The sequence below is a fragment of the Parabacteroides hominis genome (assembly GCF_014287585.1).
GTDB lineage: Bacteria > Bacteroidota > Bacteroidia > Bacteroidales > Tannerellaceae > Parabacteroides > Parabacteroides hominis.
The window spans coordinates 1-57,671 of the sequence record NZ_JACOOJ010000016.1 but is presented as its reverse complement, the minus strand read 5'-3'; the positions used below and the strand labels follow the sequence as shown (position 1 = coordinate 57,671).

Here is a 57,671-nt window from a genome sequence, read left to right as displayed (position 1 = left end):
CCCTTCAAGAGGCTGTCCGCTCTGTCGAACAGCAGATCACCGTCCGCCAGAGGCAGCAAAAAGAGGCTACCGACAAGCTGGCACATGCAACGGAGTTGTTGACGGTCGCCCGCCGCGAATATGAAAAGGGCGTGGAGGAGCAGCAACAGTCCGAGGCTCATTTCAAATCCCTTCAACAGGAGATATTGCAGGCGCGTAAACTGGATATCCAGCTTGACACGGCCATCCGCGATTTGTCTAATTCGGAACAGCAGTTGAAAGATGTGACTTCCCGCAAGAAGGAGGCTGAAAAGAAATACAAAGCAGCCGCCCTTCGTCAGAAGCAAGGACAGGAGGAGATCGCCCGCCTGACTGAGTGGCGGGAACATTATAAGAAAAAGGAAAATATAGCGGAACAGCTTTCTGCCTTATTGCTTCATTTGGATGCTGCATCGGCGGCCCGGTCGGGAGTGGAAACAGCAAGCCGTTCGGTTGAAACGATCCGGCAGGCTGTAATAACGTTGAACAAGCAACTTGCCGGTTTGCAACAAGCTAACGCCAGTAAACAACAGGCGTTGAAACAGACAGAAGAGAAACATCGGGGTCTGGAAGAAGAATTGAAAGCTGTCGATATACCCGCGTTGGATAAACAAATCGATAAACTTCGTCAGGAACGCGAACAACTGCTCATAGAACAGGCACGCTTGGAAGCCTCCGGGAATATAAAGGAGCTGCGCGCCAGGTTGCAGGAGGGACAGCCTTGTCCTGTCTGCGGAAGCACGCATCATCCTTTTGTCTCCAATCCGGAAGCTGACACACCGCCTGCCTCCATTGCCACTTTAACCCTGCAACTTCAAGAGTTGTCAGGTAAAAAAGAAACCTGCACAGCCAATACCCGCCGGCTTGCCCGCTTGCAGCAGCAATTGCTTCAACTTCACAAGGAACTTGCCGACAGTGAAGCCGCCTGTAAGGATATCGTCGGCAAGCAGCAACTCGCCGCCAGCCGGCAGGAGCGGGAGGAGGTTGTCGTAAAAGAGCAGTCGGCCAAATTAGCCCAGTCTCTTTCGGCTGCCGATCGGTTATTCGGTAACAACGAGTGGCAGAAAGCATGGTTGCAGAATCCGGAAACCTTCCGCAGTGCATTGACTGACTTTGCCCGCCAATGGCATGGGAATGCAGAGAAACTCCATCAGTTGGAACGGCAGGAAAGCGCACAGAAAGCCGAATGCGAATCGCTCGCCTCTTTCCTCCCTTCTCTCGAAAAGCAATTCGAAGAAGCCGGGCTGCTCCACGAAAAGAACCGTACCGCTTTTTCAACCTTGCAGGCGGAGCGAAAGAAACTATTGAACGGTCGTCCGGCAGATGTGGTAGAGCAGGAGTACAACCGGCGAATGGAAGAACTGAAAGAACGCTTGAAAAAGCTGTTGGCCACCCAGACCGAGCAGTCCGGCATCGCCGACCAGACACGCGGCATTGCCGACCAGATTGCAAAAGACTTGGACGAAGCCTCTGCCGACCTGTTCCGGCGAAAGGCGGCTTTAGACAAATGGAATGCCGATTATCAGGCTTCTTCGGATGGACAGCCGCTCGAAGCAATCCTGCTTCGGTTCACCCAGGAAAAGACGGAGCTTGGTTTCCGCCTTCGTACCCAGACGGAGAACAAGGCGAAAGTCTCCGGCCTACAGGAAGAATTGAATGTCCGGCGCACGGAAAGTGAACGTTGGGCGAAGCTGAACGAGCTGGCCGGTTCTGCCGATGGCGCGAAATTCCGCCGCATAGCGCAGGGATATACGCTCGATATTCTGTTGAACTATGCCAATGTGCAACTGCGCGAACTGACGAGGCGTTATCGCTTGGAACGGGTTCCCGAAACACTTGCCTTGCAGGTGATCGACCGGGATATGTGCGATGAGGTACGTACCGTCCATAGCCTTTCGGGGGGCGAATCGTTCCTCGTTTCGCTGGCGCTTGCACTCGGCCTGTCTTCCCTTTCGTCCAACCGGATGAGGGTCGAAAGCCTTTTCATTGACGAAGGTTTCGGTTCCTTGGATGCCGAGACGCTTCGTGTGGCGATGGATGCTTTGGAAAGTTTGCGGACGCAGGGGCGCAAGATCGGCGTCATATCACATGTCCAGGAAATGACCGAGCGCATCCCCGTCCGCGTACAGGTATGTCGGGCTGGGAATGGAAAAAGCACTTTGGTAGTTGAAAGGTGAAAGATGAAAGGTGAAAGTTGCTTCGCGTTACTATCTTCCACTTTCAACTTTCACCTTTCATCTTTCACCTGATTATGATCCTGAATCCCACATTCATCGGCCTTTGCCAGGGCAGGTAGGCTTTGCGGACGGCTGATGTGGAGTATTTGGGACGTTCGCGCCAGGAGCCGCCGCGTACGACTTTCTTTTCGGCAACTTCCTTGTTTGCCTTTTCTTTTAAAGGATAAGGAATGTAATCGGATGCCGTCCACTCCGCCACGTTCCCGTTCATGTCGTACAATCCCCAGGGATTGGGTTGGTAAGAGGCGACCGGGCAACTGATCAGTTGATGGTCGTTTACGTTCAGGACTTTCGGCAGGAAATCCCAGAACTTGCGCATGGGATCGTTTGCCCGCATCGGCTTCGGATCTACGCCTGTTACCGCCAGATCGACAGTCGTACTGTCTGCCAAGTTCTCGAAAGAGCCGAAGTCGCTGTCTGCCGATCCGAACCAGAAATCATCCGCACTTCCCGCACGTGCCGCCCATTCCCATTGTGTCTCGGTAGGAAGGGAGGTGTTGCAGCCCAATATCTTGCTGAGTTTTTGGCAGAAGGCGTTCGCTTCGTCCCAGCTGACGCGTACGACTGGCTGTTCGGGCTGGTTGGCCGCATAGCCGGGAGTCGTATGATCCTTCCAGGTCTGTCCGATGTACCGGCTGTCGTGTTCCGGGAAAAGTGCGCGGAACTGTTCATTTGTGATTTCGGTCGTGCTCATCCAGAATCCTTCCTTTACGTTTGCCTTGAATGCTGGCGATGCGGAAGGCGTCCGGTTGTCGCCCATCGCGAAGCTGCCGGCGGGAATCCATACCAAGTCGATATGGATATCCGGGGTGATGGACAGGCGGCGGGAAGTTTCGCCTTTGGCTGCTTGCCGGGCAGTCGCCGTCTGCTTGTCGAACGGGAATCCTTTTACTTTGACCGGGCGGATCGGTTTGGCGGGTCCTTTTGTCTCGATTGTCTCGCCGGTCGTCGCTCCGGTAATGCCGTCTGCTTTTTTGTTTTCTTTCAGCCAGTCGGCATAGTCGGCAATCTCTTTTTGCCAGTCTACCCGTACACCGCTGTACTTCTCGGCCAGCTCCATACGGCGTTCCACCTGGCCCTTCGGCGATTCGGGCTTCAGGTCGATCTGGGTGAAAGCTCCGTAGTAAGGCGCGTTGAGGTCGATCCAGGTATAGAGCGTTCGCATGTCCTCTTCCGGAACCTGTACCCCGTGGTGTCCGGCTTGCAGGATGCGGGCCAGTTCGCTGTTGCTCGCATGGAACTCGGCCGGTTTGAGAACATAGATGTCCGATTCCGGTCCCTGGCGGTACACGTACGGATGCAGGTTCAGATAACTCTGGTCGTATTGCTTGTTGATCTTCGTCAATATTCCTCTTTTATAAGTGACCATCTGGTCTTTGCGGAAATCTGGCTCGGCATTTTTCCCGTTGTGGCAAGACACGCAGTTACGGTCCAGTACCGGTTGCACTTCCAGGCGGAAAGTGAAAGGGCGGACGCCTCCTTCCGGTGTTTCCAACCGGCGTGCCTGCTTGGCCGAGGCAATCGTGCGTTTGGGAATGGGTATACTGTTCTGATCCTCGTGGCAACCGACGCAGGAGACGATCTCGCCCGGCATCCCCGTCAGCCAGCTGCGCATCCACTGGATGGCCGCCCCGTCTTTATCCAACGGCTGGATAGAAACCGGCGTGTTGGCCGGAATGGTGAACAGTGCGGAACCGTCTTCCTCGACCGGGACTGTTCCGAGTACGCGCTTGATGTCCCATCCGCTCTGTATTCCCTGTGCATCGTGGTCGGAAGGCGCCAAGATATAGGCATACTCGTATGCGAAGATACGGAGCGCCTTGATCGTGCCGCGGGGAACACCCTGCGTACCCTCTCCTTCGTAGATATCCTGGATGAAGACCGTTGCCTCTTTGCTGTCCGGCTTGATCTTAGAGGGGATGACGGGAGGTGTTTCGCGTTTTACCAGCGGGATGGGAGCGGTCAGGCCTTCTCCTTCCTGCTCGGCAATGAGTGTCAGGTTATCGAAAACGTCGACTAAGTAAATTCCCCAAAGTGCATCCTTAGCCGGTTTGCAGGCGACCAGGAAATACTTTTCGCTGAGCGGAAACGGCTTCATGAACTGAGGCCAGACACCTTCCACCAATTCGTCTTTGATGATCGGGACGATCGGACGGTCTTTGAACGGCAGTTCCTGTATCATCCCCTTTTCTTCTTTCCGGCTTTTGGCAGGATCGAAGATGACGAGCCGTCCCGAACGGGCCGTCCCGTGGTGGCCGGAGATAATGCCGATGAAGCGGCTGCTGTGCTTGGAAAGCGGTTTCATGTCGAACGTGCTGTTCGGGAAGTAGGAACCGCTCCCGTAGAGCGCTTTGTTTTCCGTCCCGTCGGGGTTCATGTGCATCACGATACGGGAGAAATAGTGTGTCAGGTCCGTATATTCCCAGCGGGTGTACATGATGCGTCCGTTCGGAATCACGATCGGCGACCAGTTTCCGTCCTGGTCGAAGGTGAGGCGGCGCAAGGCACGCGTCTGCGGATCAAAAGAGACAAGGTTGGCTACCACATCGTCGCCATGTACGCAAGGCACGCCGTTGTAACCGATATTGGTCGTCGCCACCACTTTACCGTCCGGCAGGTAATTGGCATCGCAAAATTCCAGGTCCGGCTCATCGACGGTGATCTTCCGGTGGAGTCCGCTTCCGTCGATGTTCATTTCGTAGATCTGCCATTTCCGGTCTTCGTCAAGCGAAGAAAATAGCAGGTGGCCGGCATCCCAGTGGAGCTGAATATCAGAAACAGGGACATCGGATTCCGGTTTATAGATGCGGTTACTTTCGGTTTTACCGCGCAGATTGCTGAGCAGATCGATTTCGGCATCATATCCTTTGCGCGAATTGGAAAAGAGTGAATTGTAATTAGCTGTCGAAGTACCCATCGATGGTCCCATTGCCTTACGGGCCTTGTCGCCCAAACGGTAGCGGGCCACAATGATCTTGTCCATATCCAATAGCGGATTGGCCAGGATAATCTCACGTTTCAACGCCAAAACTTTCCGTGCCTTGTCAATTGCCTCGGCGGAAACATTGCCGGAAAGTGCTTGTTGTACTTCGGGCAGAAGCGTTTCCAAGCGGGAAAGTTTTTCGTAAAGTGCCGGAGATTTCTCTCCTAACAATGTTTTTGTATCGTTCAGATAAGCGCGTATGGCAGTTGGGTTTATCCATTGAATCTGTACTTTCAAATCGTTAATGTTTTCCGGCCCAGCAAGATCGTTCCGGGGCATTTCTGATGCATTTGACAGAGTCGTAAAGAAGAAAGAAAGGAGTATGATACAGTATTTCATAAATCATCATTTAATCATGAAATCTATTTGGCCAATTTATACACTTCGCAGGCTGCCATCAGGAATGCCCCTGTACCGTAAAGTTCGGTCATGTCGCGTGTCACCTTTTTCGGATCGGCCCCTACCGGCTGGACCCAACCTAATTTCCCGTCCGTTTCAACGGCGGCAACCAATGCTTCCCAACCTTTTTTTACAACAGGCAGATATTTGTCTGCCGGCAGATAACCCTGGTTGATTCCGTATGCCAGGCCGTAAACGATAAATCCGGTCGCACTTGTTTCAGGCGAAGGATAGCTGTCCGGGTCCAGCAGGCTGGCATGCCAGTAACCGTCTTTTCCTTGCAATCCGGCGAGGCGCTCTGACATTTCTTTATAAAGTTCGAGATAGAAAGGACGAAACTCGGTATCTTCCGCCGGGAGTGTCTTCAGGATTTCAGCCAATCCTCCGATTACCCAACCGTTGCCGCGTCCCCAGAAAATCTTCTTGCCGTTGGCTTCTTTCTGTCCGATGTAGCGGCTGTCGCGATAGAACAGATCTTCGTCTTTATCATATAGGTGGTTGTAAGTGGCACGAAATTCGCCGTCGGCAAAATACATGTATTTACGGTTACCGGTCAGCGTATAGAGTCGCGTGTAGACGCCGGGTGCCATGAAGAGGGCGTCGCACCAGGTCCAGCGTTCGATCGTGCTGCCTTTGCTGTAATCGAGATCCATGCTTCCGTTGGAAGGATTGTTCAAAACCCAGTCGGCGCGGGCGATGGTCGGTTTCAGCATATTCTCATTCTTTTCCTTATTATAGAAATCGATGTAGGTTTGTGCGATACAAACGTCATCTGCATGATACATCCGGTTGGCAACCTGCCAGCTCTGGCGGTTGAAAATCTTTCTCAGCCAGTCGTAGTAGGTGTTGTCATTGCTTAACTCCGCCCAGTCGAACATCCCCATATAGAGTGCTCCCGGAACCCATCCGCGCGGTTCACTCTTGGCATATTTGTTTTCGGGATAATCCTTGATCTGCCAGTCAGCCACCCGGCGGGCAACGTCCATGACGCTTTGCCGGTTCCAGTTGCTTGCCGTTGCGGTAACAGCGGTATTTGTCGTTTCGGCCTGTACCGGCAGATTATTTACTAAACAGGTACAAGCGCAAAGTGAGAGGCCTGTACAGATGTACTTGATTGTAGTTTTCATGATATTTGTTATGTTTCTTTTAATTCTGCACCAAAAATAGGAAAGATAAGGCTCTGAATATAATAATATCATCTCAAAATGATTAAAAAATGTACCAAATCCAATGATTTTTAGCAAAAAGAAAGGGGATGTCCCTTTTGCAAGAACTTCCCCTTTCACCATATAAGTGTGTCCGTCAGTAGGTATTCATTGTTTAATATCCCGGATTCTGCGGAAACTCGGCTCCTGTGTTAGAGTCAATGATGGTCTGCGGGATCGGCCACAATGTGTGGTGCTCGTCCATCGTATTGCTGTGAGAGTTGTATTTTTTTACGCGCTCAACCAATTTGCCTGTACGAACCAGTGTAAACCGGCGCAATTCTTCACCAACCAATTCACGAATACGTTCGTCCAGCAGGAAGTCAATCGTAGCATCTTTGGCTGTAATTTCCGGTGCATTGGCGCGTTTGCGAATTACATTGATCGCATCTGCGGCTCCTTGTGCATTGTTTTGCATTAGGCGTGCTTCAGCCAATAGCAGATATGTTTCAGCCAGACGGAACTTCATACGGTCTTTATTGTTACCACCGTAGCTCAAGTTTTCAGATTTTCCGTAGAAGAATTTCGTGACAGCTGGATATACGGTGAACTTAGTCCATGTGTCCTCTGTGATTTCGGCTTTCTTTCCGTATTTATCGGAGGAAGCATCGTTGTAATACCAGTTTCTCTTGATGTTGTATTCCGAGTTACGGATATCGCTTGAAGCGAAGAAGTCGTTGCTGTCGATCCACCATTTGAACGGAACGATCTGTGCCAAACCACGTCCTCCTAAAGAGTCTGCCAGCACAAAACCGTCTTCGTTGTAGTATTTGGGAACCCAGGCACGTTTTGTCCAGTCTTCATATTCCCCGCCACCTCCGGTCGTGTTGTATTCGAGCTGCATAACCCAGATACTTTCCATATTACCGGAAGTACGGTTCTGGTTGTACTCTTTGAACATATCGGAGAATGGGTCACCGGCTTCATCTTTGTCTGCACCGAAGCGTGAAGTCATCAGATTGAAGTAACCGCAATCGATTACAGCTTTTGCTGCTGTTTCTGCTTCCGCATATTTGCCTGCCATGAGATATACTTCCGAAAGCATATGTTGAGCAGCCCATTTTGTTAACTGGCCTACTTCTACTTTGTCAGGATCTTCCGGAAGGTTTTCGATTGCAAACTGCAAGTCTTCAATCATTTTGCCTAAAACTTCCGCTTTGGGTGTGCGGGTAAAATCTATACGGAAATCTTTTTCAATTTTATCAACGTAAGGAACATCTCCGTATAGATATACAAGATACCGATATGCGTAAGCACGGAAGAAACGGGCGACAGCTTGGTAATAGGCTTTGTCGGTCGGTTCGTCCCAATTAACATCGCCTTCCGAATATTCGAGAATTTCATTTGCAGAAGCAATCAGGCCATATCCCCAATTCCAATAAGATGTAACGAATGTGGTGGAAGATGTATAAGATAGATTCTCAAAAGGAACCAATGAACCGTCACCATGACCGGTATAGACAATATCGGTCGCAACCTGGAATGATTCGTATGGACAAGCTTGTCCCTGGCTTGTGGTTGCGTCTCCCCATGTGTTAAATTCGGAACGGGCCCAACCGTATAATCCGTTCACGCCAACTTCGAAGCCATAGCTGCTTGTGTATGTATTATCCGGAGCCAGCGAGCTTTTTAGCTCTTCATCCAGAAAACCGGAACAACCGGTTGATGTCACCAATAAAAATGCAGCAGCGGCAGTTGCTAATATATTTTTCATATTCAAATTCAATTATAATGTTAGAAAGTAAGATTTAATCCAAACATGTAAGAACGGGCTGTCGGATAGGTAACGAGGATATTTCTGTTAGCATCGCTATCTTCCAAGTTTAACCAGTTGTCTATGTTGCTGAAAGTATAGAGGTTATTGACACTTGCATTGATACTCAGCGAGCTGATTCCAATTGCATTCAAGGCTGTCTTCGGGAACGTGTATCCGATGGTGATATTCTTGATATTGACATAATTCATCTTTTTGTAGAATGAATGTTTATCGTAAGGAACATAAACCGGAGAAGTCATTTCGTTTGTCGGATTTTCCGGCGTCCAGTAATCCATTCCGCTGATGTAGTTGAATGTAGGCATCCAGCGGTCGAAGTTGTAATCATGCAGTTCTTTTGTCTGTCCGAATACACCATTTAACAAGAAAGAAAAATAGATGTTTTTGTAATCAAAACGGTTACCCATCGACAGCAGGAAGCTCGGCAGTTTAGAACCGATGATTTTCTTATCATCAGCCGTGATGGAACCATTCCCGTCTTTATCTTCAAGTTTTGCAGAACCGGGAACGGCACCTTTCTGATATTCCACACCTTCTTCATTAAGGAATTTTCCACTTGTTGCATCCCAACTGATTGTGTGTCCGTTTTCAACGTATGTTTCATTTTCTTGCCATGTCCCGACAACATTGTAGTCGTAGAATACACGTAGAGGTTCTCCGATGAACCATTTGTTTGTGATATCGTCTTTACCGTCGCCACGCAGTTCGATAATTTTGTCGCGGTTCAGCGAGAAGTTGACATTTGTGGTCCAACTGAAATCGTTGTTCTGGATGTTGACAGAATTCAATGCTATTTCTACACCCTTGTTACGAGTTTTACCGACATTGTCCATGATGGATTTGTAGCCGTTCATATAAGGTACGGTGCGGCTCATAAGCAAGTCGCTTGTGTTGACTACATACATATCGATGTTACCAGAAAGACGTCCGTTAAAGAAACTGAAGTCGATACCGGCATTGATTGTACGTGAAGTTTCCCATCTCAGATTAGGATTACCGACGCCGTTTGTCGGCAGATAAGCTCCGTTTACAATCGTTCCGTTGTCACCCCAAATGTAGTTGGTCAGTGTCAAACGGTCAAGTGTCTGATAAGGGTTAATGGCCTGATTACCGTTAGAACCCCATGAAAGACGGATTTTCAACATGTCCATATAGTTTGATTGACTTTCCATAAACTCTTCGGAAGAGATGTTCCATGCTGCGGCGACAGAAGGGAAGAATGCATATTTATTATTCTTACCGAAAGCAGAGTAACCATCGGAACGTCCTGTCAGTGTCAGCAAATATTTGTTTGCATATGAATAATTCAAACGCAACATGTAAGATAACATGGCTGTTTCTGTCAGTTTGGACGTGATTTCTTTGTTCTTTTCGGCACCAGCCATATTGTGATATTCGGAATCGTCATTTACAAAACTTTCGCCTGATTCTTTCGCTTCCTTTTTAGTTGTTTCCTGCATACTGAATAAGGCTGTGGCATCAATTTTATGTAAACCGAATGTCTTGTTGTATTTCAAAAGATTTTCCCAAGTGTAATCGTAGTAGTGGATATTCTCTATGGAGGCGGAACCGTTCACCTTTTTACCGGAAAGAGTATTTCTTCCGTAATAAGATCCGACAAAATTGTTACGGTAGTTGTAACCGAAATTTGTACGGAAAGACAGACCGTCGATTGGGAACTGAATTTCCGCAAAGGTCGAAATGAATACATTACGGTTTGTTTTGTCGTTTGTCGCGTCTATATTGGCCATCGGATTGTAGAACAAAGTTTGATCCATCGGGTAGTCAACGTAACGATCGTTTTCATCTTTATAAACACCATAAGGACTCATTTTCAGTCCGGCTTCCAGATAAGGTTGTTCTCCTCCGAATTCTTTTTGGATCGCTTGCGTTCCCATTCCGACGGTTAACCATTTATTTAAAACCTGTGTGATGTTCAACGCGATGTTGGTACGTTTTAGTCCGGTATTTTCCATAACCCCATCTTCTTTCAGGTGAGAAATCGATGCCATATAGGTTGTAGCCTCTGTTCCTCCGGAAATACTGATCTGGTGGCTGGTGGTTAAAGCATTACGGAACATGATATCCTGCCAGTCCAGTTCTGAACCGTTCTGGTAGTTCGCACGTTCGCTCGGATTCAAAAGTACAAGTGGGTCGAGTTGGTCTCCGGAATAACCGTATTTCATGCGGTTGTAGTCTTGCGTGTATTTTACATATTCGGCACCTTTCATCATGTCGATGCGGCGCTGTGCCTGTTGCATGCCGACCTGTCCCTTATACGTGACTGTCGGTGCTCCCTTTTTACCTTTTTTAGTCTGGATTAGGATCACACCGTTTGCACCGCGTGAACCGTAGATAGCAGCTGAAGATGCATCTTTCAATACAGACATGTTTTCGATGATATCCGGATCGATGTCACCTAAAGAACCGCTATAAGGAATACCGTCCATTACGATCAGCGGAGAGTTGTCCGCACTCAGCGAGTTTTCACCACGGACGCGCAGCGACTGGTCTTCGCCCGGTTTGGCATTGCCGGTCGTGACATTCATACCCGGAACCTGTCCTGCCAATTTGTCGAGCAAGTTGTTTGTCGTAACCATCTGGAGTTTTTCTTCCCCGACAGCCACAATGCCCCCTGTCAAGTCCGATTTGCGTTGCGAACCGTAACCGATTACGACAACGTCGTCCAAACCGATCGCATTGTCTTTTAAAACAATGCTTAGGGTTTTTGATCCTGTGACTTTGATTTCTTGTGTTTCGCAACCGATGTAAGAGACAACGATTGTAGAGTTTTGGGGAACGTCAAGGGAGAAGTTGCCGTCCGCATCGGTGACTGTACCGATGGTTGTTCCTTTTACGACAATGTTGGCTCCGATGATCGGATACTTGTCGGCATCTGCGATTACCGTACCTGAAATTTTTACATCCTGCGCATATACCTGTACGGATATAAACGCCATAAAGAGTAATAATAAAGAAAGAAATCTATTCTTTCCGTTTGCCTTTTTACTGGGTGGCAAATTCCCTCGTAGTTGTCTGTTCATGCCTTTCATAATTTATTAGCACATTAAACAATTAATAATTAACCTGTCGGTCCTATTTGTTTTTTGTGTCAAAAGAATGAAAGATACAAGCCAAGCGCGTGTAATTTTATTCCAAAAGGGGATAAAAACATACCAACGTGCTAAAAAACATTTATTTTGATGAATTTTGATAGATACACCCTTAGTTTTGAGATGCTGTTTCCTGGTATTCCGTCGGAGACATTCCGTAGGCAGCTTTAAAGCTACGGGCAAAATACGAGCGGCTGCTGAAGCCGATGTGCTGGGCTATTTCGGAAACGTTCATATCCGATTCCTTTAAAAGTTTCGCCCCTGCCTCCAAGCGGATATTTTTGATCAGTTCGATAGGGGAGAGTCCGGTTACGGTCTTTACTTTCCTGTAAAAATTGGTCCGGCTCATTCCCAATGTCTCATAAATGACCGACACGTCGAGTTCGGGATTCGAGATATTGGCTTTTACGATCTCGATATATCGACCCAGGAAATCGTCGTGCTCTTTCGGCTCTTCCACTCCGAGTTGTTTGAGGGAAAGCGTGTCGCCATACATCGTTTTCATTTTCTCGCGCAGGGAAAGGATGTTCCGGATGCGGGCTTTGAGCAAAGATATCTGGAACGGTTTCACGATATAGTCGTCTGCACCGGCATCCAGGCCTTCTTCGATCTGCGATATCATAGACTTGGCGGTGAGCAGGATAACCGGTATATGGCAATAGTTCTGGTTTTCCTTGATGCGTTTGCAAAGTTCGAGCCCGTTCATTTCGGGCATCATGACATCGCTGATAACGATATGAGGGTATGACTCCTCGATCATCGCCAACGCCTCTTTGCCATTAAATGCCTTGACCACGATATAGTCGAGACTGAGCTGTTGTTCCAGATATTGAAGCACTTCCTGGTTGTCGTCGGCCAGCAAGACCGTCTGCTTGTTCTTGTTTTCGGTCTCTTCGACCAGCAAGTCGAACTTTTTGCTGATTTCAGCGGACTTGGACAGAACGGGAGCTTCGGTTTGTCTTCCTTCCTGTTTTTCGGTGTCGGGAAGGAGGAACATGAAACGAGTGCCTTCCGCTTCCGAACTTTCGGTCCAGATGCAACCGTTATGCTGCAAAATGATGGAACGTGTCAGGCTGAGCCCGATACCTGTACCGGAAATCTGCCGGTGTATATCTTCCTGCGAACGGTAGAAAGGTTCGAAAATCTTTTCCGCTTCCTGCTCGCTGAACCCTTTCCCGGTGTCGATTACCTCGATAAACAGGTATTTAGCTTCTACCAGGATGGAACTGTATTGAGCCGGGAAATGGGGAAGCAGTTCGCATTCAGCCTGTGTGATCGTGCTGACACGGATGGTCACCTGTCCTTCCGAAGGTGTGAATTTGAAGGCGTTGGAGAGCAGGTTGAAGAATATTTTTTCGATCTCCGCCTCGTCGAAACAAACCTGATATGTTTCCGGCAGCTCATTATCCAACGTGAAACGGATCTCCCGGTTGCCCGCCACGCTCTCGAAGGAGTGATACATCTCGCGGATAAAGGCGGAGAAATTGAAACTGGTCTTTTGCAGGATCGTTTTACCGGCCTCGTATTTCTGTATATCCATCAGGTTGTTGACCAAGAGCAACATCCGTCCGGTGTTCTTTTTGATCAGCTGGAGCGTCTCCTTGATTTCGGGCGAGAACGAGACGTATTGCATCAGGTCGTTTAGCGGGTTGATGATAAGCGTCAGGGGAGTACGCAGTTCGTGGGAGAAATTGGTGAACATGCGCATCCGTTCCTCATGCAGTTCGTTGACTTTGTCCTGCTCCATCTGTTTGTAGCGAAGTTCCCGTTCCCGTTCATGCTTATCGTGCTGGTGGCGGATGATTCTCACGATGACGAATGTGATTATACTAATGTATAGTAGGTAAGCCCACCAAGTCTTGTAGAAGGGCGGATCGATCGTGATGCGTAGTGTCGCTTCTTCGGGATTCCATACGTTGTCGTTGTTAGAGGCTTTGATCCGGAACGTATAAGTGCCGGGAGCCAGGTTGCTGTAATAGGCCTCCCGCCGGTTGCCGACCGTATGCCACGTCGGGTCGGCTCCTTCCAGTTTGTAGGCATACTGGTTTCTTTCGGAATGGATAAAGTTTAGCGACGTGTACCTGAATGTGATGTTATTCTGGTTGGAACCGAGTGTAATGTCCCTGTTCTCAATGTTTCCGGTCACGTCGTCTTCGTTATTTACGATCAGGGAAGTAATATATACGGGCGGGATGTTTGGATTCACCATAATCTTGTCCGGATTGAAGAAAAGGACTCCTTTGTCTCCGGGAAAATAGATGCTGCCGTCGGCAGAAATGCTGTTGCCTGAAAATCGTGTAAACTCCATTGCCGGAATGTCGGCTATCTTCATTTCGCTGAAAATATCGGTCGTGCGATTCAGTTTATACAGGGATTTTCCCGTCGTCACCCAGATATTTTGGTGTCGGTCGATCGTAAGCGAGTTGATATAACTATCGGACAGCCCGTCTTCTTGTTGATAATGTTTGGACAGTTTCAGATTCCGGTTCAGGCGGTATAAACCGTTTTTATTGGTTGCAATCCATACATAACCTTCATCGTCCTGCGTAATGGCCGTAATATTCCCTAACTTTTCAAACTTGGGATCCGGTTGCAATTCGGTGGAAAGGTTGCGGACGGTTTCTTTCTTTATGTCGTACAGGTAAAGGCTGTCGGACAATGTGCCGAACAAAAACAGGTCCGGTTCGAGTTCATGGATCACAGTGACCCATTTGAAAGAGCGGGAAACGCCGTCGGCTATGAACCGGTTGGTCTGCCTCCCTCTGTCGACCATCACTAAGTCCTGGTCGCTGTTTGTCGGTATCCAGAGCCGTTTGCTTTTGTCGATGTATAGGGAGAAAATGTCGTTGTGCCGGAAGTCGTATAGCAGCTTTTTATACTGTTTGTCCCGGATAGAAAATAAATAGACTGATCCGAAATGGGTGGAGCACAAGATCGAGTCTCCCTGTATCAGGATCGATTTGATAATATTGATCTCGTAATTTCCTTCATGAAGAGGTTTGATGGGATAAAGCTGTTGCCGCCCGTTTTCCGGGTTATAGTAAAACAATCCTGCGCCTTCTGTTGCAAACCACATATTCCCGTCCTCGTCTTGTTCTCCTTTGCCGATGATGCCGGCATATTCGTTTGGCGTGATATAGGAAACCGGCCTGTAAAAAGGGCTATGATAGTTGACTCCAGCCGAATAGGTCCCGATCCAGAGTGTCTGGTCTTTGTCGATCAGCATGCTGTGGATGGAGTAGTGGCTCAGTCCTCCCTTCCCGGCAATATTGATATTGGCAGGAGCGATGGTAAGTTCTTTTTTATCCAATATATTCAAGCCTCGGAATGTTCCGACCAGAATGGAACTGTCGCCATAGGGGACGAATGTGCGTACCGAGTTGTTACTGAGGCCGGTATTGTCCTTATGCAACCGGGTAAAGCTTTTTTTCTCTTTGTTGAAGAGGCAAATCCCCGTCTCGTCCATTCCCAACCATATGTCCCCTTTGTCGTCCGGCAATACGGCTGTGATGGTTCCGTCGACCGGTACGTGTTGTTTTAGTTTCCAGTCCTCGGAATAGATGTACAAGCCGCTGCTCTCCGTCCCGATGTAGATGTCCTTGTCCGGAGCTTGTGCTACGGAATAGGTCGGTGAAGAGATTGCCGTGTCGGGAAAGATCGCTTCGACTGTCTGGTTCATGCAGCATTTGAATATGGACTGGTTGCAGAAAGCATAGACATTCCCGTCCGAATGCTTCAATAGGCGGTTGATGATGTTGGTGGAGCATTCCTTGTCGATGCTTTTGGGGTAGAAACGGGTTATCTTTTTTGTTTTATAATCGATGCAGTTGATCCCGTTCGAAGTCGCGATCCAGATATTCTTCCGGTCGTCTTCGGCAAATCCACGGATATAGTTGTCTGTTAATGTCGCGTTGTTGTTTACTTCGTTTTGATAGACAACAAATTCGTAGCCGTCATAGCGGTTTGCGCCGTTACGCGTCCCGAACCAGATGTAGCCGTCCGAATCCTGGAAAATATCAAGGACGGAAACTTGCGACAGTCCATCTTCTACTCCCAAGTGGGAGAAGAAGAAATTTATGCTATATGCCGGGGTTGCATATAGCATAACCAAGTATATTGTTAGTGCGGTATAGAATCTTTTTATCATCTGTAGTTTCATGGTTTATGCGTAGAGACGCACGGCTGTGCGTCTCTTATTCCGCAAAGATAGCGATTTGGAGACGATCTTGAACAGGATTGAGATGATTTTACACGGTGGAACAAATTGATAATCCTATTTTTGCAATTCAATCAATTAAAACATCATGAATAAACGAGTATTGAGTTTAACCTTATTGTTGGTCTGTTTCTGCTTGGCAATACAGGCGGAAGGCCGGATTGTCGAGTCGTTTAATTCCGGCTGGGTATTTAAGAAAGCGCCGGCAGGCAAGGAACTGGCCGTTAATGCGCCGAAATGGGAGAGTGGATGGACCGAGGTCGAGATTCCTCACACATGGAATGCAAAAGACATGCAGGTGCAGTTTGATAATTTCTACGAAGGGCCTGCCTACTACAAGAAGCAATATTTCTTTCCTGCCGAAATGAAAGGGAAACGCGTGTTTCTCCGCTTTGAAGGTGTGGGAGCCGTAGCGGAAGTGTATGTGAACGGTTCGCTTGTTACGACTCATAAAGGAGCCTATTCCGCTTTTTCATGCGAGATCGGCACGGTGCTGAAACCGGGAGCGGATAACGAGATCATAGTGAAAGCCGACAATGCGTCACGCCCGGATGTGATTCCTATCAACCATGTGCTTTTCGGCGTTTACGGCGGGATGTACCGTCCGGTTTGGTTGATCGTGACAGATCCTTATAATATATGTGTAACCGATTGCGCTTCTTCCGGTGTCTATATCACCCAGAAGAATGTTTCCAAAAAACAAGCGGATGTAAAAGTCAGAGTGAAGTTGGATAATGGGACGTTGCAACCGGCTCCGCTCACTTTGCAGAACACGATTTATAATCAAGAGGGAAAACAAGTGGCTACCCAAAGCCGGTCGTTCGAACTGACACCGCAAGGCGTACAGTCGTTCGAAGCCGATTTCAAGATCAAGAATCCCACCTTGTGGCAGGGCCGTAAGAATCCTTATTTATATAAGGTCGTGAGCCGCCTGATCCGGGACGGGAAAGTGATCGACGAAGTGGTACAGCCGTTAGGCCTGCGCAAGTATGAGATCGTTGCCGGCGAGGGTTTCTATCTGAATAGCGAGAAATATCCGATGTACGGCGTTACCCGCCATCAGGACTGGTGGGGGCTGGGCAGTGCGTTGAAGAACGAAAACCATGACTTCGACCTGGCTACTATTATGGATATCGGTGCGACAACCGTCCGTTTTGCCCACTACCAGCAGTCGGACTACCTGTATTCGCGTTGCGACAGCTTAGGGTTGATCATCTGGGCGGAGATTCCTTTCGTGAACCGTGTCTCCGGACAGGAAGCGGAGAACGCCCGCAACCAGCTCCGCGAACTGATCCGCCAGAGCTTCAACCACCCGTCCATCTATGTTTGGGGGCTGCATAACGAAGTCTATCATCCGCACGAATATACAAAGGAACTGACCCAGTCCTTGCATGACCTGGCAAAGACGGAAGATCCCGACCGCTATACCGTTTCGGTAAACGGTTACGGGCACATGGAACATCCGGTCAACCTGAATGCCGACATCCAGGGGATGAACCGCTATTTCGGCTGGTATGAAAAGAAATTGCAAGACATCGAACCGTGGGTGGAAGGCCTGGAAAAGAACTATCCGAACCAGAAACTGATGTTGACGGAATATGGAGCCGATGCCAACCTGGCCCACCAGACCGAATACCTGGACAATTCGCTTAACTGGACGAAGCCCTTCTATCCGGAAACTTTCCAGACGAAGACGCACGAATACCAGTGGAGCGTGATCGCCAAGCATCCCTATATTGTCGCTTCTTATTTGTGGAACACCTTCGATTTCGCCACACCTCTGGCAAACCGCGGCGACCTGCCCGCCCGTAACATGAAGGGCATGGTGACTTTCGACCGCAAGACGAAGAAAGATTCTTATTTCTGGTACAAGGCAAACTGGAGCGAAGATCCCGTCCTGTACCTGACACAACGCCGGAATGTGGACCGCGAGAAGAAAGTTACTTCCGTCACCGTCTATTCCAATATCGGCGAACCGAAAGTTTTCCTGAACGGCAAAGAACTATCCGGCATCCATAAAGGTTATACTGATGTACATTATATTATAGATAATGTCACCCTGACAGACGGAAAGAACGTCGTGAAGACCGTTGTTAGCAAAGACGGCAAGACGTACGAAGATGTCATCGAATGGATGTACACCGGAGAGAAAAAACGGGAAGCGGATTCCTTCTCCATCAAAGGTGTACATGCCGGGTTTGAATAAAAAGACAACATACTAATTGAATATAACCGGCCTTGACTGTAAGAGGAAAGTATGTCAAAACTGCTCTGTCTCCGCGTTTAACGCGGGGGCAAGCGGATTGGCATGCTTCCTGCTTATGAAACTGTCGTTTCCTGCTTATGCTGGTTCTTATTCAAGATCAATGTCGACGGCATTTTTTGAAGTGCTTCTTTACGGTGTTCGGATACATCGTTCCAGGTGTTGTAGCTAATCAGCATGAAGTTATAGCCATTGAACAATCCCGGTGTCAGGTCTTTATCCGGCAACAGATTCGCTTGCGGGACGGTGGCCGTAAATTCTTCGATCGCTTCGATGATCTTGTCGTATCCGGGAGTCGTCGTACTTGCTTTATTGACGATGCCGACAGAACCGTGAGTCGTTTTCAGCAATGTCCTTGTATAGTCGAGCAGGAATAGGTCTTCTTCGGAGCTGATGATGACCAAGGCATTGGAGGCCTTTACGAAATTGCGGTTGATGAATACGCCGACGTCGCAATTGCTGCGGGCGATAAACATCTTTGTCTTGTCTTTCAGCAATGCACCCGGATAAAACCAGGATTCGGGAGCTTTGAAGCGTTTGAAATAGCGGTTATAAAAAGAAGTGCGGTAGCGGGTAGCCTCAATATCGTCCGGCGAGTCGCTCATGGAAATACCGGAACCGACCAATAGGAAGTCGAATCCTTCGTTGTTGACGATGTCGCAAATATCCTGCCCGGCGTTGTTCGATACCTCGTAGCGTGTGTGGATGTGCATACCTAACTTTTTGGCTCCATACAGGATAGGGCCGAAACTCACCTCCTCGAAGTTATCCGTATGTAATGGATTGACATCGGAGCCGACAGTCAGATGAAGTGCCGTCAGGTCCAGTTTGTTCTTTCCACGGGCAAACATCTGGTGGGCGACATCGAGCATGATCTGGCCGTTTCCGGCACGTCCGAACGAAAGCAATACTTTGAATGCCCCATCAGTCGGTTCTGCATATACCCGGTGCTCCTTGATCTTGTCGCGGGTTTTAAAGCAGAATTTGATGAAAGAAACCAGCGGAGTCGTCATAAAGGTCGTGACTAATGTCATCAAAACCAGCATCACGAAAATGGAAGGCGGCAATATCTTCATCTCATAGCCGATTGTCAGCACGACCAGCTCCATCAAACCGCGCGTATTCATCAAAGCCCCGATATAGAGGCTGTCTTTCCAGCTTTCCCCGACAAAACGGGCGGAGAACATGGCCCCTCCGAACTTCCCGATAATAGCCACCACGATGAAGATTCCGCACATGGCCCAAAGTTCCGGTGTGTTCAGCAAGCCGATCTCCGTACGCAGTCCGGTCGAAACGAAGAAAAGCGGCAGGAAGAGCGCCAATGACACGTCCTCCACCTTTTCTGTCATGATCTTGCGGAATTTGATGTTTCCCGGCATAACCACACCTGCAATAAAGGCGCCGAAAAGAGCATGCAAGCCTAATATCTCGGTAAAATAGGAAGATACGATCAACAGCAGGAACATCAGGGCTACCAGTGCTTTGTCGATCACCTCTTTATTATGGTATATATGCCCGATCATCCGTAAAAAAGGACGAACGGCAAAAAACATGAAGAGAATATACAGGATCGAAAACAGTATATTGTAAACGGCACTCAGCATGCTGCCGGCCTGGGCGATGGCAATCACGACGGCCAACAAGCACCAGGCGGTGATGTCTCCATTGGCGGCACTTGCCAGTGAGATGGTTCCCAAATGCGTTTTGGTCAACCCTTTTTCCTGGATGATACGGGCCAGAACAGGAAAGGCCGTGATGCTCATGGCAATCCCGATAAACAGGGCGAACGAAAGGAACGGTGTCCCTTTATGGGCATAGGATTCATAGACATAATAGGCTGTCAGCATGCCGAAGAAAAACGGAACGATCGTACTGGTATGGCTGATCAGGATGGTCTCTTTCAGCTTTTTCCGTACTTCGCCGATGTCCAGCTCCATACCGATGGCGAACATGAAAAGGATCAGGCCGAATTGGCTTAATATGGTGATATTGCCTAATGATTCGGGAGGAAAGAGAAATACGGATACTTCCGGCAAGAGATGTCCGAGCACGGACGGGCCGAGCACGATACCGGCCACAATCTCGCCGATGACGGTGGGCTGCCCGATCTTTTGGAACATCCAGCCGAACAGGCGGCAGACGATTAATATCGTAATGATTTGCAGAAGGAGGATTCCGATTGAAGATTGGATATGATGAGTGACCGAATCCCAGAACACAAAAAATCCTTCCCCCATATCCCTGGGGGCGTTTTGCATCGACTGGACAGCTGTTTCGACCTGCCGGCTTTCTCCTTCTTTGACTATAAAATACATAAGCGAGCCAAAGATCAGGAGCATCATCAAATAAAAGGCTATACTTTTTGTTCCTTTACTCATCTGCTATCTCTGATACGGTTTCTTGCAAAAATAAGAAAAGGAATTAAATATAGCTCCTTTTGTGGTGAGAAATTTTATTGACGATCTTGTTTTTATTACTATTCCGTGATTCTTGACGGACAGAGTACATGGACGGAAGTTTCCCTTATTGTCATTTATCTAAAAAAGCAGTTGGTTCAAATCGAAACTACTACCGCATCTAATTCGATTTTCTACCCCATTTAAATGAAATTACCCGCAAGGGTAATATTTTTTAACAAACAAGTATTTTTATATTTAGCTAAAAATCAAACCGTTATTCTAAATCCCCTATTTTGGAGGGGATATTGTCATATTTTTTAGGAAATTTGTACGGTTAAGAGCTAAAATAATCTGTTTTTTCCCGGATCGGATAGGGGGAAGGAGCAATTTGTGTGTATTTATATTATGTAAAGCAATTAAAATGGAATACGAAGACAAAAAATATATACTTAAGAAACTAATGCAGGATGCGCTGACCGAAGAAGAGCGCATCGCCTTGCAATCATCCCGCCGGGTGACAAAAGAAATGGAGCGGCAGTGGAACAATGCTCCGGATGCAGTAGGGAGCGACTGCCCGGACGAGCCGTCTATCTGGCGGAATATTTGCAGGGAGGTTTGGTCGCATGGCGAAGGGCAGAAAGTTGTGTTTTATAAGATATATAGTATGGTTGCCTCCATCTTGCTGGTATTGGGTGTGGCCGGAACCGCTTATTTTGCGTTGCAGGACAGGGCGAATGTCCCGATGTATGTCGTAAGTTCCGGTATCCAGAATATGGAATCCGTCTCTTTGCCGGATGGAACGACAGTACAGATGGGTCCGGGCAGCCGCCTGACGTATCCTGCCAGTTTTTCCGGTAAGACGCGTGAGATAACATTGACCGGGCAGGCTTTTTTCGATGTGGCGAAGAATCGTGAGAAACCTTTTATCGTCCATACGGAGGACATGAGCGTGGAGGCATTGGGGACGGCGTTCGAACTGTTCAGCTACGATATGGAAAATAAGATAGAAGCGATTCTTTTGAATGGAAAGATCAAGGTAAGTGTGGCGGATAAGAAAACAAACAAAATGAGAGAATACCTTGTCTCTCCCAACGAAAAGATCTTGATGGACCGGCAATCCGGCAAAATCACTAAACAAATTGTCGATGCCGACAAATATACGGCATGGCGCAAACAAAAGATGCTGAGCTTCGAAAACGAAAAACTATCCATGATCATCCCGCGCCTCGAACAGTGGTATGGCAGAAAGGTGATGTGCCAGAAAGACTTGGCAGACAAATACCGGTTTACTTTTAAGGTGAGGGATGAGTCGCTGGAAAAGATATTGATGTTGATTCAACTGTCTTCTCCATTAAAATATAAAGAGGTGGAAGATGGTAATTACAGCTTGACCCGTTAGTTACAATCTCGAAATAATCTTTTTATAAATTATTTACGATAAGAATAGGGGGAAAAGATTTCTCGTGTGTATTTATATATAGAGAGATTAATTTAGAAATAATAGTACAATATTAAAAGTAGTAATTATTAAAATATGGAGTATGCCTATGAGAAAGGAAATTTGTTAACCTAAAAAAATTGGAAGATGTCGGCAAACACCTTCCAATTAGAGATTTCGACAACATGTTCATCCTTAAATGTTCAAACCACGGAGTGGACATGCTAATATTCATTAAAAACATTACAAAGTTATGAAAAAAAGTAATGAACGGGCACTTTGTGTCCCATTATTAAAAAAAACTAAGCGTATCATGAAACTCACGACTTTATTTTCTATAGGAGTCGCTTGCTGTATATCTGCTTCAACTTACGCACAGGGCTATAAATTATCCATGAATAAGCAGAATAGCAGTATCATTGAGATTTTGAAGGACATTGAGAAGAATAGTGAATTTACATTCTTTTTCAATGACAACAGAGTGAATGTAAATAAGAAGGCAAGTATCAATGTAAAGGATGCGACTTTGGATGAAGTGCTGGCTCAAGTACTGAAAAATACCGGTTACAATTATCAGATTATAGATCGGCAAGTCTTGATAAAGATAGCTCCGTCCTCTGTTTCTTCCGTACCGGGCGTACAACAGAATCAGAAAGCGATCACTGGTGTTATTAAAGATGTAAACGGTGAACCGATTATCGGTGCGAACGTCGTTGAAAAAGGCACGACAAACGGTACCGTTACTGATATCGAAGGGAGGTTCTCCCTTAATGTTGCACCTGGTGCAACATTAGTCGTTTCTTATATAGGATATACTACAAGCGAAATTATTATTGGCAGTAAAACTGATTTGGCGATCAGCCTGAAAGAAGATTCTGAAATGCTGGACGAAGTGGTTGTTGTCGGATATGGAACCATGAAGAAAAAAGACTTGACAGGTGCTGTTGCAGCTGTTAAAGGAGATGATTTGGCAGCCCGCAAAACGACTCAATTGTCCACAGCCTTGCAAGGTGCTGCTTCCGGCGTCACAGTAACACGTAGTGGTGGTGATCCAGGTGCTACTGCCAGTATTAAAGTTCGCGGTGTAACAACTATCGGTGAAACGAGTCCATTGGTTATTGTCGATGGTGTACCGGGCGATATCAACCAAGTAAGTCCGGATGATGTTGAAAGTATGTCTGTATTGAAAGATGCAGCATCAGCTTCTATTTATGGTTCTCGTGCCGCTGCTGGTGTTATTGTGATTACAACAAAACGAGCAAAGCAGGATGATTTATCGCTAAACTATAATTTCGAATATGGTTGGGAAAAACCAACAACTCTTCCCGGATATGTAGGAGTTCAACGCTTTTTGGAAATGACTAATGAACTCCGGTATAATGATAATCCGAGTGGAGGATGGTATCAAACATATACGGAAGATCAAGTGAATAATTGGTTAAAGTATCATGAGGTAGATCCGGATAAATACCCCGTTGAGGACTGGACTGAATTGGTTATGAGTAACTCTGCTCCACGACAAACTCATTCATTAAATATTGCAGGAGGTTCTAAAATTGTACGCACAAAGGCTTCTTTCCGTTATGATAAAACGGATGGATTGTATGTCAATAGAAATTATGAACGTTATATGATCCGTGTTAATAATGACTTTAAGATTAATAATTGGTTAGAAGCTCATTTGGATGTCAACTATTCACGTTCAAGAAATGAAGAACCGCATAAAAATCCTATGGACAAAGAATGGAGATCGATTCCTGGTATCTATGCCGTTCATTGGAGTAATGGAGCATGGGGAGATGTTAAAGATGGCGGAAATATAGTACAGATGCTTCACGATGGAGGAACGAAGACAACTTGGAAAAATCGTTTAGGAGGTAAAGCGGGTGTTGATATTACTCCTATTGAAGGATTGAAAATATCGGGAGTTATTGCTCCTACATACAATTTTGATAAGGTGAAAAGCTTTCGTAAACAATTGCCGTATGTATATGCAGACGATCCTAATAAAGTTCGAGGATATAATAATGGTTTCTTTACGACCTATCTTAGTGAGAATAGGAATGATAGTTATGACGTAACTACGCAATTTTTTGCCAATTATAATAAATCGTTTGAACAGCATGATCTTTCAGCTATGATCGGTTATGAAGATTACTATGCTTTTTGGGAGAATTTGAGTGCATCTCGTGATCAATATGAATTGACAAATTTTCCTTATTTGGATTTAGGTCCTGAAACGTTGAGAGATAATGGTGGCAATGCGGAAGAGTATGCTTATCGTTCTTTCTTTGGACGAGTTACTTATAATTATGCCAATCGTTATTTATTACAGGTGAATTTCCGTCGTGATGGTTCTTCTCGTTTTGCTCCGGATAGCCGTTGGGCGAACTTCCCTTCTTTTTCTGCCGGTTGGGTAATGAGTGAAGAGAAGTTTATGCAAAACTTAAACTGGAATTGGTTGTCATATTTGAAACTAAGAGGTTCTTGGGGTACATTAGGTAATGAACGTATCACACGAATAGATGATAATGATAAACAAAATTATTATCCATATCAATCAGCTTTGAATTTTGGTTCAACATTGTTCTATAATGGAAATGTTGTATCTTCTGTGACAACAGCAGCTCAACAGTATTATGCTGTTCGCAATATTTCTTGGGAAACAACAGAGACTTGGGATATTGGCTTAGATGCTAATTTTTTGAATAGTCGTTTGCGTTTCAATTTTGATTTTTACAAAAAGAAAACAAAGGATATGTTGTTAGCTTTGGAAATTCCAAAATTTATCGGATATGATAATCCATTTGTGAATACCGGTAATATGGAAACTACAGGTTATGATATAGAATTAGGATGGCATGATCAAATTGGTGATTTTAGTTATTCTGTTTCTGCTAACCTTTCTGATTTCGTATCAAAGATGGGTGATTTGGGAGGTACCGAATTTTTGGGAGATCAAGTGAAAATGGAAGGCAGCGAGTTTAATGAATGGTATGGCTATTTGAGTGATGGTCTGTTTTTAACTCAAGAGGATGTGGACAATTCTCCGAAACTGAACAATAATACAATGGTTGGTGATATTAAGTATAAGGATATATCTGGACCAGATGGAGTTCCTGATGGTAAGATTTCATCGGAATATGACCGTGTACTTTTGGGTGGATCTCTTCCTCGTTATTCTTTTGGAGTGAATTTTTCTGCTGCCTATAAGGGCTTTGATTTTTCAATGATGCTTCAAGGTGTAGGAAAACAGAATGTTCGTATTACTCGATATATGGTGGAACCATTGTATTATAACTGGGGTGGCTTCCCTGATTTATTGGATGGTAATGTATGGAGTGTGAATAATACGGATGCAGAAAATGCAAATGTGAAGTATCCACGATTGACGAGAAACAATATTGATTCTAATATGGCGATGTCAGATTTTTGGTTGTTCAATGGTCGCTATCTGCGAATGAAAAATCTGACATTAGGATATACATTGCCTTCTGTTTTGACGAAAAAAATCAGCATGAATTCAGTCCGTTTTTATGTGTCAGCCAATGATTTATTTAGTTTGAGCAAGTTCCCGAAAGGGTGGGATCCAGAGGTTGACGAAAAGGGGTATCCGATTAACATGTCTGTGTTATTAGGTGTATCAGTTAATTTTTAAATGATAAATATTATGAAACGAAATATAATAATCAGTTTGTTTAGTGGAGTTGTCTTGTTATCTGCTTGTCATGACTTGGACTTGAATCCATTGGCTAATGGTTCAACAGAAAACTGGTATTCAAGTGAGAAAGAGATAGAGATGGCGGTAAACGATTTATATCGTGATAGTTTTTGGCCTTTGGATGACGAAGGAGTTGCTTCTACAGATTGGGTTGGTGAATGTGTGTATAGAGAGAATATGACCCCTTTTATGAGTGCAACCTTAAATGGGCAAGATGCTCGTGTCAAAAATTTGTGGTCAAATCAATATAAAGTGATTGCTCGTGCCAATAGTGTGATTTTGAAATATCAACGTGCTTTAGATAATGGCGCATCAGAGAGTATTATCAATAGATTGGTAGCAGAGGCTCATTTTCATCGCGCTTGTGCTTATTCAAAATTGGCTTCAAAGTTTGGAGCTGTACCTTTGGTCGAAGATGAAATCGATATAGATAAGGGTTTAGGCATGGGCCGTACTGAGTTGACACAGGTGAAACAATTTGTTTATGATGAATTTGATAAAGCTTCAGAGGTTTTACCAACTTCTTATTCAGGGGAAATTCGTGCAACAAAAGGAGCTGCTTTGGCTTTTAAGGCTCGTTTTGCTTTGTATATGGGAGATTGGGAAATAGCAGCAACGGCAGCTAAAGCCGTGATAGATTTAGGAATTTATGAACTGCATGAAAATTATGGAGATCTATTTTTGCCGTTGACTGCTAATTCAAAAGAATCAATCTTTCTGATTCCTCGATCTATTGAGTTTGGTGTAAAAATAAACATTCGTGGGCCATTGCCTCGTAATCATGGTGGATGGGGAACGCCAACACCTACATGGGATCTATTTGCATCGTATGTTTGTACAGATGGGCTACCAATTGATGTATCTCCATTGTTTGATCCGCATGACCCGTTTAAAAATCGCGATCCTCGTTGTAGTATGTCGATTGTTCCTTTTGGAGAAAATTTTATGGGAATAGAATATAATCCTCATCCGGAAGCATTGCAAGTGATGGACTATAAATCGGGAAAGATGATTACAAATAACGACACACGTGCTAATGCTCAGTATGCTTCTTATAATGGTTTAGTTCGTAAAAAAGGTATAGATGAAAATTGTTTGGATAATTCTTATGATATTGCTCCTGACAAAATTATGATTCGTTATGCAGATGTTCTTTTAATGTATGCAGAAGCAAAAATAGAATTGAATCAGATCGATCAATCAGTATTGGATGCTATGAACGAAGTTCGTGCAAGAGCTTATGGGGTTGACAAATCAGCAGTAGATCAGTATCCGGCTTTTACGTCAACCGATCAATCTGTGTTGAGAAAGCAATTGCGTGTAGAAAGACGTATGGAATTGGCTATGGAAGGAGTTTCCTATATGGATTTGATTCGTTGGAAATTGATGGGCAAGGTGATGAGTAAGAAATTCTATATGATGCTGTATCCATCATCGTTGTTGATAGAAAAAGTTGTAAATACAGGTGACTGGTTTTGGCCTTTTGCTCCGGAGATTGATGAAGACGGTTTAGCCGATTTCTCAAAAATTGAAGCGGCAGGAAAAGCGGCTGTAATTGCAGAACGAAAATGGGATGAACGTCAATATTTGTGGCCAATTCCTGCAACAGAAATGTTGATTAATAAAAATATGAAGCAAAATCCGGGCTATTAAAATATAATCAGATATATTTTGAAAGGCATTTTATGGATCCGAAAAGAAAAATAAAATGCCTTTCTTTTTCCAATAAAAATGGCAATCATTATGACTAACAGAAGAAACTTTGTTAAACAAGCCGGTGCGGTGATAGCGATGGCTACTATGCCGGGGGTGATACAGTCGGTTTCAGAGAAACGGGAAAAGAGTCTGACATTGAAACGTCCTAAAATAAAAGTGGACGATCAATGGGATGTAATCATAGTCGGAGGCGGTCCGGCCGGATGTACGGCCGCTATTGCTGCGGCTCGTGAAGGAGCAAAAACTTTGTTGATAGAAGCGATGGGGCAATTGGGAGGAATGGGAACAGCCGGAATGGTTCCTGCTTGGTGTCCGTTTTCCGATGGTGAAAATATTATATATAAGGGACTTGCAGAGAAGATTTTTAGAGAATCAAAGAAGGGGGTGCCTCATGAACCTGAAAATAAATTGGATTGGGTGAGTATCAATCCTGAATATCTGATGTCCATTTATGATCGGATGGTAACGGAATCCGGGGCTAAAGTATTGTTTTTTTCTCGTTTGGCTGCGGTCGAGATGTCGTCGGATGATACTATTGATGCGATTATAGTATCGAACAAGGCTGGTTTGGTTGCTTTTAAAGGTAAAGTATATATAGATGCGACAGGAGATGGTGATCTGGCAGCCTGGTCAGGAGCTTCTTTCAAGCGTGGATATGATGAGAAAGGTTCAGTACAGATGTCCAGTTTATGCTTTTCTTTTGCAAACATCGATTCCTATGATTATATAAATGGGCCGACACTTTATGTTTGGAAGGATGAAAGTACACCGCTCTATAAAGCGGTCCGGTCGGGAAAATATCCTTTGGTAGATACTCATTTCTGTAATAACCTGGTCGGCCCGGATGTCATTCAGTGTAATGCGGGGCATATGACGGTCGACACGACAGACCCGTGGGCGATCTCTGAAGCAATGATTTTGGGACGGCAGAAAGCCGTTCAGTATCTGGAAGCCATGAAAGATGTCCGGCCGTCTACCTTTTCCAATGCTTTTGTAGTGAAAACGGCCTCACTGCTTGGAGTCAGGGACAGCCGACGTATAGAGGGCGATTATATCTTTACGGTTGAAGATTGGAGACAGCGGAAATCATTTGAAGATGAGATTGGCCGTAATTGCTATTATATAGATGTCCATAGCGGAAAACATAAACCTGAGCATTATAAAAAAGGGGAATCTCATGGCATTCCATATCGTTGTCTGACTCCTAAGGGAATTAAGAATCTGTTGACGGCTGGCCGTTGTATATCGACAGATGAACAAGCTTTTGGCAGTACCCGTGTGATGCCTTGTTGTTTAGTGACGGGAGAAGCGGCAGGAATGGCTGCCACGCACGCGATCGAGCAAACAAAGAACGATGTTCATAAGATTGATACTTCTTATTTGAGGAAGAGATTGAAAGAGGAAGGACAACTGATTTTGTAACATAGGTGTGTTTTTTCATAATTTATAAATATTGATTTTTATGAAACAATGGTGGTTTATTATATTACTGATCATATCTTTTCCTCTGAAAGCGGATAACATATTTGTAGAAGCGGAAAGTTTTGATTACAGAGGAGGATGGGTTTTGGATAATCAGTCTATGGGACAAATGGGATCTCCTTATTTGTTGGCGCATGGATTAGGGGTTCCGGTTGAAAATGCTTCGACTGTGATCCGGGTTGAAAATGGTGGAAAATACCGTGTTTGGGTTAGGACCAGGGATTGGGTGAAGCAATGGGGGCAAACGGGTTCTCCCGGACGTTTCGAGTTATTGCTGAATGGAAAAGCGTTGGAGGTGACGTTTGGAACAGAGAGAGCGGAATGGCATTGGCAGGATGGTGGAACAATTAGGTTGAAAGCTGGTGAGAACCGGATTGAGTTACGGGATCTGACGGGTTTCGATGGTCGGTGCGATGCTATTTTCTTTACTTCGGCATTGGAGATGCTTCCTCCTGACGGAAAAGAAGAGTTGGCTGTTTTTCGCCGGAATATGTTGGGGCTACCTGCAAATCCGGAAGATGCAGGAGAGTTTGATTTGGTTGTTGTCGGCGGAGGTATTGCAGGATGTTGTGCAGCTGTCAGTGCGGCCCGTCTTGGATGTAAAGTCGCTTTGATTCAGAATCGTCCGGTTTTGGGAGGAAATAATAGTTCCGAGGTTCGTGTTGGGCTTTCCGGGCTGATAGCTCAGCAACCTTATCCGAATTTGGGAAATCTTGTGGATGAACTTGGTCCTGTCGGGCATTGGAATAATTGGGAAGCAAAACGGGATTCTTCGTCAGTCAGGAGCCGGCAGATTATGAAAATATTACGTCGGTATCCGGAAAAGAAAATTCATAATGCAGGACCTGCTTCTAATTATGAGGATGAAAAGAAACTTGCATTGTTACAGAATCAGGAAAATTTGAATTTATTTCTAAATACACAGGTGGTTGATGTTAAAAAAAATGGAAATAAGATTGTTTCTGTCATCGGGAAAAATATAATATCGGGAAAAGAGTATATATTTAAAGCTCAATTATTTTCTGATTGTACCGGAGATGGAGAAGTCGGTTTTCTTGCCGGAGCGGATTATCGTGTTGGAAGGGAAAGTAAAGAGGAAACAGGTGAACCCAGAGCCCCTTTAACACCAGACTCATTAGTCATGGGAACTTCCGTGCAATGGTATGCTGAAGATACCCGTGATATTTCTGTTTTTCCGGATTGTCCCTGGGCTATCCGGTTTGATGAGAAAACTTGTATTCCTATAACCCGTGGAGACTGGGATTGGGAAGCCGGATTGAACAATGATCAGATAACTGAAATAGAATATATCCGGGATCATGCTCTTCGTGCGGTTTACGGTAATTGGGATTTTTTGAAGAATAAGAGTGAAAAGAAGGAGCAATTTGCCAAGAAAGAGTTGGCGTGGGTTGCTTATATAGGAGGAAAGCGTGAATCTCGTCGTCTGATGGGTGATTTTGTTTTACGGGAACAAGACATATTGAATGATATTCAGTATGAAGATGCGACATTCACTACGACTTGGGGAGTCGATCTCCATTATCCCAAACCGATACCGGGGATGAAAGAGGAACCATTTCTTTCTTATTGCGATGTACAGGATATAAAGCCGTATGCAGTTCCATATCGCTGTCTGTATTCCCGGAATATCGGGAACTTGTTCATGGCAGGCAGGGATATAAGTGTGACTCATGTAGCATTGGGTACTGTGCGGGTTATGAGAACTGGTGGTATGATGGGAGAAGTGGTAGGAATGGCTACCTTTTTATGCAAGAAATATCGTACGGACCCCAGAGGCGTGTATGAGAAATATTTATCGGATTTGAAAACTTTGATGAAGCAGGGTGTTGGCAAATCAGGTTTTCCGGAAGCTGGAAGTATTGACTAATGTAAATATATTTATCATGAAAACGTTTATAACATTATTACTATTATTGAGTTTAGGAACTGTCCGAGCGGCAGACCTTTTTGTCGAAGCTGAAAGTTTTAGTAACAAAGGAGGTTGGAAGGTGGACCAGCAGTTTATGGATTTGATGGGATCTCCTTACCTTTTGGCGCATGGGATGGGTGTACCCGTCGATGATGCCTATACCGAGGTGACTTTTCCTGAAAAAGGAGAATATTATGTATATGTTCGTACCTATAATTGGACATCTCCGTGGAAAAAAGGCGAGGGACCCGGAAAATTCAGTCTGTCAGTCGGAGGAAAGAAGATGACCTCCCCGTTGGGAGCGGAAGGTTCTTCCTGGATGTGGCAGATAGCCGGAAAGGTGTCGGTCAAGAATCCGAAAACCGTGATAAAACTACATGACTTGACCGGTTTTGACGGTCGTTGTGATGCGATCTATTTTACAACGGAAGAAGGGAAGATGCCTCCAACGGGACTGAAGGAGTTGGAAGTTTTTCGCCGTAAAGCCCTGGGATTGCCGGATGAAGCCCCGCTTGCCGGAGAGTATGACCTGGTTGTAGTCGGAGCCGGTATAGCAGGAATGAGTGCGGCCGTATCTGCCTCCCGCCTGGGTTGTAAGGTCGCTCTGATCAATGACCGCCCTGTGGTAGGTGGAAATAACAGTTCGGAGATACGTGTTCATTTAGGAGGTCGTATCGAAGAAGGGACTTATAAGGAACTTGGCGGTTTGCAGAAAGAATTTGGTCCGGAAAAGGGTGGAAATGCGCAACCTGCAGAATATTATGAAGACCAGAAGAAGATGGATTGGCTGGCAGGTGAAAAGAATGTGACCCTTTTCCTGAACTATCGGGCAATAGGAGTGACAAAGGAAGCCGATAAAATCAGTTCGGTCAAAGTCAAACACATCGAAAGCGGCAAAGAGCTTGAATTTAAAGCACCTCTTTTCTCAGATTGCACGGGAGACGGTACAATCGGTTATTTGTCCGGTGCAGATTATCGTATGGGGCGTGAAGGCCGGGATGAATATGGTGAAAGCATAGCCCCAGAGAAAGCGGATAAGATGACGATGGGTTCTTCCGTCCAGTGGTACTCGGTCGATAATAAGAAATCGAGTCCTTTTCCAGAGTTCAGCTATGGAGTGGAGTTCAACGAAAAGAATTGTGAAAAGGTGATGATGGGAGAGTGGACCTGGGAGACAGGTATGAACTTCGACCAGATCAAAGACTTCGAACGCATCCGTGATTATGGAATGCTGGTCGTCTATTCAAACTGGAGTTATCTGAAAAACCGAATGAAGGAAAACGACCAGTATAAGAACCGTAAATTAGGTTGGGTGGCTTATGTAGCCGGCAAGCGTGAATCGCGTCGTCTGATGGGTGATTATATCCTAAAGGAAGACGATATCACGAAGAATGTAGCGCATGAGGATGCCTCTTTCGCCACTACGTGGAGTATCGATTTGCATTGGCAGGACCCCAAAAACAGTGAACATTTCCCTGGTAATGAGTTCAAAGCAGTAACGAAGCATATCCTGATCCATCCGTATGCCGTTCCGTATCGTTGTCTGTATTCGCGCAATGTAGAGAATCTGTTTATGGCCGGCCGTAATATCAGTGTAACTCATGTGGCATTGGGAACAGTCCGTGTGATGCGTACGACAGGAATGATGGGAGAGGTAGTAGGTATGGCCGCTTCTTTGTGCAAGAAATATGGTGTGACGCCTCGTGGTGTTTACCGTTCTCATCTGGATGATTTGAAGACATTGATGAAGGAAGGAGTGAACAAGAAAGGACTGCCGAATAACCAGCGTTATAACGAAGGTGGTATATTGAAAGACAAACCGGTTGTCCAATAATCAGGAAAGTATGGGTGTGTGTCAAAATGTACTTGTCCCCACGTCAAGCGCGGGGACAAGTACATTTTGACATCCCTCTTTTTAATATATGCCCATAAAATATTGCAAGTCTAAAAAACATGAAACGTAAAGCTCTTTATTTATATCTGTTATTATTTTTTTTATTGTGCTGTTCCGTCACTGCCACCGGACAGGAGAAAAAACAGGAACGGTTTACCCTGATGGGCTTAGGTGATTCCATTACGGAAGGAGCGGATTTCTTCACTTGCTATTTATATCCGCTTTGGGAGAAATTGTTTACCGCAGGGTATCAGTTTGATTTTATCGGTCCCCGTGAGAGCAAATGCCGGATCGGGACGCTTAATCATTGTGGTTTCAGCGGCAAGAATGTGGAGTTTTTAGAGTCTAAGATAGACAGCATCTACCGGCTTTATCCGGCTGATATCGTACTGCTTCATGCCGGTCACAACCATTTTGTGGAAGAGAAACCTGTTCCCGGAATGATTGCTTCTTACAAATCTATTATCAACAAAATACAGGCGATCAACCCGAATGTTCGTATTTTGATTGCCCAGGTAATACCAAGCGGCAAACTGCCTAAATACTCGTATATACCGGAATTGAACGAGAAGATAGTGGAAATGGTTGCCGGATTAAACTCCGGACAAGTCTTTTTGGTAAATCAGGCTCAGGGCTTTAATTGGCAAGAATATACGGTACACGATAAAGTACATCCGAATAAAGCAGGTGCGGAGAAGATGGCGACTGTCTGGTTCGAAGCTCTGAAGAAAGTACTGGCTTCATCGGAAGCTGTGTTCTCTCCTGAAATCGTCCGGTATAAAACATTAGAGAATGGGGATTCCTTGGCACTTCATATCTTCAAGCCCCGGAATATGCAGACTGGGGAAAAAAGACCGGCTATTGTATACTTTTTCGGAGGAGGTTGGAAATTAGGTACTCCGATTCAGTTTTATCGTGAATGTGCTTATTATGCTTCGAAAGGAATGGTGGCCGTATCGGTTGATTACCGGATAGAATATCTGCATCATTCTACTCCGTTCGATAGTTTCGAGGATGCCAAAGATGCGATATGCTGGTTGCGTAGCCATGCTTCGAACTATCAGCTTGATCCGGATAAGATTGCCGTAGCCGGTGGTTCTGCCGGAGGTCATCTGGCTGCTGCACTCGGAACGATCGGGAGTGATGAGGTTGCTCCGGCTGGCTACAGGCCGAACCTCTCCGTGTTATATTATCCGGTTATAGATATGGTTTCGCGAGGTTATGGTTTTCCGGAAATCAAAAGGGACTTTGAACAAATCTCGCCGCTCCATCATGTGTCGAAAGCTACTCCCTCTACTCTGATATTGCTTGGTACGAAAGATCCTATCGTATCGGTCGAAACGATCGAAGCCTATCAGGATAAACTTTTGCAGAAGGGTGTGGATTGCGAACTCCATCTCTTTGAAGGTGCCGGGCATCCGATCTTTTTATACAGAAAGCCGCTTACGGAAGATTATTATAAAGTCCGGAAGTTGACGGATGTTTTTTTGAAAAGACAGGGATTTCTGTAGTTTTTCTTGATTTGGATATCCATTTATTCGGAGGTTATTGTATAATATTGTTTATTTGACAATATTACACATCCTTTATAAATAGCACTGAAATCCCGCTTTTAAGCCTGAAAAAGTGGTTCGCCGGTATGAGGTGCGCAATTTATTGTGACGACGACCGTCTTTATCTCCATGGCGACCGTCTTCATTCCGTATGAAGATGGACTTCGTCGCGATGAAGACGGTCTTTGTCGTAACGAAGACGGTCGTCGTCACGATAAAGCCCCGAAATCCGTTTTAGATATTCGGATCCGTCCCCTGATTTTTTTGCTACAGGCCGTTCTCCGACAGTTTAGGTTTTCCGGAATGTCGGTTTTTATCTTTTTTACTTGTCGGAAAAACTGCCTGTATCCATTACCTGCCGACTCCGTATTTTCGATTGTCAGCAAAACTGGATTAGCAGCGTAAAAATGTCAAACCAAAATAATCGGCATTTTAGATCGAAATAGAAAAAGTTCCAAATAGGGGTTATTGTAAATTATGAGATACAGTTAAAAAATAACAGGAACGGAAGATAATCTTTCAATTCTTTTTTCAGGATGTCAAGTGCTTTGTTCCGGTAGCGCTCTACTGTACGAACGGATACTCCCATTATCTCAGCTATTTCGTCCATGCTTTTTTGTTCCATCCGGCTCATTTCGAAAGCCATTCTATATTCCGGAGGCAGTTTAGCCAAAGTTCGTTCTAATAATGTTTCCAGTTCGTTTAACATATACAGGTCTTCTTCCCCGTTTGAATAGATCGGGGGATTATCAATGATCTTTTTTTGATAGTCCTGTATGTAGCCTTGTTTTCTCAGATAGTTCAGGCTTAAGTTTTTTACACAAGTGACCAGATAGTTCCTTGCGGAAATATTAGTTGCTATAGACTTTCTCTTCTCCCAAATATTGAAAAAAACATCTTGTACAATATCTTCCCGTACATCCCGGTCCTCTATGTAGCGTTTGGCAAACAGACAAAGAGCAGCATAATAGTGTTCAAACAAAGAACGATATGCGGCTTCGTCATCATTTACGGAAATACTCCATAGGAGATGATCAATATCGGGAATGTTAGTGTCTTTCATGTTAAATTAGAAGTATTCTATATCTTCTGATGTTGGCAAAAGTAGCGAAATATAAGAAATGTAAAAATATTTTTAGAGAAAAAGATAAAAAGTGTGTCGGGTTTGTCACTCCTGTGTGTCTATTAATAAAAGAGGAAATAAAATGACAGAACATACAGATGATATAAAAAAAACGATTCGTATAGCTAAGGCGATAGAGAATGATATTTGTGAATATAAATCTTTCGATGTGCAGGCGGCATATCAGAAAAACAGAAAGAGATTGGATGCGGAACGGAAAAAGCATTCCTTTATCTTCTACATATCACGGATTGCAGCCATTTTGTTGTTACCCTTAATTATCTCGACTGGTGTATTATCTTATTTATATACTCAGCAGTTAAGACAAGTCGAAACTGTTTCCTATCTGGAAGCATTATCAGCTCCGGGGATTGTCACCCGGGTCTTGTTGCCCGATAGTTCAAAAGTTTGGTTGAATGCCGGAAGCTCTCTTCAGTATCCTTCCCGTTTTACGGATAAGGAAAGAAATGTCCGACTGAGTGGCGAGGGATATTTTGAAGTGCAGTCGGATAAGGAACATCCTTTTTATGTCACATTGGATAATGGAATAAAGGTCAAGGCGCATGGAACTAAATTTAATATAAATGCCTATAAAGAGGACCGGGTTATAGAAACGACATTGGAGACCGGGTTAGTGGATATTATGTCCGGTTCCCGTACAATACTGCTAAAACCGAATGAACAGGTCTGTTATAATAAGGAAGATGGGCATTTTACTACCAGTACTGTCAATATTGAAGAGAAAACAGCTTGGAAAGAAGGTAAATTGGTTTTTCGTAATGCGACGCTTGAAGAAGTCGTGAAAAAACTGTCCAAAAGATATAACATCGATATCGTGTTGCATCGGGAAAGTCATAAGGACTATAAGTTCAGAGCTACTTTTTCGTCGGAGAATATCACACAAATATTGGATTATCTGCGTATGGCAGCACCGATAAGCTGGTCTTTCGCCGATCTGAAACAACAACAAGATTATACTTATCCGCGCCAACGGATAGATGTTTGGTTGAAATAGGAATATGTCGAATTTTTAAAGAAAGGAGAAATAATTATGATATAGAGCTTAAATCGAGATTAAGAAAAACAAGGCAAGCATAAGCGCCAACTTATACTTGCCTTAAAGAAATAATAATTAAGTACGACGCCAATCGTACAAAAGTTTTTAAATCCAAATACAAAGTTATGAATTTTTCAAGATCAGTAAGGGGAAATACCCCATATTATTTACTTAAATTGATGCATATTATGAGAGCAAGTTTGCTTTTACTATTTATTGTGATTGCTCAGCTACATGCCGGAAATTTGTATTCGCAAAGTACAGTCATTAATTTATCGCTCCGAAATGTGACGGTCGAGCAAGTCTTGGATCAGATTGAGAGAGATACGGAATTTTCATTTTTATTTACAGACAAATCTGTCGACACGGATAGGAAAGTCAATATGAATGTTCGTTCGAAAAGTATTAACGAGACACTAAATGTTTTGTTTGATGGGACGGATGTAAGCTATCGCATTGTAGACCGTCAAGTTATTTTATCAAAGAAAAAGTTCGATACTGACGGTATAAACCAGTCTAAACAGTTAACCGGCGTGATAAAAGATGCCAATGGAGAACCTGTGATTGGTGCTAATGTTGTGGAAAAAGGCACGACTAATGGTACGATATCTGATGTCGATGGAAAGTTCTCGCTTAATGTAGCACCGGGTGCTACATTAGTGATAACCTATATAGGTTATGTTTCGCAGGAAATCAAGGTTGATAATCGCAACTCTTTTGCTGTTGTCCTGAAAGAGGATTCGGAAATGCTGGATGAAGTTGTTGTTGTCGGTTATGGAACCATGAAGAAAAAAGATCTGACCGGAGCGGTTGCCGCGGTCAAAGGCGATGCTTTGGCTTCCCGTAAGACAACCCAGTTATCAACGGCATTGCAAGGAGCTGTTGCCGGAGTGACGGTGACTCGTGACAATAGTGCTCCCGGTGCAGCAGCCGGTAGTATCAAAGTGCGTGGTGTCACCACCATCGGCGACACGAGCCCATTGGTCATTATAGATGGCGTACCGGGAAGTATCAATGATGTGAATCCGAATGATGTGGAAAGTATGTCGGTTTTGAAAGATGCCGCTTCTGCATCCATATATGGTTCACGTGCTGCTGCGGGTGTTATTTTGATTACGACAAAGCGTGCAAAAGAAAAAGATCTTTCGATTAATTATAATTTCGAATATGGCTTGGAAATTCCGACCAAACAGCCGAAATATGTAGGTATTAAGCGTTTCTTGGAAACGACCAACGAGCTGCGTTACAATGATAATAAATCAGGGGGATGGAATCAGGCCTATTCTGAAGATGATGTCAATAATTGGGAGAGATATAATCAGACAGATCCGGACAAATATCCGATGACGGATTGGGGTGGTCTGATTTTAAAGGGATCTGCTCCCCGGCAGACACATACGGTTAGTGTGGCAGGTGGTTCGAAAGCCGTTAAGTCGAATGCTTCATTTGTATACGACAAAGTCGATGGTTTGTATGCAGATCGTTTCTATGAACGGTTTATGATCCGTGCAAATAATGATTTTACGGTGAATAAGTATTTAGGGGCAACTTTGGACTTCAATTATAAGCGAACGAAAAATCATCAGCCCTATTATTCTCCTTTCCATAATATGCGTTTGGCTCCGATGATCTATCCGGCTGTTTGGGCAAACGGAGAATATGCCAGTGGTAAAAACGGTAATAATCCTTATGCGCTTGTGAACTCAGGCGGTTCTAAAGACGAATGGTATAATAAGGTGGGAGGACGTGCTGCTATAAACATTACCCCTCTTGACGGATTGAAGATTTCCGGAGTGATCGCCCCTAACTATACATTTACAAAAAACAAGGATTTTCGTGAAGCTGTTCCTTATTCTTTGGAAGATGATCCGAACACGATCGGTGGTTATATGGAAGGGTATAATACGACAAAGTTATCTGAAAAAAGAAATGATAGCTACGATGTGACGATCCAAGGGATTGCCAACTATATGAAAACATTCGGCAAACATGATTTGAATGTGATGGCCGGTTATGAAACGTATCGTTATTTTGGTGAAAACTTAGGAGCTTCCCGCGATCAGTATGAACTTAATAATTTCCCTTATTTGGATATCGGTCCTTTGGAGCTTCGGGATAATAGCGGCAGTGCCGTGCAGTTGGCTTATCAATCTTGGTTTGGCCGTGTCGCTTATAATTTTGATAATCGATACCTGTTGCAGGCGAATGTGCGTTATGACGGATCCTCTCGTTTTCATTCGGATTATCGTTGGGGAGTTTTCCCTTCTTTCTCTGCCGGTTGGGTAATGAGTGAAGAAGCTTTTATGAAAAATACGGATATAGACTGGTTGTCCTTCTTGAAATTGAGAGCTTCTTATGGTACGTTGGGAAATGAGAGAATTACGGATAGTGACGGTTATGCGTTGTATTATCCATATCAGGCATTTATTAATTTCAGTGATGTTTTGTTTTATCAAAATGGAACGATAGTACCTGAACTATCAGCTGCACAGTGGGCCTACGCGGTAGAAAATATTTCTTGGGAAACGACAAGCTCTGTCGATATCGGTCTGGATGCTACATTCTTTAATAATCGTCTGCGTTTTACAGCCGATTATTATAATAAGCAGACTAAGGATATGTTGTTGGCTTTGGAAATTCCGGATTATGTCGGATTTGACAATCCTCAGCGGAATACCGGTAAAATGTATACCAATGGATATGACCTTGAACTTGCCTGGAACGACCAGATCGGTGATTTGACGTATGGCATTTCTGCCAATTTCTCTGATTTCGTTTCTAAAATGGGCGATTTGGGCGGAACGGAATTTTTAGGAGACCAGGTGAAAATGAAAGATAGTGAGTTCAATGAGTGGTATGGTTATCTGAGTGACGGCCTGATGTTGACGGAAGAAGATTTGAATGGTCCTAAATTAAATAATAACGTGCAACTCGGTGATGTGAAGTATAAAGATATTTCCGGACCTGACGGTGTACCTGATGGTAAGATCTCACCGGAATATGACCGTGTCCTGTTGGGAGGTTCCCTGCCGAGGTTCCAATATGGAGGAGCATTGAATTTAGGTTACAAGGGCTTTGACTTCTCTTTGGCTTTCCAGGGTGTAGGTCGGCAGAACGCACGTTTGTCAACTGTAATGGTACAGCCGTTACGGGAAAACTGGGGAAACACGCCTGCTATTATAGATGGTAACTATTGGAGTGAAAAGAATACGGAAGCCCAGAATGCACAGGCTTTTTATCCCCGTTTGACGTATGCTAATGCAAGCAATAACTATGCAATGTCGGACTATTGGATGTTTAAAGGCCGTTATTTCCGTTTGAAGAATCTTACATTCGGATATACATTGCCGGTTGTATGGACTGAAAAGGTGACGATTAAACAGGCGCGTATTTATATTGCAGCCAATGACCTGTTCTGCATCAGTAAATATCCGAGCGGTTGGGACCCGGAAATGGGAAGTTCTTCTTATCCGATCACAACGTCTTTGTTGTTTGGTTTATCTGTTAAATTTTAAAAGAGTGAAAAGATGAAACGTACATTAATAATAGTATTGGGATGCTGCATAGGGTTGAGTTCATGTTATGAGTTGGATTTGAATCCATTATCACAGGCATCCAGTGAAAACTGGTACTCCAGTGAAACGGAAATAGAAATGTCTGTCAAGGATTTTTATCGGGATGACTTTTGGCCTTTGGATAATGAAGACAAGACTGATAACTTTATTTACAGAGAAACTCCGTCTGAAATAATAAAAGGAACCTTTAACGGGCAAAGCGAGGATGTGACAAAATTGTGGGCCAACCAGTACAAATCCATAGCTCGGGCAAATACGATCCTGGCGAATATGGATAAGGCAGCAAGCATGGGAATCTCGGAAGCCAAACTGAAGCAGTATGAAGGCGAAGCTTTTTTTCAGAGGGCTTCCTGCTATGCGAGATTAGTCACTTATTTCGGAGATGTTATTTATGTGGCAGAGGTCGTTGATATAGAAGAAGCATTTACGCTCGGACGAACTCCGAAATCAGAAATCGTACCGAAGATATATGAAGATTATGATAAAGCGATAGAAAATTTGCCTGAACAATATTCAGGCCTGTCTTCACAGCGTGCCACAAAAGGGGCGGCTTTAGCTTTGAAAGCTCGTTTTGCTTTGTATATGGGAGATTGGGATATTGTCGCAGATGCAACTAAAAAGTGTATGGATTTAGGTCTTTATAAATTACATAAAGACTATTCGGACCTTTTCCTGAGTACGACAAAGAACTCGGAAGAATCGATTTTCCTTTTGCCTCGTTCCATAGAATATAAAGTTACGTTAGGAAACTGGACGGTTATGAATGAAGTTTCAAGAAACCCCGGCGGTTGGGGTGCATTTGCTCCTTCTTGGGATTTACTTGCCGCCTATACCTGTACCGATGGCCTGCCAATCGATGAATCTCCTTTGTTTGATCCGCATGATCCGTTTAAAAACCGTGATCCGCGTTGTACGGCTACCATAGTCGAGTTTGGAACCCGGCATCTTGGCTTTGAATATAATCCGCATCCGGATGCCGTACAAGTAATGAATTACAACACAGGAAAGATGCAGAAAAACAATGATACCCGTGTCAATGCCCAATTTGCCTCTTTTAACGGATTGTTGTGGAAAAAGGGGATTGATGAAACGTGGCTGGAAAATGGCAAGGATGTGGATCCGGATAAAATTATTATCCGTTATGCAGATGTCCTGTTGATGTATGCCGAGGCAAAAATAGAATTGGGGCAGATCGACCAGTCTGTTTTAGATGCAATCAATCAAGTTCGTGCAAGAGCCTATGGTGTGGATTATACGAATACGGCTGCTTATCCGGCAGTGACAACTACCGACCCGCAAAAATTGCGTACTATCTTGCGTACCGAACGGCGGGTTGAATTTGCCAAAGAAGGATTACGCTATATGGATTTGGTCAGATGGAAATTGGCAAGCAAGGCTTTGACACGTCCGAACTATGGTATGTTATATCCGGTTGATTTGTTAAGAGAAAAGGTGATAGATAAAGGCTTATGGTTCTGGCCCGGTATTCCAGAAATAGACGAAGACGGTATTTCCGATTTTTCTGCGATGGAAAAGGCCGGATTGATTGCTCCTATGTCACAGCGTATGTGGAACGACCGGCAGTATTTATGGCCGATTCCGACCAAAGAAGTTTTGATTAACGAAAATCTGGAACAGAATCCCGGATATTAGTAGGTTGTATATACATAATTATTAAGGCTCCTTTTAATCTTTGTTTAAATTGAAAAGAGTAAGAAGGAGCCTTTATTCTAACACTATATTATTGGAAAAAGATGAAAATGAAAATAAAAAGTTCTGTAGCCGTAGCTGCAGCATTGTCCGTGATGAGTTGTACTGCTCAAAAAGATGTAAAAAAAATACCGGATTCCATATCCGGTATCTATCCTCGTTTAGCCTATTATAATAATGAAGGAGAATGTGGAACCGGAGCGGTGGTGCCTTGGGCCGATCGTTTATGGGTGATAACGTATGGGCCGCATTTGCCGAACGGTTCTTCCGACAAATTATATGAAGTGACATCGGACTACCGGCAGATCGTACGTGATGAAAGCATTGGCGGAACTCCTGCAAACCGCATGATTCACAAAGAAAGCAATCAACTTTTTATCGGCCCGTATGCAATAGATAAAACAGGAAAGGTTCGTGTGATACCTTATGCGAAAATGCCTGGCCGGCATACAGGTAATGCTCGCCATCTGACGGATCCAGCCAATAAAATTTATTATGGGACAATGGAAGAAGGCTTTTATGAAGTGGATGTAAATACACTCGAGGCAAAAGAACTGTATCAGGATGGAAATAATAAGAAACAAAAAAAGAATGATACGGATGCCGGACCTATAAACGCTTTGTTGCCCGGAGTTCATGGTAAAGGCCTGTATTCCGGACAGGGTGTGATGCTCTTTACGAATAATGGCGAAGGGACGCAGGAGGCTTTGAAAAAGTTTGATGTCGAAGCCGGTGTTTTAGCAGAGTGGGACGGTAAAGACTGGAAGGTTGTCCGTCGGAATCAATTTGTCGAGGTGACAGGGCCGGGTGGAATATATGGTAATGCGAATCCAGAGACAGACCCGTTGTGGGCTACCGGTTGGGATCATAAATCTGTTTTGCTGGGTGTCCGTGATGCAAAGAATGGCTGGTCTTTCTATCGTTTACCTAAAGCAAGCCACAGTTATGACGGAGCGCATGGCTGGAATACGGAATGGCCGCGCATTCGAAATGTCGGAACGGAGTCGCAACCGGATTATTTAATGACGATGCACGGGATGTTCTGGGATTTTCCAGGTATGTTTGCTGCCTGTAATTCGGCTGGAATCCGTCCGCGCTCCGCTTACTTGAAGGTGATCGGCGATTTTACCCGTTGGAATGACCAGTTGGTATTTGGTTGTGATGATTCTGCTCAGAAAGAATTCTTGAATAAGCGGAAAGCGAAGGGTAATATAGAAGGCCCCGGTCAGTCTAATTCAAATTTATGGTTTACCTCTTTGACAAAACCGGACGAATTAGGACCCGCCACAGCCGAAGGAGCGGTTTGGGCGAAAGAGAGCGTAAAGGCTAATGAAGCATCGGAACCTTTCCTTTTTAGTGGTTGGGCTAATCGTTGCGGTTGGTTGAAAAATGAAGGCAATCAACCTGTGACTTTCACATTTGAGATAGATGAAGCCGGTAATAATGAATGGAAGACTTTAAAATCTGTAACCGTTAACGCAGGAAAAGCAGCTTCCGTTCCTTTTCTATCGATGGAAAAAGGAGAGTGGATTCGGGTGAAAGCCGATAAGAATACGATGGCAACGGTTAGTTTCAATTATACGTCCCCTGACACCCGTTCGACTTCTTCTGGTCCGATCTATAAGGGCTTGACTACAGTTGATAAAACAACAACGACCGGAGGTTTATTGTATGGGTTGGGTGATAACCGTCGTGCCTTAGGCTTGTTGGCAAATGTAACGGTGAATGGAAAGATTTCGGAAACCGGTTATTATGAAATGGGGGATAAATTGGAACTGGTCCGTAAAGATGATGCAAAGACTGCTGATTTGATCCGTAGTAAATTTGCGATTCCACAACAGGTAATATCGATAGAAGAAAGCTCAGTTCTGGTGGTGGATGATTTAGGGCGTCGTTGGCGCTTGCCTTTAGGAAACGAAACTTATAAAAAGCTGACGGATCAGGGAGTGCTCCGTGTTTGTCGTGAAGTCGCGACGGAACGTGATTTGTTCTCTTGTATGGGAACATTCTACGAACTTCCGGCTGAAAATGCAGATGGATATGCCAAAATACGTCCTGTGTCAACACATAATTACCGAATCAATGATTATGCATCTTATCGGGGCATGCTTGTCTTGACAGGCGTGACTCCTGAAGAAGTAAAAGAAAATCCGCATATTGTCGTTTCCGATGATGGAAAAGCAGCTGTTTGGGTGGGTGTCATAGATGACCTGTGGACTCTGGGCAAACCGGTCGGACAAGGCGGTCCGTGGAAAGATACGGATGTAAAAGCTGGTGTCGCATCCGATCCTTATCTGATCGCATTCTATGATAAGAAGGAACTGGCTCTTTCTCATCAGTCAAACAAAAATGTGATGATAACCGTTGAGGTTGATCCGACTGGAAACGGTGACTGGATGGAGTGCGCTTCTTACACGGTTAAGCCGGGGGAAAAATTGGTGCAGCAACTTCCTGAATCATTCCAGGCGAGATGGATTCGTTTTGTATCGGATACGGACACGAAGGCAACAGCTTGGTTGGAGTATAAATAAAAGTCTCCTAAAGAAGCTGCTTTGATGTGGTTTAAAGATGTCCGTTTCTGTCTGTCTATTCATTGGGAGCCTGCTTCACAATATGGATGCACTTACGCACTATTAGATAATTAAAAAAATCTTTTTTCATAAAGAGGTCTGTTTTTTCGGAGTAAGAGACAGGCCTCTTTTTTTATGGTTATTCTTAAAATATCGTTGGAATATTTTTGTGCTTTGAATTAAATGAGTATATTCGAGCTATGTATATTATCCTTTGAGAGTAATTATTTAATTAATAATCTTATTTTTAATATTATAACTATGATGTATGATATAACTGTCCTTGATAAAGAAGCGCCGACAACAGGAAAAAACTTATCTGATAGTATTGTGGAAAAATATGCTTCTGTATTTCAATCCTGTGATGTTGATATGAAGTTGCTGGTGGAGAATAAAGTCTCGCATTATCCTGCTTCAGATGTATTATTGAAAAAAGCCCGTTTCCTGTATCGGAATCAGGAGATTGGATGGATCGAGGCTTTGTCCGCTTTTCAAGAAAAACATGGAGATTGTTTGGCACGGGATGGAAAGGATGCCGCTAAAGCTTTAGAGAAGGCCTTCGACCTTTGCCGGTGGATGGGAGAGGAATCGGACTATTTGCAAACAGTATACCAGAAGAGGGCGGATGAAAAAAGAACCGAACTGTTTGACAGGATGGATCGTCTTTCTTTGAAACTAAAAGTTTGCCGTTGCCTGTCGGAAGGAAAGACGAATGAATATCTGAAGGCTGTTTTGCGTAAGTTGGAACAGAGTGGAAACATTTGGCATGTACATGACGAGATCCTAAAAATATATTATCTGCTGTCATACGATTTGACTGGTTTTTCTCAGAATCTCCCGTTGCTGATTGATATCGTGTATAGACTGATTGCCAATGGTTTGATAAATGAAACGGAATGTGCTGATTTATTCGGCGTATTGAAGCGGAAAGCAATGGAGACGGATGATAAGGTCGCTGAATATTGGTTCTCCGATGACTGGGAAACGCTCCATCCTCTGATAACGGAATCGGTTCGGTTGCATGCTTTTGTTTTCCTGATTTCCGAAAAATGCCCGCAAAAGGATGATGACCTCTCACTGATTGCAGCTCGTATATGCCGTTATCTTTCCCGCATACCATCACCGTATAGTGAACTGCTGAAAAATAAGTCATATACTTTGCTCACAGGTGAGAATACATTGGCTGACCGTATCCGGTGGGAGCATCTCCGGCATTTTGATGAGATAAAGATTTTGGAACGCCTCATCATGATACAGGCAGATGACAAAGCCTGTCTTTTCCCGGAGGATAGTAAAAAGTGGAAGCAATGCCGGAATGAAAAAAATATGGTTACGCTTGATAACGACGGATTTACGTTGAGCCCATTGGTCGAACTGGAATGCAACTCGTGGAAAGGACGTAAAGACCGGGCTGCTGTGTTGAACAACCGTTTGTTTGTCGCATCTTTTAGCCGGTTATCTTTGAATTTTGATGCTTGTAAGAATATCCGTGATTACCGTTCATATTGGAATCTGGTAGCGGAAGATTATCCTTTGTCGCAACCAATCTCTTCTCCGGCTTTTGTGGATACCGGATCAGATGAGAAAGAGATTGAGATTGAGATGCCGGAGATCGAGATGGAAGAGGAAGAGGTGGAGACAGACCATTTATTGCGTCCGGATCAACGGGTCAAGGTCCGGATCCTGCATATCGACAAGGAAGACATGTCTCTGAAGATGGAAATTATAGATGCCCCATACCGGGGAATGAAGGCCTGTTTGCCATTCGCTTACATAAATTCATGCTATTATATCATCCCTGGTTTTATGGATATGTTTGCTGTCAACGAGATATTCCGTGCGAAAGTAAAGAGCGTGGAAGGAAGTGAAGTCAAGCTTTCCCTGATACAGGATTTCAATGAATATATGTATCCGGATTGTGTCAGGAAGAAAAATGTAATCGGGAAAGTGATCGATATTGCAGAAGGCAAAGTCTGGTGGTTGCTTTCTACCGGCACGACGGCAACAACGACTAATTCCCATAAGAAGTATAAGGCCGGTAACTTCTATAAGGTGGAATATGGAGGTTTATCGACGGACAAATTGAAAAATACGATCAAAGTGCTGTCCCATATCCCATCTCCGGATGAAAAAGGTTTTTATAATAATGTATTGGAAAATTTGCGCAGTTTCTTTTTCTTCATGACGAAAGAAGTGCTGAAAGTCAATAAAGACAAGGAAGAGTTGCAACGTTTGAAAGAAAAAAACAATCCTTTCTTCGTCGCTTTCCAAAGCCTGAATCTTGAAGTTCCGGAGAGTGCTCTTGATGAATCGGCCCAGACTGATGAGATGCCTGAAAGTGAAAGTAAAACAGTAAACCCCGATTTATATGACGAGTCGGATAGGATAACGGTGAGCCAGTTGAAGGAACTCATTTATTGTGTAGATTCGTTGATAGGCGACAGCGAAGATATATGTGGATGCTTCAATGCTTATAATGTCCTGATATTTTTGTGCCGTTTTGTGGGAAACAAAGAATTGGCTGATTATTACGGGCTTTGTTCCGACTATATCTATTGGGTTAATTCCCTGGACTCCGAATTATTGAAAAACAGAGAGGGAGTTGAGTGCCGGCAAACTTTTAAGGGATTGTCGGATCGTATGGGAGCGTTGGATATGGATCGGTACAGCTTGCGTTTGCGTAATAACAAACAGGTTATACGAGTATTACAGACTTGGTTCGACTCCCGTCCCCTGACTTCCGTCCAGTCCGATTTGCAATCGTTTATGCAAAATAAAAACCGTACGGTAGCTGAGCTGGCACGCTATTTTAATATCATGTCCTATCTGAAAGAAAAGGATGATGACCTGCAGGAACTGATTTGCGGGAATATTAATGTTTTGCTTGGTTGTAAAGTCCGGGAGAAAAACCCTAAAGTGTACATACCCGTATTTTTCGGCCATGAAGGAGTAGAAAAAGAATTTAAGACATCTGCATTTATCCATGCCGACAAAAACGCGACAGAGGAGCAGAGCCTTGTCCTGGCTCGTGTGATTGCATCGTTCATGAATACGGAAGGGGGGACGCTTTATATCGGAGTCAATGATAAGGGATATCTGACCGGATTGGACCAGGAGTTAAGGTTTGCTCATAATGACAGCGATGTTTACCTTCGTTCTGTCAATCAAAATGTGATCAGGCTATTAGGTAAAAAAGAAGATCGGGATCGTTATCAGGCGTACATACGTTGCCGTTTGTATGAATATGAAGACGGACGTCTGGTTTTGGCGTTTCGAGCCGCGCCTGTCAATGAAGTGGTAGAGGTGAAAGGTGAAGTGTATACGCGTTCTGCCAGTTCGAACCTGATCAAACCGGTTGGCAATGTGGCGGATTTTGTCAAGTTGCGCCATCGGCAAAAGCTTGATTCTGTTCCTAAAATGCCTGAGTTTCCTGCCTATTTTAGTGCGGAACGGAATGAATATATTTTTGATAAACGTTCCGTAGTCCCTGAAATTCCGGTAGTCCAGGAGGTGGAAGCGGTTGCTCCGGTCTTGCCAGTAAGCGAAGAGAGTGTCCAAGAAAAGGCTTTGCGCAGTAAAAATGCAAGTACTCAAATTAATTTAGGAATCCGGACATCTGCTTTGCGTTGTAACCCTTTGCAAAAGAAACTTGACTTGGGATACACGGCAAACCATGTCTTTGTATCCTTGTTTAAAAATGGCAAAATAGCCTGTTCGGTAAGTCCCAAAATCGGAAAATGGGGAGGAGAAGGCGGCAATGTTGTTTTCTCTTACAATCCGGAAGATAAGGAAGATTTGCTGGTTACAGTTTTTAAGAGTGGCGAAGTCGGGCTTTCCAATCTGAAAAAGGGAATGTCGCAGCCGAATACGCTTTTTGCTTTTGCCGGTTCGATTGATGACATACTGTTTATTTCTCCGGCTCGTAATACCGATTATCTGCTATTGATTTCGGATAAGGAAGGTGAAAAGCGTTACCGCATTATTCCACTCGATACTCTTGAAAAATCAATGTCTATACAACCCAAGAACAATCTTGTTCTTGTACCGGAAAAAGGCGCTTTCGTTTTTGCAGAGATCTTGATACCGGAACTGGTGAATAGCCTTGACGATGAGAAAGCATTGCAGGACACTTTCGATCAATATTGTGGCGGACGCCTTTGGGAGCATAATTCCTATATCAAGAATGTAGACAAGATCAGCACTTTGTGCAATGTCCCTTTTTAACTTGTTTCTTTTCTGAACTGCAACCCCAGAAATATCCCTCCCGGCAGCAATATGATTCCGGCTGAAACGAGCAGGGCTATCCGGAGGGAATACATGTCATTCAGCCAACCGATAAAGGGGGCGATAGCGGCGAACATCAGGCGGATAATGAAGTTACGGATGGAAAGCACTGTCGCCCTCATGTCGGAAAAGGTCATCTGGTTGATGTAGCCTTTGAGGATAGGAGTGGCAAAACCACGGAAAATGTAAAAGACAAGCAGGATGGCAAGGCCGGCATACGTCAGGTTGAAGGCGAGCGCGACATATCCGCCGACGATCACCGCGAGGATAAGGATTCCCATCTTACGCGGGCCGAAATAGCTGTCCACACGGTCTGACCAGAGAGCGGCAAAACCGACGGTCAGATTCAATACGGTCCAGATGATGCCATACCAGGACACGGGAGTTTTCAGATACATCAGCACCGGCTGCACAAACCAGGCCATCGTGAGGGTTGCCGCCCCGATGATCCCGGAAAACATGATGTTATAGCAGAGCTTTTTGTTGGTGACTAATGAATATTTGATGATCCGCACGATCTCATTGACCGGATTCTGTATTTTGTTCGAACGGTTTACCTCCTTTAGCGCGAATGCCGCCGGAATGCCGGTAAAAGCGATAATTGCCTGGCCATAAAAAGGAAGCCGGAGAGAATAAGCCGCCAGCAGCCCGCCGAATATGCCTGCAAGAGCTTCCGCAAAATTACCGATCATGGTGATGCGCCCTTCATACCGCAGATATAAGTTCTCTTTTTTGTATTGTGCGGTAGTATCGTACAGCAAGGCAGAGTCCGCCCCGTTTACCAGCGTTTGCCCCGTTCCCAACAGTACTTCGGCAAACAGGAATGCCGTAAATGTGGAAGTGAACGAGTAACATAAATATCCGAAAAAGAACAGAATACATCCCAATATCAGACATTTGCGCCGTCCCCACACATCAGCCAGGTAGCCGGACGGAATTTCCAATGCCACTGCCGCAACCGAATAAACGCTTTTCAGGATGAAAACATCCTGTAGCCCCAGTCCGTGCTTTTCATAGAACAGCACGATGATCGGCATGACTAAAGTGAACCATTTGGACAGTTTGATCAGATAGAGAGCAAGTATATTTCGTTTCATGGTGCAAAAATACAAAATATATGAGAGAGTGGACTAAACTCTGGCCGGGGTTGTTGTTATTGTCTAATTTTCAAAAATACCCGTTGGTTTAAATCGAAACGGTACTGCATGAAAATTGGATTACTAACCCATATTTTTGAAATTTTCCTTGCGGATAATATTTATTAATAATCTTATACATCGTATAACGCTGATTATCAATGGTGCTTAAAAATGCTCATTTTAGAGGGGTTATTGTATTTTTTTGAAGGTTACCTCTGTTAAAATCCGGACCATATCTTAAAATCGAAAGGGTTTATACCGGAGTGTCTAATATTTATACATCACTGTCAAATAATTAGACACTCCGGTAATGTATGCGAATGGTTATATTGTTGATAATTATGGTATTATATTGTTTGGCATGCTTTTTGAATATATCTATTGTAATTAAGTATAGTCAAATCAAAAAAAACTACAGATATGAAAAACTTGACAATCGCTGTCCGCTCGCTTTTTAGAAAAGGACGACACAATGGGATTAAGATTTTATCTTTGGGAGTTGGCCTTGCAATGGGGCTGGTGCTGATTGCCAAGGTGTGTTTCGAACTGTCTTATGATGACTTTTATCCGGATGGGGAACGTATTTACCAGATACGGGCGAACATGGAGATGGGTGAAAAGAAAATGGAAGATAGTGATATGGTCAGTGGAGGTATTGCCCCTGCCATGAAACTTGAAGTTCCGGGTGTGGAGGCTGCTACCCGTGGTTATCCATTGGGTAATCTGGTGTTTTTCATGTCTGATAAAAATAAATATAAAGCCAATTTCCTGATGGTTGATGATTGCTTTTTTGATGTCCTGCCACTCAGGGTTATATCAGGAAACGTGAAACAGATTCTTTCGAGCCCGTTGTCTGTACTTATTTCCGAAAGCCTGGCTGAAAGAATCGGAGAAGGAAAGGACGTAACGGGAATGTCGTTCGAGTTGGCTGCCTATCCGGGCAGGCTTATCACGATCAGCGGGGTGTTTGAAGACGTACCTGAAAATTCGCATTTAAAATATGATGTGCTTCTGTCTTTGCCTTCGTTTAAGGAAATGATAGGTTGGAGCAATGAGAACGAATGGTTTGGCGGTGATGCTTATAAAGCGTATATCAAAGTCCAGCCGGGAGTTGACCAGGAAACGCTGGAGGCTGAAATGGCTAAGATGCTGGATCGGCATGTTCCCTCTGCGAGGTTGAAGGAAATGGGGCTGACCTATAGTTTGTCACTGAAACCTTTGAAAGAAGTTTATGCTACTTCTTCGGCTGTCAAAGGCATGGCGGTGATGTTGTCGTTGATTGCTTTTGCCATTTTGTTCGCGGCTTTGATGAATTATATCCTGCTGATGGTTTCTTCGCTTGTTGTCCGCTCTAAAGATGTTGCGGTTCGGAAATGTTATGGAGCTTCGGGCAAAAATATTTCGGAGATGATTTTTTCCGAGACATTTATGAATTTGCTTGTATCGTTAGTTGTCTCTACTTTGTTGATACTCGCTTTTCGTGAGATGGTGGAGGAGTTGTTGAAAGCATCGTTGGGGGCGTTGTTTACGTGGCAATCTGTTTTGCTGTTGGCCGGCGTGTGTTTGCTGGTCTTTCTGCTTGCAGGTTTATTCCCGTCTTATTTGTTTTCACGCATATCGGTGGCGGTCGCTTTCCGTTCCTATATCGAATCCCGCCGGATGTGGAAAAAAGGATTGCTGTTTATCCAGTTTGTCGCAGTCGGTTTCTTGCTTACCTTGTTGGCTATTATCGGCTTGCAATATCATCGGATGGTGACGGATGATCCTGGATATTCGTACGACAAGGTGCTCTATTCCAACCTTTCCGGAGCCGATGGCTCTGAAGTTCAAATGGTCATGAATGAGTTGCGTAAGTTACCGGAAGTAGAGGCTGTGGCATCTTCCGATGCGCTACCGGTTTATGGAGGTTATGGGGGAAATATGATTTACCGAGATAATTCTGACGAGGTAGCTTTACATATTAAAGACATGGGATATATAGATGCTGAATATATGCCATTGATGGATATAAAATTGATCGAAGGGAAAGCCTTCGACCGTTCTTATTCCGATTCGGCTCGTATTATGATGGTCAGCCAGGTGACGGCGGAAAAATTAGCGTTGGTTCAGGGATGGAAAGATGGAGTGGTCGGTAAGAGACTTCGTATAAGTGAACATAGTGATCCGAATGATCCGAACGGCTTTGAGATTATAGGTGTCTATGACGAAGTGCGTGTCGGTGCTATTAAATCAGAAATCATCTCGCCGACGGTTTGGTTCTATTCAAGTATGCCGGGAAATGTGATTTCGATCAAACTGCATGCAAATCCGACTGTCGAAAATATGAAACTTGTGGAAAAGACAATTCAAGGACTTCTTCCCGATAAGGATATCTCGATAAATTCTTATGAGGCCAGCATTATAAACCTCTATTCGGCTTCCCGGTTGTTCAGGAATGCAGTAATGTTGGGTGGTTTAATGACTTTCCTAATTACACTTATCGGTTTGATCGGATATATCGCTGACGAAACAACCCGTCGCAGCAAAGAAATAGCGATTCGTAAAGTAAATGGAGCGACGATTAGGGATATTCTGATGATTATTTCGAAAGATGTGCTCTATATGGCTGTTCCGGCTGTGATATTCGGAGTGGTCGGTTCGTATATAATGGGGGAAGACTGGTTGCAGCAGTTCTCCGAAAAGATTCCTTTGAGCATGTTTATTTTTATAGGCAGCGCACTGGCGATCTGGTTGCTGGTATTGGCAACAGTTGTACTGCGTACTTGGAGGATTGCAAACGATAATCCGGTTAACAGCCTGAAATCCGAATAGATCCGGAGTGTCTAATTATTGTACACCATTGTCAAAAAAATGGACACTTTTAAAAAATGGATATGGTTTTATGTGTCTGTATTTTAGCCTGTTGACTCTTTTGGCACGCTTTTTGAATTTTAATGGACAGAATATAATAAATACATGATATGAAAAACTTAAGCATAGCATTACGTTCTCTTTTTAAGAAAGGCAGAAGTAACGGGATAAAGATCTTATCCCTGGGGGTCGGACTGGCAATGGGGCTTGTCCTGATATCGAAAGTTTGTTTTGAACGTTCGTTTGATAAATTTTATCCGGACAGCGACCGCATTTACCGGTTACACGAAAATATCATCCGGGATGGTGAATATAAGTCTTACGGGCAGGTGAGCGGGGGTGTGGCTACGGCTATGCAGATCGAGATACCGGAGGTTGAAAAAGCGACCCGCCTTACCTATATCGGGGGAGATAAGGAGTTGTTCAGGACAAAGGATGGAAACCGCTACTCCGCCCGCTATGTCGTGATGGGCGATACGAATGTTTTCGACCTGTTGCCGCGTCCTATCCTGATCGGTAGCCCGAAAGAGACATTGTCCCGTCCGGGATATGTGATGATCTCGAATCGCATCGCCAAGCTGTTGGGAGGCGCCGAACAAGCCTTGAACAAGGATTTCGAATTTGAATCCAGTCCGGGACAGACCTATACGATCGGCGGCGTGTTTGAAGATGTCCCCGAAAACTCCCACTTGCGTTTTGAGATTGTCGCATCTTTGGAAGGCATGAGCAAGTGGAGCCGCGAAAACTGGCTGGGGAATGACCGCTACCTGGGATATGTGAAACTTTATCCCGGTACTGATCCGGAAAGCCTGACTACTGCTATCCGTGAGATGCAAGGACGGCATTGTGATCTGGAAGAGGTGAAAAAAGCGGGAGTCGATCTGACTTATAGCCTGGTTCCGTTGATGGACATGCACAGTAACAGCGACGAGGTGAAGAGCATGAATTCCCTGTTGGGCTTCCTGGCTTTTGTACTTATCTTTACGGCTGCGATGAATTATGTATTGATCGTGATTTCCACGCTGATCAACCGGACTAAGGAGGTGGCTGTCCATAAATGTTACGGGGCTTCCGATAAGAACCTGTTCGGCATGATTATGTCGGAAACCTGTTTGCATATGCTGATCTCTCTGCTGCTTGCCGCTTTCCTGATCATTCTGTTCCGTACGAAAACGGAAGAACTGTTAGGGGCTACGTTGGGCGCATTGTTCTCGACACAGACCGTTGTGATTCTGGCAGGAGTTTGTATCGTGATTTTCTTTATTACCGGCTTGATCCCGACCTATATGTTCCTGCGCATTCCGGTGGCCGCTGCATTCCGTAATATCAAAGAATCACGCAGGTATTGGAAACTTTGCCTGCTGTTCATTCAGTTTTTGGCTACTGCCTATCTGGTGGCGTTACTGTCGGTGATCAATAAGCAATATGACTATATGGTGAATGTCGATCCCGGATATGCCTACGAGAAGCTGGCTTATTGTTCGACGCAGGGAGTGGAGGAATCCGTTCGGAATACGGCGATAGAGGAATTGCGGAAGATACCTGAAGTAGATAAGGTTTCGGCTTGCTATGACCTGCCGATTTCGGCAACGTCGGGAAACAATGTTTTGCTTCCCGGAGAGGACCGCGAACTGTTCAATATTCTCGATATGTACTGGGTGAAAGATGATTTCTTCTCCTTGATGGAGATTCCGGTTATTGAAGGAGAGGTGTTCCGTTCGGACGGGTCGGCTTCGGACAAGGTGATGGTCAGCCGTTCTTTTGTCAAGAAGATGGAACAGGTGGCTGGCTGGACCGGGAGTGCGATCGGCAAGAACGTTATAATTACGGAACATAGCCAGAATGGGGAACCGTTTACCATCTGCGGCGTATATGAAGATGTTTGTATCGGCAGTACCGGCCATCCGGATATCCGTCCGACCGCTTTGTTCTATGATAGATATGCACCGACGCTTCTGATCAAATTCCATGAGATGTCGCCGGAGAACATGAAGAAGGCTCAGAAGGTGCTGGAAGATGTAATGCCCGACCGGAATGTTACGGTGACGGCCTATTATATGGATATGATAGACCTGTATAAGGACTCCCGCACGTTCCGCGACTCGGTTATGATCGGAGGTATCGTGACGTTGATTATCGCTTTGATCGGCCTGTTGGGATATACCAGCGACGAAACGAACCGCCGCGGGCGTGAAATAGCGATCCGCAAGGTGAACGGAGCGACTGCCTGGAATATCCTGAAGATGATTTCCAAAGATATCTCTTATATTGCGATTCCGGCTATTGTGATCGGTATGACGGTCGCCTATTATTCCGGCACGGGATGGTTGGAGCAATTTACGGAAAAGGCGCCCATCGGCTTTTTCATGTTCCTGGCCGGGTCGATGCTGGTCTATGTTTTGATCGTTGCTTGTGTCCTGTACCGCGCATGGGCGGTGTCGAATGCTAATCCGGTCGAGAGCCTGAAATCGGAATAAATGACCGACAGCATGTTAGGATCGCCGGGATGGTGTGTCTTATGTATAGGTAATATATCAAGTTATGAAACAACTATTTTATACAATCAGCTATCTGAAGAATGCGTGGGGAAACAATCTGATCAAGGTTTTCACCCTGACGTTGGGGCTTGCGATCGGTTTGATCCTGTTTGCCCGTATTTCGTTCGATTTGAGTTATGATAAGTTTCTGCCGGATGCGGAGAATATTTATCAGGTGCAGATGATTTATACGACCGGGGTGGGGACCAATACTTCTCATTCGACCGAACAATGCTATTCCTTCCAGCCGATAGCCCCGACCATGCCGCTCGAAATTCCGGGCGTGGTGGCGGGAACCAGCACGACCGGAAATGGGGAACGGGTGATTTTCGATGGGGAAAACCGTTATACGGTCCGAGGTATCCTTGCCGACACGATGTTCTTCAAAACCCTTCCGTTTAAAATCCTTTCCGGTGACGATATGGGGTTGAAGACAGGGGGGAACGTTTTCCTTTCCGAGTCTCTTTCACGCCGTATCTTCAAGGGGGAAGACCCGATAGGAAAAGTGCTGTTCAACGATAAAAAGCAAAAATCGGCCTTGACGGTGGTCGGAACATTCGAAGATGTGCCCGAAAACTCGCATCTCGATTTCGATATCATTTATTCGATTGCCAATAGCAGCCGTAATAGTTGGGATGGAGGAGACGGTTATGTCGGGTATGTCCGCCTGCAAGCGAACGCCGATCTGAAAGAAATCAATGAAAATGCGATTCCTGCCATGTTGGAGCGTCACATGGACCGTGAATCCATGAAGAAAAACGGGTATATGTTCGATTGTTATCTGAAACCGGTCACGACGCTGCATACGGACAATAAGGAAACAAAACTGACGCTGCTCGTCCTGTCCATTTTGGCGACTCTGATTTTAGTGTCCGTTTCGTTGAACTATGTGATGATGTCCATTTCCTCCCTGGCGACCCGCTCTCGTACGATGGCGATCTATAAAAGCAACGGGGCCAGTTCGGGCAATATCTTTATGATGAATTTGTCCGAAACGGTGATCCTGATCCTGGTCTCGCTGGTTTGCACAGCGTTGTTGATACTGGCCGGAGGAGATTGGATTACGGAATTGACAGGGGTGACGCTCGGTTCGCTTTTTGCCGGACGGCAGTTGTTGGTTTCGTTAGGGTTGGTTTTGCTGGTGGTGGTGCTTTCAGGCGTTGTGCCTGCCCGTATTTTCTCGGCTATTCCCGTGACGCAGGCGTTCCGTTTTTATAACTATAGCAAGCGGGGTTGGAAGCAGGGGTTGTTGGGCGTCCAGATAGCGTGTGCCGCTTTCATGTTGATGTTCTTGGGGATTATCCTGATGCAGTATAACCGGATTTTAGATAAGGATATGGGCTACGAGCCGGACAATCTGGTGTTTTGCGAGCTCGACAGCATACCGGCTGCCCGGCAGGAGATGGTAAGGACGGAGTTGATGCGCTCTCCGGAGGTCGAGAATATAACCTTTTCCGGACAGTTGGTTTGTAACTTTTTCAGCGGCACGCCTCTTATCGATCCGGAGACACAGGAGGCGTTGACCACTTTGCGCTTTGAGTTTGCCGATTCCTGCTATGTCAATACGATAGGCTTGAATATCATGCAGGGAGGGAATATCCCGACACGCCTTGGCGGAGATCCGATTCCAGCTTTGGTCAACAAGCGTTTCTTGGAAGTCCTGCGCTGGGAAGACAATCCGGTCGGCAGAGTCTATAAATGCAAAGGGCTGTTTGATGTCGTGATATCGGGGGTGCTGGATGATTTCATCGTCGGCTCGATCTTTACCCCACAGACACCGGTCGTGATCGTCGGGCTTGGTGGTTGGAACAGTTTTTATATGAACATACGTCTTCGCGAGATGTCGCCCGAATCTTTCACGATGTTGGAAAACCGGCTACGCGAGTTGTTGCCGGACCAGGATATCGTGCTGACTACCTATCGTGACAAGTTGCATGAATCCTATCGTGACACCGAGCGTTTCCGCAATTCCGTAGCAGTGGCGGCTGTTTTCATGCTGTTGATTACGCTGATGGGGCTTGTCGGCTATGTTTCGGACGAGATACGCAGGCGCAGCAAGGAGATCGCGATCCGCAAGGTGAACGGGGCGACGGCGGTCGATGTGTTGAATTTGCTGTTGCGCAATATTCTTTTGATCGGTCTTCCGGCTGTCATTATCGGTCTGACCGGCACGTATCTGGCAGGGAATGAATGGCTGGAGAATTTCCCCGAAAAGATTTCGCTCAATGCCTTCATCTTTATCCTGGGCGGCTTGGCGTTGTTAGCCGTGATCGGCTTCTGCGTCGTGCTCCGTTCCTGGTATGTGGCGAACGAGAATCCGGTGAAAAGTATAAAATCAGAATAACCCGAGGAAACCAAAAGATCAAGAGGGTGTGTCAAAACCGTCGCATCCTCTTTTTTTATGCGCAAAGTCCGAACTTTCCCAAGCTCGGACTTTGTTATTACCCAAAGTTTATGTAACTTTCGGCATAAGATTTTTTGTTAT

The 57,671-nt window shown here is 44.9% G+C and carries 25 protein-coding genes (1 of these 25 running past the window's edge); 17 read left to right on the top strand and 8 right to left on the bottom strand.

Annotation, left to right across the window (positions count from 1 at the left end; translation table 11 throughout):
* Positions 1-2,195, top strand: the 3' portion of a protein-coding gene (locus tag H8S65_RS10435) for an SbcC/MukB-like Walker B domain-containing protein (RefSeq protein WP_186929925.1). 781 nt of this gene lie to the left of the window's left edge; only the last 2,195 of its 2,976 coding nucleotides appear in the window; its start codon lies off the left edge, out of view; the stop codon is at positions 2,193-2,195.
* 64 nt (positions 2,196-2,259) lie between these two features.
* Here H8S65_RS10435 and H8S65_RS10430 read toward each other — a convergent pair whose 3' ends face one another.
* From H8S65_RS10430 to H8S65_RS10410, 5 genes are all read right to left on the bottom strand, one after another.
* Positions 2,260-5,517 carry an SUMF1/EgtB/PvdO family nonheme iron enzyme gene (locus H8S65_RS10430; RefSeq protein WP_436277875.1) on the bottom strand — a complete coding sequence of 1,086 codons (3,258 nt, stop codon included), beginning with the start codon at positions 5,515-5,517 and terminating at the stop codon, positions 2,260-2,262.
* Between the two features lie 83 nt (positions 5,518-5,600).
* Positions 5,601-6,923 (bottom strand): glycoside hydrolase family 88/105 protein, encoded by a 1,323-nt coding sequence (locus H8S65_RS10425; protein WP_186929957.1) that lies wholly within the window; start codon positions 6,921-6,923, stop codon positions 5,601-5,603.
* Between the two features lie 34 nt (positions 6,924-6,957).
* A complete protein-coding gene (locus H8S65_RS10420) occupies positions 6,958-8,556 on the bottom strand; it encodes a RagB/SusD family nutrient uptake outer membrane protein (RefSeq protein WP_186929923.1) in 1,599 nt (532 codons plus the stop codon).
* A 20-nt stretch (positions 8,557-8,576) separates the two neighbouring features.
* Positions 8,577-11,660, bottom strand: a complete 3,084-nt coding sequence (locus H8S65_RS10415) for a SusC/RagA family TonB-linked outer membrane protein (protein ID WP_186929922.1) — start codon at positions 11,658-11,660, stop codon at positions 8,577-8,579.
* 181 nt (positions 11,661-11,841) lie between these two features.
* Entirely contained in the window at positions 11,842-15,834 is a 3,993-nt protein-coding gene (locus H8S65_RS10410; protein ID WP_255489165.1) for a hybrid sensor histidine kinase/response regulator transcription factor, read from the bottom strand.
* 199 nt (positions 15,835-16,033) lie between these two features.
* On the opposite strand from H8S65_RS10410, the gene H8S65_RS10405 reads away from it, so the two are divergent.
* On the top strand, positions 16,034-18,151 hold the full coding sequence (locus H8S65_RS10405) for a glycoside hydrolase family 2 protein (RefSeq protein ID WP_186929920.1): 2,118 nt from the start codon (positions 16,034-16,036) through the stop codon (positions 18,149-18,151).
* A gap of 113 nt (positions 18,152-18,264) precedes the next feature.
* Here H8S65_RS10405 and H8S65_RS10400 read toward each other — a convergent pair whose 3' ends face one another.
* Entirely contained in the window at positions 18,265-20,586 is a 2,322-nt protein-coding gene (locus tag H8S65_RS10400) for a cation:proton antiporter (RefSeq protein WP_186929919.1), read from the bottom strand.
* A gap of 442 nt (positions 20,587-21,028) precedes the next feature.
* Here H8S65_RS10400 and H8S65_RS10395 point away from each other — a divergent pair, with 442 nt between their 5' ends.
* The 7 genes from H8S65_RS10395 (at position 21,029) to H8S65_RS10365 (ending at position 34,299) form a co-directional block, all read left to right on the top strand.
* Positions 21,029-22,006, top strand: coding sequence for a FecR family protein (locus H8S65_RS10395; RefSeq protein WP_186929918.1), 978 nt, complete (start codon positions 21,029-21,031; stop codon positions 22,004-22,006).
* A 292-nt stretch (positions 22,007-22,298) separates the two neighbouring features.
* The gene (locus H8S65_RS10390; RefSeq protein ID WP_186929917.1) at positions 22,299-25,703 is read left to right on the top strand and encodes a TonB-dependent receptor; all 3,405 of its coding nucleotides are present in this window, start codon (positions 22,299-22,301) and stop codon (positions 25,701-25,703) included.
* A 12-nt stretch (positions 25,704-25,715) separates the two neighbouring features.
* Positions 25,716-27,419, top strand: a complete 1,704-nt coding sequence (locus H8S65_RS10385; RefSeq protein WP_186929916.1) for a RagB/SusD family nutrient uptake outer membrane protein — start codon at positions 25,716-25,718, stop codon at positions 27,417-27,419.
* A gap of 90 nt (positions 27,420-27,509) precedes the next feature.
* Entirely contained in the window at positions 27,510-28,904 is a 1,395-nt protein-coding gene (locus H8S65_RS10380) for an FAD-dependent oxidoreductase (protein WP_186929915.1), read from the top strand.
* 40 nt (positions 28,905-28,944) lie between these two features.
* The gene (locus tag H8S65_RS10375) at positions 28,945-30,852 is read left to right on the top strand and encodes an FAD-dependent oxidoreductase (RefSeq protein ID WP_186929914.1); all 1,908 of its coding nucleotides are present in this window, start codon (positions 28,945-28,947) and stop codon (positions 30,850-30,852) included.
* Between the two features lie 16 nt (positions 30,853-30,868).
* Positions 30,869-32,728 (top strand): FAD-dependent oxidoreductase, encoded by a 1,860-nt coding sequence (locus H8S65_RS10370; RefSeq protein ID WP_186929913.1) that lies wholly within the window; start codon positions 30,869-30,871, stop codon positions 32,726-32,728.
* Positions 32,729-32,847: 119 nt separating this feature from the next.
* Positions 32,848-34,299 carry an alpha/beta hydrolase fold domain-containing protein gene (locus H8S65_RS10365; protein WP_186929912.1) on the top strand — a complete coding sequence of 484 codons (1,452 nt, stop codon included), beginning with the start codon at positions 32,848-32,850 and terminating at the stop codon, positions 34,297-34,299.
* A 517-nt stretch (positions 34,300-34,816) separates the two neighbouring features.
* Here the strand turns inward: H8S65_RS10365 and H8S65_RS10360 are convergent.
* Entirely contained in the window at positions 34,817-35,404 is a 588-nt protein-coding gene (locus H8S65_RS10360; RefSeq protein ID WP_186929911.1) for an RNA polymerase sigma-70 factor, read from the bottom strand.
* Between the two features lie 142 nt (positions 35,405-35,546).
* On the opposite strand from H8S65_RS10360, the gene H8S65_RS10355 reads away from it, so the two are divergent.
* From H8S65_RS10355 to H8S65_RS10335, 5 genes are all read left to right on the top strand, one after another.
* The gene (locus H8S65_RS10355; RefSeq protein WP_186929910.1) at positions 35,547-36,479 is read left to right on the top strand and encodes a FecR family protein; all 933 of its coding nucleotides are present in this window, start codon (positions 35,547-35,549) and stop codon (positions 36,477-36,479) included.
* A gap of 230 nt (positions 36,480-36,709) precedes the next feature.
* Positions 36,710-40,036: a TonB-dependent receptor gene (locus H8S65_RS10350; RefSeq protein ID WP_186929909.1), complete on the top strand. Its 3,327-nt coding sequence runs from the start codon at positions 36,710-36,712 to the stop codon at positions 40,034-40,036.
* A 12-nt stretch (positions 40,037-40,048) separates the two neighbouring features.
* Positions 40,049-41,749 (top strand): RagB/SusD family nutrient uptake outer membrane protein, encoded by a 1,701-nt coding sequence (locus tag H8S65_RS10345; RefSeq protein WP_186929908.1) that lies wholly within the window; start codon positions 40,049-40,051, stop codon positions 41,747-41,749.
* A gap of 107 nt (positions 41,750-41,856) precedes the next feature.
* Entirely contained in the window at positions 41,857-44,337 is a 2,481-nt protein-coding gene (locus H8S65_RS10340; RefSeq protein WP_186929907.1) for a hypothetical protein, read from the top strand.
* A 300-nt stretch (positions 44,338-44,637) separates the two neighbouring features.
* Entirely contained in the window at positions 44,638-48,600 is a 3,963-nt protein-coding gene (locus H8S65_RS10335; RefSeq protein ID WP_255489164.1) for an AlbA family DNA-binding domain-containing protein, read from the top strand.
* Here the strand turns inward: H8S65_RS10335 and H8S65_RS10330 are convergent.
* The gene (locus tag H8S65_RS10330) at positions 48,597-49,757 is read right to left on the bottom strand and encodes an MFS transporter (RefSeq protein WP_186929906.1); all 1,161 of its coding nucleotides are present in this window, start codon (positions 49,755-49,757) and stop codon (positions 48,597-48,599) included. The genes H8S65_RS10335 and H8S65_RS10330 overlap by 4 nt on opposite strands.
* A 462-nt stretch (positions 49,758-50,219) precedes the next feature.
* On the opposite strand from H8S65_RS10330, the gene H8S65_RS10325 reads away from it, so the two are divergent.
* From H8S65_RS10325 to H8S65_RS10315, 3 genes are all read left to right on the top strand, one after another.
* Positions 50,220-52,610 (top strand): ABC transporter permease, encoded by a 2,391-nt coding sequence (locus H8S65_RS10325; RefSeq protein WP_186929905.1) that lies wholly within the window; start codon positions 50,220-50,222, stop codon positions 52,608-52,610.
* A 149-nt stretch (positions 52,611-52,759) separates the two neighbouring features.
* Positions 52,760-55,126, top strand: a complete 2,367-nt coding sequence (locus H8S65_RS10320; RefSeq protein ID WP_186929904.1) for an ABC transporter permease — start codon at positions 52,760-52,762, stop codon at positions 55,124-55,126.
* 64 nt (positions 55,127-55,190) lie between these two features.
* Positions 55,191-57,530, top strand: coding sequence for an ABC transporter permease (locus H8S65_RS10315; protein WP_186929903.1), 2,340 nt, complete (start codon positions 55,191-55,193; stop codon positions 57,528-57,530).
* Positions 57,531-57,671 lie beyond the last annotated feature (141 nt).

Excerpts from the sequence above, each read along its gene's own strand:
- H8S65_RS10430 (WP_436277875.1), bottom strand. The coding sequence starts at position 5,517 with ATGCCCCGGAACGATCTTGCTGGGCCGGAAAACATTAACGATTTGAAA.
- H8S65_RS10420 (WP_186929923.1), bottom strand. The coding sequence starts at position 8,556 with ATGAAAAATATATTAGCAACTGCCGCTGCTGCATTTTTATTGGTGACA.
- H8S65_RS10415 (WP_186929922.1), bottom strand. The coding sequence starts at position 11,660 with ATGAACAGACAACTACGAGGGAATTTGCCACCCAGTAAAAAGGCAAAC.
- H8S65_RS10410 (WP_255489165.1), bottom strand. The coding sequence starts at position 15,834 with ATGCTATATGCAACCCCGGCATATAGCATAAATTTCTTCTTCTCCCAC.
- H8S65_RS10405 (WP_186929920.1), top strand. The coding sequence starts at position 16,034 with ATGAATAAACGAGTATTGAGTTTAACCTTATTGTTGGTCTGTTTCTGC.
- H8S65_RS10400 (WP_186929919.1), bottom strand. The coding sequence starts at position 20,586 with ATGAGTAAAGGAACAAAAAGTATAGCCTTTTATTTGATGATGCTCCTG.
- H8S65_RS10395 (WP_186929918.1), top strand. The coding sequence starts at position 21,029 with ATGGAATACGAAGACAAAAAATATATACTTAAGAAACTAATGCAGGAT.
- H8S65_RS10390 (WP_186929917.1), top strand. The coding sequence starts at position 22,299 with ATGAAAAAAAGTAATGAACGGGCACTTTGTGTCCCATTATTAAAAAAA.
- H8S65_RS10385 (WP_186929916.1), top strand. The coding sequence starts at position 25,716 with ATGAAACGAAATATAATAATCAGTTTGTTTAGTGGAGTTGTCTTGTTA.
- H8S65_RS10380 (WP_186929915.1), top strand. The coding sequence starts at position 27,510 with ATGACTAACAGAAGAAACTTTGTTAAACAAGCCGGTGCGGTGATAGCG.
- H8S65_RS10375 (WP_186929914.1), top strand. The coding sequence starts at position 28,945 with ATGAAACAATGGTGGTTTATTATATTACTGATCATATCTTTTCCTCTG.
- H8S65_RS10370 (WP_186929913.1), top strand. The coding sequence starts at position 30,869 with ATGAAAACGTTTATAACATTATTACTATTATTGAGTTTAGGAACTGTC.
- H8S65_RS10365 (WP_186929912.1), top strand. The coding sequence starts at position 32,848 with ATGAAACGTAAAGCTCTTTATTTATATCTGTTATTATTTTTTTTATTG.
- H8S65_RS10360 (WP_186929911.1), bottom strand. The coding sequence starts at position 35,404 with ATGAAAGACACTAACATTCCCGATATTGATCATCTCCTATGGAGTATT.
- H8S65_RS10355 (WP_186929910.1), top strand. The coding sequence starts at position 35,547 with ATGACAGAACATACAGATGATATAAAAAAAACGATTCGTATAGCTAAG.
- H8S65_RS10350 (WP_186929909.1), top strand. The coding sequence starts at position 36,710 with ATGAGAGCAAGTTTGCTTTTACTATTTATTGTGATTGCTCAGCTACAT.
- H8S65_RS10345 (WP_186929908.1), top strand. The coding sequence starts at position 40,049 with ATGAAACGTACATTAATAATAGTATTGGGATGCTGCATAGGGTTGAGT.
- H8S65_RS10340 (WP_186929907.1), top strand. The coding sequence starts at position 41,857 with ATGAAAATAAAAAGTTCTGTAGCCGTAGCTGCAGCATTGTCCGTGATG.
- H8S65_RS10335 (WP_255489164.1), top strand. The coding sequence starts at position 44,638 with ATGATGTATGATATAACTGTCCTTGATAAAGAAGCGCCGACAACAGGA.
- H8S65_RS10330 (WP_186929906.1), bottom strand. The coding sequence starts at position 49,757 with ATGAAACGAAATATACTTGCTCTCTATCTGATCAAACTGTCCAAATGG.
- H8S65_RS10325 (WP_186929905.1), top strand. The coding sequence starts at position 50,220 with ATGAAAAACTTGACAATCGCTGTCCGCTCGCTTTTTAGAAAAGGACGA.
- H8S65_RS10320 (WP_186929904.1), top strand. The coding sequence starts at position 52,760 with ATGAAAAACTTAAGCATAGCATTACGTTCTCTTTTTAAGAAAGGCAGA.
- H8S65_RS10315 (WP_186929903.1), top strand. The coding sequence starts at position 55,191 with ATGAAACAACTATTTTATACAATCAGCTATCTGAAGAATGCGTGGGGA.